At 51.0% G+C, this 57,671-nt stretch carries 52 protein-coding genes, 1 tRNA gene and 1 pseudogene (1 of these 54 running past the window's edge); 31 read left to right on the top strand and 23 right to left on the bottom strand.

The annotated features are described in order from the left end of the window. A protein-coding gene (locus AC5JLP_RS02920; protein WP_496066401.1) for a cell division protein SepF crosses the window boundary here: on the top strand, positions 1 to 346 show its 3' portion. 197 nt of this gene lie to the left of the window's left edge; the window shows 346 of its 543 coding nt (coding positions 198-543); the start codon falls outside the window, past its left edge; its stop codon occupies positions 344 to 346. 63 nt (positions 347 to 409) lie between these two features. On the opposite strand, the gene AC5JLP_RS02915 is transcribed toward AC5JLP_RS02920, so the two are convergent. After that, positions 410 to 859 carry an SRPBCC family protein gene (locus AC5JLP_RS02915; protein ID WP_496066400.1) on the bottom strand — a complete coding sequence of 150 codons (450 nt, stop codon included), beginning with the start codon at positions 857 to 859 and terminating at the stop codon, positions 410 to 412. Positions 860 to 947: 88 nt separating this feature from the next. Then, entirely contained in the window at positions 948 to 2,417 is a 1,470-nt protein-coding gene (zds, locus tag AC5JLP_RS02910; RefSeq protein ID WP_496066399.1) for a 9,9'-di-cis-zeta-carotene desaturase, read from the bottom strand. 347 nt (positions 2,418 to 2,764) lie between these two features. Here zds and AC5JLP_RS02905 point away from each other — a divergent pair, with 347 nt between their 5' ends. Beyond that, positions 2,765 to 4,213: a RecQ family ATP-dependent DNA helicase gene (locus AC5JLP_RS02905; protein ID WP_496066398.1), complete on the top strand. Its 1,449-nt coding sequence runs from the start codon at positions 2,765 to 2,767 to the stop codon at positions 4,211 to 4,213. 65 nt (positions 4,214 to 4,278) lie between these two features. Here the strand turns inward: AC5JLP_RS02905 and AC5JLP_RS02900 are convergent, their stop codons facing one another. Then, positions 4,279 to 5,586: a dicarboxylate/amino acid:cation symporter gene (locus AC5JLP_RS02900; protein ID WP_496066397.1), complete on the bottom strand. Its 1,308-nt coding sequence runs from the start codon at positions 5,584 to 5,586 to the stop codon at positions 4,279 to 4,281. 320 nt (positions 5,587 to 5,906) lie between these two features. Here AC5JLP_RS02900 and AC5JLP_RS02895 point away from each other — a divergent pair, with 320 nt between their 5' ends. The 4 genes from AC5JLP_RS02895 (at position 5,907) to AC5JLP_RS02880 (ending at position 11,782) form a co-directional block, all read left to right on the top strand. Continuing rightward, complete coding sequence (locus AC5JLP_RS02895) at positions 5,907 to 6,755, top strand: dienelactone hydrolase family protein (RefSeq protein ID WP_496066396.1); 849 nt, start codon at positions 5,907 to 5,909, stop codon at positions 6,753 to 6,755. 192 nt (positions 6,756 to 6,947) lie between these two features. After that, positions 6,948 to 11,159: a DEAD/DEAH box helicase gene (locus AC5JLP_RS02890; protein ID WP_496066395.1), complete on the top strand. Its 4,212-nt coding sequence runs from the start codon at positions 6,948 to 6,950 to the stop codon at positions 11,157 to 11,159. A 157-nt stretch (positions 11,160 to 11,316) separates the two neighbouring features. After that, positions 11,317 to 11,544 (top strand): type II toxin-antitoxin system HicB family antitoxin, encoded by a 228-nt coding sequence (locus AC5JLP_RS02885; RefSeq protein WP_496066394.1) that lies wholly within the window; start codon positions 11,317 to 11,319, stop codon positions 11,542 to 11,544. A 25-nt stretch (positions 11,545 to 11,569) separates the two neighbouring features. Beyond that, a complete protein-coding gene (locus AC5JLP_RS02880) occupies positions 11,570 to 11,782 on the top strand; it encodes a type II toxin-antitoxin system HicA family toxin (protein ID WP_496066393.1) in 213 nt (70 codons plus the stop codon). A gap of 72 nt (positions 11,783 to 11,854) precedes the next feature. Here AC5JLP_RS02880 and AC5JLP_RS02875 read toward each other — a convergent pair whose 3' ends face one another. Both AC5JLP_RS02875 and pcrA read right to left on the bottom strand, forming a co-directional pair. Continuing rightward, positions 11,855 to 12,520: a Uma2 family endonuclease gene (locus tag AC5JLP_RS02875; RefSeq protein WP_496066392.1), complete on the bottom strand. Its 666-nt coding sequence runs from the start codon at positions 12,518 to 12,520 to the stop codon at positions 11,855 to 11,857. Between the two features lie 55 nt (positions 12,521 to 12,575). Then, entirely contained in the window at positions 12,576 to 14,936 is a 2,361-nt protein-coding gene (gene pcrA / locus AC5JLP_RS02870; RefSeq protein WP_496066391.1) for a DNA helicase PcrA, read from the bottom strand. Positions 14,937 to 15,527: 591 nt separating this feature from the next. Between pcrA and AC5JLP_RS02865 the strand changes: the two genes are divergently transcribed. Beyond that, positions 15,528 to 15,818 carry a hypothetical protein gene (locus tag AC5JLP_RS02865; protein WP_496066390.1) on the top strand — a complete coding sequence of 97 codons (291 nt, stop codon included), beginning with the start codon at positions 15,528 to 15,530 and terminating at the stop codon, positions 15,816 to 15,818. Positions 15,819 to 15,907: 89 nt separating this feature from the next. Then, the gene (locus AC5JLP_RS02860; protein ID WP_496066389.1) at positions 15,908 to 17,035 is read left to right on the top strand and encodes a hemolysin family protein; all 1,128 of its coding nucleotides are present in this window, start codon (positions 15,908 to 15,910) and stop codon (positions 17,033 to 17,035) included. Positions 17,036 to 17,230: 195 nt separating this feature from the next. Here AC5JLP_RS02860 and AC5JLP_RS02855 read toward each other — a convergent pair whose 3' ends face one another. The 4 genes from AC5JLP_RS02855 to AC5JLP_RS02840 all read right to left on the bottom strand — a co-directional run bounded on the left by AC5JLP_RS02855 (position 17,231) and on the right by AC5JLP_RS02840 (position 21,637). After that, positions 17,231 to 17,950, bottom strand: a complete 720-nt coding sequence (locus AC5JLP_RS02855; RefSeq protein ID WP_496066388.1) for an ABC transporter ATP-binding protein — start codon at positions 17,948 to 17,950, stop codon at positions 17,231 to 17,233. Between the two features lie 112 nt (positions 17,951 to 18,062). Further along, positions 18,063 to 19,400, bottom strand: a complete 1,338-nt coding sequence (locus AC5JLP_RS02850) for an ABC transporter permease (RefSeq protein ID WP_496066387.1) — start codon at positions 19,398 to 19,400, stop codon at positions 18,063 to 18,065. Between the two features lie 189 nt (positions 19,401 to 19,589). Continuing rightward, complete coding sequence (locus AC5JLP_RS02845) at positions 19,590 to 20,963, bottom strand: efflux RND transporter periplasmic adaptor subunit (protein WP_496066386.1); 1,374 nt, start codon at positions 20,961 to 20,963, stop codon at positions 19,590 to 19,592. A gap of 125 nt (positions 20,964 to 21,088) precedes the next feature. After that, complete coding sequence (locus AC5JLP_RS02840) at positions 21,089 to 21,637, bottom strand: GbsR/MarR family transcriptional regulator (RefSeq protein ID WP_496066385.1); 549 nt, start codon at positions 21,635 to 21,637, stop codon at positions 21,089 to 21,091. A gap of 583 nt (positions 21,638 to 22,220) precedes the next feature. On the opposite strand from AC5JLP_RS02840, the gene patR reads away from it, so the two are divergent. After that, the gene (gene patR / locus AC5JLP_RS02835; RefSeq protein WP_496066384.1) at positions 22,221 to 23,414 is read left to right on the top strand and encodes a heterocyst master regulator PatR; all 1,194 of its coding nucleotides are present in this window, start codon (positions 22,221 to 22,223) and stop codon (positions 23,412 to 23,414) included. A 75-nt stretch (positions 23,415 to 23,489) separates the two neighbouring features. Here the strand turns inward: patR and AC5JLP_RS02830 are convergent, their stop codons facing one another. The 3 genes from AC5JLP_RS02830 to AC5JLP_RS02820 form a co-directional block, all read right to left on the bottom strand. Next, complete coding sequence (locus AC5JLP_RS02830; RefSeq protein ID WP_496066383.1) at positions 23,490 to 24,671, bottom strand: homocysteine biosynthesis protein; 1,182 nt, start codon at positions 24,669 to 24,671, stop codon at positions 23,490 to 23,492. 42 nt (positions 24,672 to 24,713) lie between these two features. After that, entirely contained in the window at positions 24,714 to 26,006 is a 1,293-nt protein-coding gene (locus tag AC5JLP_RS02825) for an FAD-dependent hydroxylase (RefSeq protein ID WP_496066382.1), read from the bottom strand. 109 nt (positions 26,007 to 26,115) lie between these two features. Continuing rightward, the gene (locus AC5JLP_RS02820) at positions 26,116 to 26,445 is read right to left on the bottom strand and encodes a hypothetical protein (protein ID WP_496066381.1); all 330 of its coding nucleotides are present in this window, start codon (positions 26,443 to 26,445) and stop codon (positions 26,116 to 26,118) included. Positions 26,446 to 27,815: 1,370 nt separating this feature from the next. On the opposite strand from AC5JLP_RS02820, the gene AC5JLP_RS02815 reads away from it, so the two are divergent. Next, positions 27,816 to 29,084 (top strand): sensor histidine kinase, encoded by a 1,269-nt coding sequence (locus AC5JLP_RS02815; protein ID WP_496066380.1) that lies wholly within the window; start codon positions 27,816 to 27,818, stop codon positions 29,082 to 29,084. 29 nt (positions 29,085 to 29,113) lie between these two features. On the opposite strand, the gene AC5JLP_RS02810 is transcribed toward AC5JLP_RS02815, so the two are convergent. After that, on the bottom strand, positions 29,114 to 30,256 hold the full coding sequence (locus AC5JLP_RS02810; RefSeq protein ID WP_496066379.1) for a pyridoxal phosphate-dependent aminotransferase: 1,143 nt from the start codon (positions 30,254 to 30,256) through the stop codon (positions 29,114 to 29,116). A 378-nt stretch (positions 30,257 to 30,634) separates the two neighbouring features. Here AC5JLP_RS02810 and AC5JLP_RS02805 point away from each other — a divergent pair, with 378 nt between their 5' ends. Continuing rightward, positions 30,635 to 31,339 carry a TVP38/TMEM64 family protein gene (locus AC5JLP_RS02805; protein ID WP_496066378.1) on the top strand — a complete coding sequence of 235 codons (705 nt, stop codon included), beginning with the start codon at positions 30,635 to 30,637 and terminating at the stop codon, positions 31,337 to 31,339. A 240-nt stretch (positions 31,340 to 31,579) separates the two neighbouring features. Then, on the top strand, positions 31,580 to 32,827 hold the full coding sequence (locus tag AC5JLP_RS02800; protein ID WP_496066377.1) for a site-2 protease family protein: 1,248 nt from the start codon (positions 31,580 to 31,582) through the stop codon (positions 32,825 to 32,827). Positions 32,828 to 33,100: 273 nt separating this feature from the next. Here AC5JLP_RS02800 and AC5JLP_RS02795 read toward each other — a convergent pair. Both AC5JLP_RS02795 and AC5JLP_RS02790 read right to left on the bottom strand, forming a co-directional pair. Continuing rightward, positions 33,101 to 33,220, bottom strand: a pseudogene (locus AC5JLP_RS02795) (ISAs1 family transposase); the annotation flags it as partial. Positions 33,221 to 33,306: 86 nt separating this feature from the next. Further along, positions 33,307 to 34,281, bottom strand: a complete 975-nt coding sequence (locus AC5JLP_RS02790) for an ABC transporter permease (RefSeq protein ID WP_496066376.1) — start codon at positions 34,279 to 34,281, stop codon at positions 33,307 to 33,309. A gap of 76 nt (positions 34,282 to 34,357) precedes the next feature. Here AC5JLP_RS02790 and AC5JLP_RS02785 point away from each other — a divergent pair, with 76 nt between their 5' ends. The 3 genes from AC5JLP_RS02785 to AC5JLP_RS02775 all read left to right on the top strand — a co-directional run bounded on the left by AC5JLP_RS02785 (position 34,358) and on the right by AC5JLP_RS02775 (position 37,915). Further along, on the top strand, positions 34,358 to 35,500 hold the full coding sequence (locus tag AC5JLP_RS02785; RefSeq protein WP_496066375.1) for a DegT/DnrJ/EryC1/StrS family aminotransferase: 1,143 nt from the start codon (positions 34,358 to 34,360) through the stop codon (positions 35,498 to 35,500). A gap of 237 nt (positions 35,501 to 35,737) precedes the next feature. Continuing rightward, entirely contained in the window at positions 35,738 to 37,483 is a 1,746-nt protein-coding gene (locus tag AC5JLP_RS02780) for an ABC1 kinase family protein (protein ID WP_496066374.1), read from the top strand. A gap of 57 nt (positions 37,484 to 37,540) precedes the next feature. Then, the gene (locus tag AC5JLP_RS02775; protein WP_496066373.1) at positions 37,541 to 37,915 is read left to right on the top strand and encodes a hypothetical protein; all 375 of its coding nucleotides are present in this window, start codon (positions 37,541 to 37,543) and stop codon (positions 37,913 to 37,915) included. 147 nt (positions 37,916 to 38,062) lie between these two features. On the opposite strand, the gene rpsD is transcribed toward AC5JLP_RS02775, so the two are convergent. Then, positions 38,063 to 38,671: a 30S ribosomal protein S4 gene (rpsD, locus tag AC5JLP_RS02770; protein WP_496066372.1), complete on the bottom strand. Its 609-nt coding sequence runs from the start codon at positions 38,669 to 38,671 to the stop codon at positions 38,063 to 38,065. Between the two features lie 733 nt (positions 38,672 to 39,404). Here rpsD and AC5JLP_RS02765 point away from each other — a divergent pair. The 3 genes from AC5JLP_RS02765 to AC5JLP_RS02755 all read left to right on the top strand — a co-directional run bounded on the left by AC5JLP_RS02765 (position 39,405) and on the right by AC5JLP_RS02755 (position 41,223). Next, positions 39,405 to 39,623 (top strand): QAALIT motif small membrane protein, encoded by a 219-nt coding sequence (locus AC5JLP_RS02765; protein WP_496066371.1) that lies wholly within the window; start codon positions 39,405 to 39,407, stop codon positions 39,621 to 39,623. A 119-nt stretch (positions 39,624 to 39,742) separates the two neighbouring features. Further along, a complete protein-coding gene (locus AC5JLP_RS02760; RefSeq protein ID WP_496066370.1) occupies positions 39,743 to 40,411 on the top strand; it encodes a sigma-70 family RNA polymerase sigma factor in 669 nt (222 codons plus the stop codon). A 269-nt stretch (positions 40,412 to 40,680) separates the two neighbouring features. Further along, positions 40,681 to 41,223 (top strand): anti-sigma factor family protein, encoded by a 543-nt coding sequence (locus AC5JLP_RS02755; protein ID WP_496066369.1) that lies wholly within the window; start codon positions 40,681 to 40,683, stop codon positions 41,221 to 41,223. A 23-nt stretch (positions 41,224 to 41,246) separates the two neighbouring features. Here the strand turns inward: AC5JLP_RS02755 and AC5JLP_RS02750 are convergent, their stop codons facing one another. Then, positions 41,247 to 41,663, bottom strand: coding sequence for a gamma-glutamylcyclotransferase family protein (locus AC5JLP_RS02750; protein ID WP_496066368.1), 417 nt, complete (start codon positions 41,661 to 41,663; stop codon positions 41,247 to 41,249). Positions 41,664 to 41,938: 275 nt separating this feature from the next. Beyond that, positions 41,939 to 42,012, bottom strand: a tRNA-Arg gene (locus tag AC5JLP_RS02745). Positions 42,013 to 42,046: 34 nt separating this feature from the next. Here AC5JLP_RS02745 and moaC point away from each other — a divergent pair. The 5 genes from moaC to murJ all read left to right on the top strand — a co-directional run bounded on the left by moaC (position 42,047) and on the right by murJ (position 47,925). Beyond that, a complete protein-coding gene (gene moaC / locus AC5JLP_RS02740; RefSeq protein ID WP_496066367.1) occupies positions 42,047 to 42,574 on the top strand; it encodes a cyclic pyranopterin monophosphate synthase MoaC in 528 nt (175 codons plus the stop codon). Beyond that, positions 42,531 to 43,844: an aminotransferase class V-fold PLP-dependent enzyme gene (locus AC5JLP_RS02735; RefSeq protein ID WP_496066366.1), complete on the top strand. Its 1,314-nt coding sequence runs from the start codon at positions 42,531 to 42,533 to the stop codon at positions 43,842 to 43,844. The genes moaC and AC5JLP_RS02735 overlap by 44 nt, the downstream gene beginning before the upstream one ends. Positions 43,845 to 44,175: 331 nt before the next feature. Continuing rightward, positions 44,176 to 44,367, top strand: a complete 192-nt coding sequence (locus tag AC5JLP_RS02730) for a hypothetical protein (protein ID WP_496066365.1) — start codon at positions 44,176 to 44,178, stop codon at positions 44,365 to 44,367. A gap of 223 nt (positions 44,368 to 44,590) precedes the next feature. Continuing rightward, positions 44,591 to 46,195 (top strand): hypothetical protein, encoded by a 1,605-nt coding sequence (locus tag AC5JLP_RS02725; protein WP_496066364.1) that lies wholly within the window; start codon positions 44,591 to 44,593, stop codon positions 46,193 to 46,195. A 65-nt stretch (positions 46,196 to 46,260) separates the two neighbouring features. Then, complete coding sequence (gene murJ, locus AC5JLP_RS02720; RefSeq protein WP_496066363.1) at positions 46,261 to 47,925, top strand: murein biosynthesis integral membrane protein MurJ; 1,665 nt, start codon at positions 46,261 to 46,263, stop codon at positions 47,923 to 47,925. Between the two features lie 58 nt (positions 47,926 to 47,983). On the opposite strand, the gene AC5JLP_RS02715 is transcribed toward murJ, so the two are convergent. Further along, positions 47,984 to 48,292, bottom strand: coding sequence for a DUF3181 family protein (locus AC5JLP_RS02715; protein ID WP_496066362.1), 309 nt, complete (start codon positions 48,290 to 48,292; stop codon positions 47,984 to 47,986). A 122-nt stretch (positions 48,293 to 48,414) separates the two neighbouring features. Then, positions 48,415 to 48,753: a 2TM domain-containing protein gene (locus AC5JLP_RS02710; RefSeq protein ID WP_496066361.1), complete on the bottom strand. Its 339-nt coding sequence runs from the start codon at positions 48,751 to 48,753 to the stop codon at positions 48,415 to 48,417. Between the two features lie 281 nt (positions 48,754 to 49,034). Between AC5JLP_RS02710 and AC5JLP_RS02705 the strand changes: the two genes are divergently transcribed. Next, entirely contained in the window at positions 49,035 to 49,550 is a 516-nt protein-coding gene (locus AC5JLP_RS02705; RefSeq protein WP_496066360.1) for a hypothetical protein, read from the top strand. A gap of 209 nt (positions 49,551 to 49,759) precedes the next feature. Here AC5JLP_RS02705 and AC5JLP_RS02700 read toward each other — a convergent pair whose 3' ends face one another. Then, positions 49,760 to 49,969, bottom strand: coding sequence for a hypothetical protein (locus AC5JLP_RS02700; RefSeq protein WP_496066359.1), 210 nt, complete (start codon positions 49,967 to 49,969; stop codon positions 49,760 to 49,762). Between AC5JLP_RS02700 and AC5JLP_RS02695 the strand changes: the two genes are divergently transcribed. Beyond that, positions 49,964 to 51,667 carry a protein kinase domain-containing protein gene (locus tag AC5JLP_RS02695; RefSeq protein WP_496066358.1) on the top strand — a complete coding sequence of 568 codons (1,704 nt, stop codon included), beginning with the start codon at positions 49,964 to 49,966 and terminating at the stop codon, positions 51,665 to 51,667. The two genes, AC5JLP_RS02700 and AC5JLP_RS02695, sit on opposite strands and share 6 nt — an antisense overlap. Continuing rightward, entirely contained in the window at positions 51,639 to 52,256 is a 618-nt protein-coding gene (locus tag AC5JLP_RS02690) for an NUDIX domain-containing protein (RefSeq protein ID WP_496066357.1), read from the top strand. The genes AC5JLP_RS02695 and AC5JLP_RS02690 overlap by 29 nt, the downstream gene beginning before the upstream one ends. Positions 52,257 to 52,395: 139 nt before the next feature. Here AC5JLP_RS02690 and AC5JLP_RS02685 read toward each other — a convergent pair whose 3' ends face one another. Then, positions 52,396 to 53,052, bottom strand: coding sequence for a sigma-70 family RNA polymerase sigma factor (locus AC5JLP_RS02685; protein WP_496066356.1), 657 nt, complete (start codon positions 53,050 to 53,052; stop codon positions 52,396 to 52,398). Positions 53,053 to 53,458: 406 nt separating this feature from the next. Here AC5JLP_RS02685 and AC5JLP_RS02680 point away from each other — a divergent pair, with 406 nt between their 5' ends. From AC5JLP_RS02680 to AC5JLP_RS02660, 5 genes are all read left to right on the top strand, one after another. Beyond that, positions 53,459 to 54,358, top strand: a complete 900-nt coding sequence (locus tag AC5JLP_RS02680; protein WP_496066355.1) for an Npun_R2479 family HD domain-containing metalloprotein — start codon at positions 53,459 to 53,461, stop codon at positions 54,356 to 54,358. A 298-nt stretch (positions 54,359 to 54,656) separates the two neighbouring features. Continuing rightward, entirely contained in the window at positions 54,657 to 54,992 is a 336-nt protein-coding gene (locus AC5JLP_RS02675) for an STAS domain-containing protein (RefSeq protein ID WP_496066354.1), read from the top strand. Between the two features lie 14 nt (positions 54,993 to 55,006). Next, positions 55,007 to 55,270: a TIGR02450 family Trp-rich protein gene (locus AC5JLP_RS02670; RefSeq protein ID WP_496066353.1), complete on the top strand. Its 264-nt coding sequence runs from the start codon at positions 55,007 to 55,009 to the stop codon at positions 55,268 to 55,270. Positions 55,271 to 55,422: 152 nt separating this feature from the next. Then, the gene (locus tag AC5JLP_RS02665; protein WP_496066352.1) at positions 55,423 to 55,872 is read left to right on the top strand and encodes a hypothetical protein; all 450 of its coding nucleotides are present in this window, start codon (positions 55,423 to 55,425) and stop codon (positions 55,870 to 55,872) included. 189 nt (positions 55,873 to 56,061) lie between these two features. After that, positions 56,062 to 56,934, top strand: coding sequence for an aldo/keto reductase (locus AC5JLP_RS02660; RefSeq protein ID WP_496066351.1), 873 nt, complete (start codon positions 56,062 to 56,064; stop codon positions 56,932 to 56,934). Positions 56,935 to 56,961: 27 nt separating this feature from the next. Here AC5JLP_RS02660 and AC5JLP_RS02655 read toward each other — a convergent pair whose 3' ends face one another. Then, complete coding sequence (locus tag AC5JLP_RS02655; RefSeq protein ID WP_496066350.1) at positions 56,962 to 57,591, bottom strand: DUF4351 domain-containing protein; 630 nt, start codon at positions 57,589 to 57,591, stop codon at positions 56,962 to 56,964. Positions 57,592 to 57,671 lie beyond the last annotated feature (80 nt).

Here is a 57,671-nt window from a genome sequence, read left to right as displayed (position 1 = left end):
GTTTCTGATGGAGCCACGATCGTTTGAGGAAATGCCCCAAGCTGTTACGGCTTTGCGTGAGCGGCGATCGATCATCCTCAACTTGAGCCTCATGGATGCTGATGCCGCGCAACGCTGCGTTGATTTTGTGGCCGGGGCGGCGTTTGCGATCGATGGACATCAAGAGCGCATTGGTGAACATATCTTCCTCTTTACGCCCAGCTTCGTGCACATTAGCAGCTACCCCACGGGTGTGCCATCAATGCCGCAGCCAATGCCGCAACCAATGCCGCAGCGAGTGCCTATGGCGACCACTCAAACCACTCCACCTGCTCCTGCATGGGGCAACATGACTCAGATGAGCTAAAGGTCGCTCTCAAGCAGCCGTTTCTCATCTACTGGCTCAAACAGTACAAAGTAGCTGAACAACTCACTGGCTCGCTTTTGCACTCAATGCATATTGCCGAAAGCGCTCTAAATCCGCGTGCAGCGTTGACTCTACGACGCGCCCAATAAAAAGATTATCGAGTAGTTGACCAAGGAAGCCAGGAATAGCGTAGCCAACAGACATTTTGACGATGCTGCCTTTGTCGCCACGGTCGTAAAAGCGAATGGCACCCCGGTTGGGCAACCCATCCACCGATTCCCACTGAATAATTTGATGCTGCACCACTTTGAGAATCCGCGATAGCCAGGTAAACTCAAAGCCTCCTGTTGCGAGTTTCCAGCGTGACAGCTCAGGCTTGTCTTCCAGCACGGTGACAGAATCAATCCATTTCATCCAGCGAGGCATTTGCTCCAGATCAGACCAGAGACTCCAGACCAGATCGATCGGGGCATCAACTTCTACTTGGACACTATGTTCGAGCCAGTTTGACATAAGGGAGAGTTTTGAGTTTTAAGTTTTGAGTTAATTTGACCACTAGCAACATTTTTAGCCTTTAGCTTTTAGCCTTTCTGCCGACTCCCTAATAGTTAAACAACCCCACACCCTGAACCTTATACCCTGTCGGTTCCAGAATGGCTTGGGCAGCTTGCCGACCGGAAATGGTGGCTCCTTCCATACTATCGATGTAGTCTTGCTGCGTGTAACTGCCCGCAAGGAAGAAGTTGGCGATCGGGGTCTTCTGGGCAGGACGATACAGATCCATGCCGGGGGCTTCGCGGTAGAGCGACTGGGCGAGTTTGACGACACTGTACCATGTCATCTTGAGGTCGCGAGAGGAGGGGAAAAGATCATGAACTTGCTTGAGAACGTGCTGCGCGATTGCCTCATTGCTCTGCTTGATGAATGGATCGCCCGGAGTTAGAACCACCTGGAGGAGAGAGCCTTCGCCTTCGCGGTAATAGTTGCTGGGGCTGGTGAGCGCCATATCGGCAAAGCACGAAAAGTCCGCGTCGGGCGTATAGAGCAAATTATCAATACCAGCGGCATGATCCAATTGTTTGCGTTGCGCTGGGTCTTGTAATTCCGTCACCCAACCGTCAAAGCGAAGTTGTACAGTGGCAACAGGCACCGCGTCCAGCTTGTAAATATTGTCAAACTCTTTCCAAGTGCGCCATGCGGCAGGCAGTAGACGTTGTATACCAGGCACATCACAGGCTGCAAGATAGGCATCTGCCACGATCGTTTCTTCAGTCTCTTCTTTCGCAACGACTAAGCCTGTGACACGCGTCTGATCGCCGTTACCATCAAAGAGAACCTGGCGAATGCGACGACGGGTGTGAATTTTCACCCCACGGGCCTCCAGGTAGGTCACGATCGGCTTGTGCAGATACTCATGCGGTGAGCCTTCCAACATCCGCAGCACCGAGGCTTCCGTTCTAGCCGCGAAGAACTGGAAGATGGTAAGCATACAGCGAGCAGAGATGTTTTCGGTGTCGATGAACCCCAGTGCATAGGCGATCGGGTTCCACATGCGCTTCAGGCTACCGTTCGAGCCACCATGCTTACGAAACCAATCAGCAAAGCTAATACCGTCCAGATTGCGAATAGTTTTCATGGCACCGTCGAAATCCACCAAGCCGCGCACCAAGGGACTGATGCCAAGGGCGATCGCATTCTGCGCTTTGTCCTGAAGAGAGAGCTGAGACGTAGTGAAAAATGCCTTCAGTCCATTAAACGGCGCACCTGTGATGAAGCGGAAGTCCAGCATTCCCTTTTGCCCACCACGATTGATGAAGGTGTGGGTGTGTTCCTTCAGTAGCAGGCTCTCGAAGGCTCCGACCTTTTTCATCAGGTCAAACAGGTTGTAGTAGCAGCCAAAAAAGACGTGCAGACCCATTTCCAAATGGTTGCAGTCTGCATCAACCCAACTGCCCACTTTGCCACCCACAAACGGGCGGGACTCGAAGATTTCCACCTCATGTCCGGCATCGGCTAACTCTACCGCTGCTGCCAAACCCGCCAGCCCCGCGCCCACGATCGCAACTCGCATTCTGTCCTTCTCGCTTAGACTTCCTTTGCGTATTGTAAAGTAGGACTTACGCATTTGCCCCCAAACCCCCAATTCTGGGTGCTTTAATCGGCTTGGTTCCCCCAGCATTGGGGGCTAGGGGGCGAGATATACCCGCTTTTGCGTAAGTCCTATAAAGGAACAAATGGATAGGTACGCGATCGCCCTGAGAACAGGTAAATTCTCTTGAAGCTAAAATAGTTGGCCTGCAACGATTAGTTGGTGAGGTAAAACAGCTTACAATTCTGAGTTCTGTCTCAATCAGCACTCTAAAGCTGGGCATTCTAAAGCAATGACTATAGAAGCGTGCCATGAGGGAACGATCGCCCATGAAACAGCCAGCGATGTCTGTACGTGAGAGCATTCGCGCGAAGCTGAAACAGATTTGGGGCTATGACGACTTTCGATCGCCGCAGGGAGAAATCGTCCAATGCTTGCTAGAGCAACGAGATGCGCTGATCATCATGCCGACGGGTGGGGGAAAATCCATTTGCTTTCAGTTGCCAGCGTTTATGCAGAGAGGGTTGACGATCGTCGTTTCGCCGTTAGTCGCGCTGATGGAAAATCAGGTGCAGGAGCTTCGTCAGCGTCGTTTGCCAGCCGCGTTGTTGCATAGTGAATTGCCAAAACAGCAGCGCAAACAAACATTGTGGGCCTTAGAAAACCAGCATCTAAGGTTGCTTTATCTGTCACCGGAAACGCTGCTGAGTGAGCCTGTATGGGAGCGGTTGTGCCAGCCAGAGCTGCAAATCGATACGATCGTGCTGGATGAAGCGCATTGCTTAGTGCAGTGGGGCGATACGTTTCGTCCAGCGTACTATCGGTTGGGCATGGTGCGATCGGCTCTGCTGACGTGTAGGCCAAAGGGGACGAAAATGGCGATCGCGGCCTTCACTGCAACGGCGAACCCTGACGCGCAGCAGACCATTCATCGGGTATTGCAACTCCAGCAGCCAGAGGTGTTTCGGCTCAATCCTTACCGCGCGAATTTGCACCTCAACGTGCGGGTAGTTTGGACACCTAGACAGCGACGACAACAACTGCTGAAGTTCATTCAGGCGCAGACAGGGCAAGCAGGTTTGGTGTATGTCCGCACTCGCCGCGATAGTGAAGCGTTAGCAGAATGGCTCTCGCAACAGGGCTTTCAAACAGCGGCGTATCATGCAGGGTTAAGCCCCGATGAGCGGCGGCAAATTGAAAAAGCCTGGTTGGACGGCTCAATGCAGTTTGTGGTTTGTACGTGCGCCTTTGGCATGGGCATCGACAAAAGTAATGTCCGATGGGTCGTGCATTTTCACTCACCGTTGTTGCTTTCTGAGTACGTGCAAGAGGTTGGGCGAGCCGGACGCGATGGCAAGCTTGCGACGGCTCTGACGCTGATTAGCGAAACAACGGGCTTGCTTGACCCAGAGGACAAACAGCGGCGACAGTTTTTTGTGGAGCAGGCAGAAAAGCAGCAGCGATCGGCGCAGGCACTTAGCCCCAAATTGCCACTACAAGGAAATGTTACGAATGTCAGCAGGGAGTTTAGAGATGGCGCGATCGCCCTTTCTCTGCTCAACAGCAACGGACAGTTGGAATGGTCTGATCCGTTCCATTACGTCATGAAGCCTGGAAGCCCTCATCACACTGGGCAAACCAATACCTGTGCTGCAAAGCAAATGACTGACTATCTCAAAACAAAGGACTGTCGGTGGCGCTTTTTGCTGAAAGCTTTTGGTTTTGGCTCTGAGGCAGCGAGTTTACAGTGTGGACATTGCGATCGGTGCTGTCGCTAAAGCACCGCAAGACGCGGAGTGCACGGAGAAACATTTGTCCAAAGTGGTTTCATCAAAGATGCCAATTAATCCCCTTCAGAGGCAAAGGCTTCTTCTAAATCAGGCTCTGCTTCTAATTTTGGTTCTTTGCCATCCAGTAGGCAGCTTACCGTCATGTCGCCCATGACGTTGATGACGGTGCGGCAGCGATCGAGAAACCAGTCCACTGTAATGAGCAGCGCGATGTATTGGGTTGGCAGTCCAACGGCGGTAAACACCAGCGTCATCGTGACCAAGCCCGCTTCAGGAATCCCTGCGGCACCCACAGAAGCAAAAATAGAGGTCAAAATCACGACAAACTGTTGTTCAAGGTTAAGGTTCAGTCCAATTACCTGTGAAATGAACAAAGCGGACATGGCCTCATAAAGCGCCGTACCGTCGTTGTTGAAGTTACTGCCAACCAGTGCACCTAAGGACGCGGATGATTCTCGCAAGCCCACTTTTTCAAGCAAACCTCGGAAGGTGACGGGCATAGTCGCAACTGACGAGTCGGTGGAGAAGGCCGTTAGGAAAGCATCCACACCCCCACTCAAAAACAGCTTTGGGGTAACCCAGGAGCCAAAGTGAACTCGCAACAGGTAGTAGCAAGTTTGAAGGGCGAGTGCTAACACTACGGCAATGACAAAGGCTGCCAGGGCTTTGAACGGCGCAAACCCTTTGAGAGCCACTGTGCTGCCGACAATGCCAAAAACCGCGATCGGCACTAGCATAATCACCCACGACAGAATCCGCACCACCGCTTCAAACAGAATCGTGATGACGTGTTCCAGCGCTTGATAGCCCGTTTTACCCTCCTCGACCTGCTGAGCTTTGATGGCGCGTAGAACAATGCCAAAGGAAAGCGCCAGCACAATCAACTGAATCACGTTATTGTCCACCAGCGGTTTAAGCACCGCATCGGGAACACCGCTATCGACTAATCCCCAGGGATCAAACTGCTTGTTCAGAGCTTCTCCACTACCCGCCAAGCTAATCTTTTCCCAGGTGCCGGGACGCAACACGTTGGCAACCAGAAGACCAATGACAATGGCTACCGTTGTATTTGTCACCAAAAGAATGGCAAGACGACGACCCGATCGACCAGGAATATTGGTGGTCAAAAAGGCGTGCAGAACAGCGAGGAGAATCAACGGTGTTGCGAGCGCCCGCAGTGCCTTCAGTACCAACGTGCAGGGGAGTGCTAAATCTTTAGCAATTTCGGCGCTTTGGGGACTGGGATTGCCAGCACCCAGAACAATGCCCAGCACGACAGCCAGAACAAGCGCAACCAAAATTTGTAGATAGAGTGGAATGATTCTGCCAAACAGGCGTAGTCCTTGCTCGTGATCACTCATGCGGGTTTCCAGGTAGGGCTGATCTCACTAGAATGCAGAATGGAGTCGATCGGCGTCAAGTGTCCAGCTTTATTCGGCTGTAGAGCGTTGCATAACGTTACGATTTAGCGGTCAGCCTGGGAGTTTTGAGTTTTGAGTTGAAAGAGAGGAGCAGAGGGCAGCTTGAGAGTTTTGAGTTTTGAGTTTTAAGTTTTGAGTTGGAAGAAAGGAGCAGTGGTCAGCGTTTTAGCCTTTAGCCTTCATCCTTCATCCCCCCTTCACACGCCAAAAGGATGATTGCACCTCAGCTTTTTTTTTGACACACTATTGCCGAAGTGACTTTGTTCAAACTGTACATCATGCCTGAGATTACCCGTCGCCAATTTATGACCACAGCCGCGTTTGCTAGTGGCTTTGCGCTTGCAGTCCAGCCGATCGCGTTGAGTGCCATCATGACTAGTGCAGATGGGCTTGTTGCAGGTACGGTCAAAATCCCTGCAAAGGATGGCGACGTTACGGCCTATAGAGCGATGCCAGCGAAGGGTGGCAATTTCCCGATCGTGCTGGTAATTCACGAAATTTTTGGCGTTCACGCGCATATTGAAGACGTGTGTCGTCGCTTTGCCAGGTTGGGTTATGTGGCGATCGCGCCTGACCTGTTTGCGCGGCAGGGCGATGTTGCCAAGCTCAGCAGTATTGATGAAATTCGCCCCATTGTTGCTAAAGTGCCCGATGCACAGGTGTTGTCTGATCTCGACGCAACCGCCGCATGGGCCGTCAAAGCGTCTAAGGGGAATGCCACGAAACTGGCGACGACAGGCTTCTGTTGGGGTGGACGGATTGTCTGGCTCTACGCCGCACACAATCCTCAAGTGAAAGCGGGTGTGGCGTGGTACGGACGGCTTGTTGGCGAAACGAATGCACTCATGCCGACGTATCCGGTTGATATAGCTTCGTCGCTCAAAGTGCCTGTGCTGGGGCTGTATGGCGGCAAGGATACAGGCATTCCGATCGACACGGTGGAGCAAATGCGCGATCGGCTCAAGTCCAGCAGCAGCAAATCCGAAATCATCGTCTACCCCAACTCCGGTCACGCCTTTTTTGCAGACTATCGCCCATCGTACCGCGAAGCCGATGCCAAAGATGGTTGGCAGCGTTTGCAAGCCTGGTTTAAGCAGCACGGCGCATGACGGTTGCTTAAACCTCCAAGGTTTTGGTCGAGATGCGGTTGAAAATAGCTGGCAGAGCGGCAAAGATTAACGCCATAATAGGAAACTGATTATTGTTCAGATAACGTTGTTTGAAGCGCATTAACCGCCCTGCTTTTGTTGACTATCTTCTGACTCAACTGTAAGTAGCCGCGATCGCTTGTAAGGTGCATTATGGCAGGCGCTCCTCTTGATCCTGAACAGGTTCGCAACCATCTGGTGAAAACGTATCGATCGCTGCAAGCCATCGAACAGTTGATGGTGCAATTGTTTTCGGTGATTTATGAGCCAGTCAGCAGAGCCTTGCTGGTCAACTGCTGGAATTATCTTGGCGAGCACGATCGCGGCAGCAAGCATTTCACAGCTCCCAGCATTAAACCGTACATCGATCGTCTGATTGAGCTAAATGTTTTGGTGCAGCAGGGGAACACCGGGCCACAGTGTCATCCACTTTTAGCTGAAGTGGCGACTCGTGATGCGGTTAAAGCAAAGCGGTTTGAACGGCTCGTACAGGCTGTGCAAAAGGGCTTTCCGGTGCCCAGACGATGGAAAGATGGCCCCATTTCCTTTGGCACCGATCGTCAACTGATTCGTGAAATTCGCGTTGGCGTGTATCGCCACGATATCGCCTTTATTCATAAACAATTAGAGGACTACTACAAATACAGCTACCAAAAAGATAAGCTTTCGATCGACGATATTTATCAGCGCATCTGCAACAATCCCTTCGATCCAGAGTGGTTTCGCACCCTACCCTCCGACCTCTACAACAGTGCACTCATCAGCATCTTGAATCTTTCAATGCTGGAACTCACCCCTGCCGACGCAGCCTTTTCGATGCTGGAGGCAGATGTCGCCAAAGCGGGTAAACAAAGCTCTGTCCTACAGTTTGTGGTTTTGATTGAGCATCTACTGTTGCGTGGACGGATGGCAGAAGCACAGCAAATGCTGGAGCAGATTCCTGAGCAGTATCACAATCAGTTTGCGTCGCTATGGGGGCAACTCTACTTTTTGCAGGGGGATGATGCCAGCGCGATCACCCAATACACGATGGCGCTACAGGCCCTGAAGAAAGGCACTGGAAAACGGAAAATCTATTTCCAGGCGATGAGCGGCTTGTTTTTTATTCTGGCGTTGCTCAGAGATGGGTCTGCCGATCGCCTCATGGAAGCGGCTGAATACACCAGCACTGCGCGACAGTCGAAAACTTGGCTGAGTCCCACCTACACGGTTCTAGAGCACCTCATCAAAACGCAACAGGGCGATCTTGCCCAGAAAGATTGGCTAAGCCACCGACCGATCGCGCCTTACAGCGCGGGCAACAGTCTGGAAACGCTCATGGCGTGTTTGTGCCTCTACTGGGTGGATGTGGATCAGGCCAAAAAGCATTTACCAGGGCTGCTGGAGCCGTTTTACGAAGCGGCAATGGCCTCCGGCTATGAGTGGCTTGCCAAGACCATTGGAGAAACGCTTGCCAAACTGCAACCCCGCAGTCCTTATAGCAAACAGGCTGCTGCGTTGCTCCCGGACACCAAACTGCGATCGCTCGTAGACCTGATCCAACCGCAGGAAGGGTGGGAACTGAGCCTGAAAGCACTGTCTCAATTGCAGAAAGACCAGCTCACAGCGACGACCAAAGTAGAGACTACCCAACGCCTCGCTTGGTTTGTGACATTTTATCCCAAAACGGGTTGTGTGCTATTGCCGCGAGAGCAAACCCTGAATGCCAAAGGTGAGTGGAGCAAGGGTCGCCCGATCGCCCTTAAGCGACTCAAAAGCAACCCCGATGAATTCAGCTACCTCACCCCCCAGGATCAGCGGATTTGCGCTCAAATTAAAACCTACAATTACGGCTGGGGCAACAAAACGGACTACACCTTTACCGACAAGGCGATCGCGCTTCTCGTCGGACATCCCCACGTCTTTTGGGAAGATGCTCACACCACACGCATCGACGTAGTGAAAGGCGAACCCGAACTGCTGGTCAAGAAAGGTAAGGATGAGAAACTCACGCTGCAATTCTCGCCAGAGCTGAAAGACAATAAAGAAATTCTGACGGTCAAGGAAAGCCCGACCCGGCTCAAGGTCATTGAAATCACGCCAGAGCATCGCCGTATTGCCGAAATTTTAGGGTTGCAAAATCGGTTAGAAGTACCAGCCGCCGCGAAAGAACGCGTTCTGTCAGCGATTAATGCCGTCTCCAGCATTGTCACCGTTCATTCCGATATTGGTGGTGGCGTGGCAACGGAAGAAGTCCCCTCTGATCCCAAGCCACACATTCATTTGTTGCCTGCCAGCACGGGCCTGAAAGTTGCTGTCCTGGCACGTCCTTTTGCGCAAGGTGGCCCCTACTACCGTCCTGGTACTGGCGGCGAAACGGTGATTGCAGAAGTGGACGGCAAGCGCTTGCAGACCAATCGGAATCTACGCGAAGAGAAGAAGCTGGCAAATGCCGCGATCGCCGCTTGCCTCACCTTTTCACAACACGAAAAGCAAGACAACGAATGGCTCATTGATGATCCTGAAGCGTGCCTGGAACTGCTGCTGGAACTGCACGCGTTGGGCGATCGCGTCGTTATTGAACACCCCGAAGGCGAAAAATTCCGCGTTAGCCATCAGGCCACCCTCAAGGATTTTCGACTCAACATCAAACAGCAAAATGATTGGTTTGCCACCGATGGCGAATTGAAGGTCAGCAACGACCTGGTGCTGGATATGCAGCAACTCATGCAACTGCTAGAGCAAACCCCCGGTCGCTTCATTCCGCTGGCAGACGGGCAATTTCTCGCGCTAACGCAAGAATTTCGGAAACGGCTGGATGAACTGCGGGCGTTTTCAGAGCGATCAGGCAAAGGCGTTCGACTGCATCCCTTAGCGGCCCTCGCTGTTGAAGACTGGATGGAAGAAGTGGGGGATCTCAAAGCCGACAAACACTGGAAAGCACACATTCAGCGGCTCAAGGACATCCAAAACTTTGAACCGCAGTTACCATCAACCCTCCAAGCCGATCTGCGCGATTACCAGATCGATGGCTTTCGCTGGTTGGCACGGTTGGCCCATTGGGGCGTGGGAGCCTGCCTTGCAGACGATATGGGCCTGGGCAAAACTCTACAAGGGCTGGCCGTCATTCTCACGCGTGCACCAGATGGCCCCACGTTAATCGTAGCGCCCACTTCTGTATGTATGAACTGGATGGGTGAATCCCAGCGGTTTGCGCCCACGCTCAACGCCATCCAGTTTGGTGCGGGCGATCGACAAAAGGTGCTTGACCAACTGCAACCATTCGATCTGCTGGTGTGCAGCTACGGGCTGTTGCAGCAGGAAGACGTTGCCGAGAAACTAGCGAAGGTGCAATGGCAAACGATCGTGCTGGATGAGGCTCAATCGATCAAAAACTTTGCTACCAAACGATCGCAAGCCGCCATGAACTTGCAAGGTGGATTCAAACTCTTGACCACTGGTACGCCGATCGAGAATCATCTGGGCGAACTGTGGAACCTCTTTCGTTTCATCAACCCAGGCCTATTGGGATCGCTAGAAAGCTTCAACCAACGCTATGCTAACCCGATCGAACGCTATGGCGATCGCCCAGCCCGCCACCGCCTCAAAAAATTGATTCAACCCTTCATTCTCCGTCGCACCAAGAATCAAGTCCTGGAAGAATTGCCCTCACGCACTGAGATTCTGCTGCAAGTCGAATTAAGCCGTGAAGAATTGGCCTTCTATGAAGCGCTCCGACGAGACGCGATCGCCAAACTTGCTGACAGCGATGCCACCGCAGGGGCAAAGCATTTGCAGGTGCTGGCAGAAATCATGCGCTTGCGACGAGCCTGCTGCAACCCCAAATTGGTCAAACCAGAACTTGCCGTGCCTAGTTCTAAACTGCACTTGTTTGGCGAAGTGTTGACGGAACTGTTGGAAAACAAGCACAAAGCGCTGGTCTTCAGTCAGTTTGTGGATCACTTGCACATTATTCGAGACTATTTGGATACTCAAAACGTTGCTTACCAGTATCTTGATGGCAGTACACCAATGGCAGAACGCAAAAAGCGCGTCAATGCGTTTCAAGCAGGCGAAGGCGATGTCTTTCTCATCAGCCTCAAAGCAGGCGGCACGGGGCTCAACCTCACCGCTGCTGATTATGTGATTCACATGGATCCCTGGTGGAATCCTGCCGTCGAAGACCAGGCCAGCGATCGCGCCCATCGCATCGGGCAACAGCGTCCCGTCACCATTTATCGCCTGGTGGCAAAAGGCACGATCGAAGAAAAAATTGTCGATCTACACCAGCACAAACGCGACCTCGCCGACAGTCTCCTCGAAGGCACCGAAATGAGCGGCAAAGTTTCCACCGATGAACTGCTGCGACTCATTGCTGAAAGCTAATTATTCACGAATCCTCGTATTAGCCTCCTAAGTGTTTTGGGACATACCAGTGAAACAAGCGAACTGCAATGGCGATTAATCGTATTCAATATGGCAAATAGTATTCCCCCTTGGTGAAGCAGCCCAAGATAGGCTAGGTATGTTCGTAGGTAAACAGATGAGTCAAAAACAACAATTTACAGCCATCATTGAGCGTGAGGGAGACGGCTATGTCTCTTTATGCCCACAACTAGATATCGCAAGTCAAGGCAATACCGTTGAGGAAGCCAGAAATAATCTGATTGAAGCACTTGAGCTATTCTTTGAAGTGGCTGATCCGCTTGAGATTAGAAGTCGATTACACAGTGAAGTCTTTGTGACTAATTTGGAGGTTATTGTTGGGTAGGTTACGAGTTTTATCAGCCCAAGAGGTGTGTAGAATCTTTGAACAGCACGGCTTTGCCAGGGTTCGGCAGCGTGGAAACCATATCATCATGCAAAAGCGCAATGAAGATTCGACCATAACCGTTCCGATTCCAAACTACTCAGAGTACGTACTGGCACTTTACAGTTCATTATTAGGCAGTCAGGCCTGCCGCGATCGTTGTTTGAGACTTCCTAAGAGCGCGAGAACTGACAGATAATTAAACTCCAAAACGTTTTCTGATGCTTTTTCTCCCTCTACCGCTTCATTCCACCCGCTGCAGTGGGTGAGTTTAGTGCTTGCGATCGCTCCGACCGTTCTGTCGTTCTTGTACCCATTGACGAAACGCTTTCAGGGTGCGGCTCCGTCCTTCCGTTTGACTGCGTTCCAGAAACTGAGAAAGGCCATCAACAATGGGAAACTGGGGGAAATGAGGACTGACATTCACGTCTTGATACTGCCCGTCCTGCAAGACACTAATCCGCAGTCGTCCGTCCTCAAACCGCCACAGTTCTGGAACCCCAAGTGCTTGATAGGCATCCAGTCCCGTTTTGGAGGTCACATCCACTTCGATCGCTAAATCGGGAGGCGGATCAACAGTCAAATCAATGCGCCGTTTCCCAATCATCACCGCATAATTCTCGATATAAAAACATTGGTCCGGCTCGATTCCCTTTGTTACATTCTGTCGCTTAAAGGTTGTTGAACCAAAACATTCGTTATCAAGATCCAACTCTTCCAACAAGATTTTCACCATATCGCCGATTAACTCTTTATCGACCTCATGTTCTGGTGAAGGCATCCGAATCTCCAACGTTCCATCACTGTAAGCAATGCGACAAGCCCGTTTATCCCCCAATTCATCCAGAATCGCTTCAAATTCGCTCCAGCTAACCTCTTGGAGTTGGATTCTCTGACCGGGATAAACCACCAGTTGTCGAAGCTGAAGCGTGACCATAACGGCTTACCCGTAAAGGATGATGATTGATTCCACAGCGGTGAGTCAATCGCACTCATTCTACCCGTTGCAGCGGCGTGAGTCTGGGATCAACAATCTTTTGCCCCATTCCCGTAAACTTCACCGCAAGGCAAATCTTATTCCCGGCACCGAAGATATGCGTCACCTGACCTTGCCCAAACGCTTTATGCACCACGCGATCGCCCACCGTCCAGTCGTCTTCATGGGTGTCGGGGAGGGATGCGGTTTCAGATGAGACACTACGGGCAGAAGCGGTCGTGCCTTTCGTCCAGCGAGTTGGGATCGCCGTAGCTACGTTGGTTTGCAGCATTTCGCGGGGCAGTTCGGCTAAGAACAAGGATGGGCTGGCAGGTTCCCGATTGCCATACAGTCGGCGTTCGCGGGCATAGGAGATGAACAGCCGTTCTTGAGCGCGGGTGATTCCTACATAGCAAAGACGACGCTCTTCTTCCAGTGCGGCGGGATCGTCCAGCGATCGATAGCTGGGAAATAGCCCCTGCTCCAATCCCACCATAAAGACAACGGGAAACTCCAGCCCCTTGGAGGAATGTAGGGTCATCAGCGACACTCGCGTCGCATCTTCTTCCAGATTGTCCAGATCTGAGGCTAGAGAAGCGCTAGCGAGAAACCCGCTCAGGCTGGGATCATCAGTGTTTTGCTCTTGAAATTGCAGCACCGCGTTGTAGAGTTCCCCCACGTTTTGCAGGCGTTCCTCGGCTTCATCGGTGCCCTGAGTTTTCAAGTCCTGTACGTAGCCCGAATCTTCCATAATGCCCTGAACGATTTCGTTGGCTGGCACGGTATCGAGCTGCGATCGCCATTTTTGCAGCATTTGCACAAAGTTCAGCACACCCTTGGAGGATCGTCCTGCCAGGGTTCTGACTGAAGTTTCGTCCACCAAAATTTCCCACAGCGGTTGCCCCAGCTCCTGGGATGCTCTGACGAGGGAATCGATCGTGGCTTTCCCGATCCCGCGTCGAGGCGTGTTGATCACCCGTAGCAGGCTCACGCTGTCGGCAGGGTTGGCGATCGCCCGCAAGTATCCCAACACGTCTTTGATTTCTTTGCGATCGTAAAACCGCAGTCCACCCACAATCTTGTAGGGAATCCCTTGCTTGACCAGTACATCCTCAAGGGCGCGGGATTGGGCGTTGGTGCGGTAGAGGATCGCAAATTTGCCCCAGTGCAGTTCGGGATACTTTGTCTCCATCGTGCGGATTTGCTGCACCACAAAGTCTGCTTCCGCTACTTCATCGTCAGCACGATAGCAGAAGATGGGTTCACCGCTGCCCCGCGTGGGCTTCAGCACTTTGTCGATGCGTTCCGTGTTGTTTTCAATCAGTTGATTGGCAACGGCGAGAATATTTTCCGTCGATCGGTAATTTTCCTCCAGCTTGACCATCGTGCGGGTGTCGTCGTCGGGCAGGCGATCGCCAAAGTCCTTCTGAAAGCCCATCAGAATCGTAAAATCTGCTGCGCGGAAGGAGTAAATCGACTGATCCGCATCCCCGACCACAAAGACCGATCGATACTCCCATTTGTCAAACAGTTGCGTCTCTTCGCTGTTCGTTACGAGCAAGCGAATCAAGTCATACTGAGTCCGGTTCGTGTCCTGGTATTCGTCTACTAAAATGTGTCGAAAGCGGTTGTGCCAGTAACCGCGCACCTGTTCATTCTGGCGAAACAGCCTCACGGGCATTAAAATCAAGTCGTCGAAGTCCAGCGCGTTGTTCGCTACTAGCGCATCCTGGTACATGCTGTAGACGTTGGCAATGACCCGTCCGCGATAGTTTTGCTGTTCGCGCTCCAAATCTTGTGGCGACCAGCTCTGGTTTTTAGCGTTGCTAATGGCAAAGCGCACTGATCGAGGATCAAACTTTTTGTCATCCAGATTCAACTGGTTTGTCACAATGTCCTTCACCAGGCTTTGTGCATCTGACTCATCGAAAATCGAAAAGTTGCGGTTCCAACTCCGCCCTTTCTCATCCTGAAATTTTTCGATATCAAAGCGCAGAATCCGTGAACAGAGCGCGTGAAAGGTGCCGATCCATAAGTCTTTTGTGATGGTTTTATATACTTTCGACTTTAGCTTCGTCTGCTCATACGCTGGCAGCGAATCCAACGGCTTACCAAACTGGCTATAAGACTCGCGATCAGCAAAGAGCTTTTCAATCCGCTCTTTCATCTCTCTGGCCGCCTTGTTTGTAAACGTCACCGCCAGAATATTCTCCGGATCAACGCGATGGGTCAGCACCAGGTTAGCAATGCGGTACGTCAAAGCACGGGTTTTGCCCGAACCAGCCCCTGCAACAACCAGCAAGGGGCCACAATAGTGCTCGACAGCCTGTCGCTGTGATGGGTTGAGATGGCTAAGAAAGTCTTTCGGTTGAGTCATGAAGCAGTAAGGCGATGGGCGGCAATTTACAGGTACATTGCTCCTCTAAAGGGTATCGCATCCCAGGCGATCGCGTTAGTCAGGATTTGGAGTACGGGGCGCAAGAACCATAGGGTGAGAGGCCGCTAGCGTCGGCTGTTTCTCATAGGCAACTCCACAACTCGATCGTGTTGGGTTTTATGGATAAAACTGACGCAAAACTCGGAGGCTTTAACCAAGCACTAGGGCGCGTCATCAATGAAGCTCAGAAACCATGAGGTATCGCGTAATCGCGCCCGTCCTTACAAACGAGGCTAGGGGCTGGAATTCTTGCTGTAAGCCATGTGTATGAGTCATTGATGACAGCCCCTAGCCATTTAACTAAAGTTAGCGGCCTTAAACCTCAGAGTTTTTAGTCAAACTGCGTAAGCTCTGGTAACTTCTAATCCAATCTCTTCGAGAAAGGGTGATTGAGCTAGCGCTGAGACTGCTCGTGCTGTCGTTACGGATGCTCGTGCTAGCGCTGAGACTGCTCGTGCTAGCGCTGAGACTGCTCATGCTAACGCTGAAACTGCTCGTGCTGTCATTACGACTGCTCATGCTAACGCTGAGATGGCTCGTGCTACTGCTAAGACTGCTCATGCTGTCATTACAACTGCTTATGCTAGCGCTGAGATGGCTCGTGCTACTGCTAAGACTACTCGTGCTAGCGCTGAGATGGCTCGTGCTACTGTCGTTGATGCTTGTGCTGCCCTAGAGACTGCTCATCTCGCTATCAATATCACTCAGGTATTTGTCATTGACACGTCAGTCTTTATAGCAACCAACGCTTTAAGCAAGATTGACTGCCCTGGTGTAAAGGTTTTACGAGTTGTCTACTTTTCCAAACGTCCTCAAGATTGAGTGGAAGCCTACAGGTAGGAACGGTATCATCAACGAATAACCTTTTGCTTACATTCAATTCGGTTTTGCCTTAAGGCATTCTCTGAACTTTGCTTACTTTTTCCTACTTGTTGACGGCTTCAGATATCAGTCCTCTTTTGGGAGATGTTCGGTTAGATGTGGCGGCGCTGGTGCTCATGCTGCTGCTGTCTGCTTTCTTCTCTGGTTCTGAGACCACTATTACGGCCTTAGATAATTTGAAGCTGAAGGCGTTAATTAAAGAGCAGGGCGATCCCAGCCGCATTTTTACGCTGGTGCTAAGCAATCGACGACGGTTTATCACCACGCTGCTGGTCGGGAATACGCTGGTCAACAACTTTTCCGCCATTCTGACGAGTAATTTGTTTAGTTTGTGGTTTGGGAACCAGACGATCGGGCTTGCCACGTTTGTCGTCACGTTTTTGACGCTCACGTTCGGCGAAATTGTGCCCAAGTCGCTAGCAATCAACAACGTCATGCCGATCTTCACATTGGTGGTGCAACCGATCTACTGGCTCACAAGATTGCTGTCTCTGCTGGGTGTGGTGCAACTGTTTGAGAAGATTACGCAGTCGGCCATTCGGACATTTCAGGGTGAAGTGGTGCAGCAAGGCGAATCGCTGCAAGATTTGGAGTTGATGATTGAAATTTTGGGTGGCAAAGGGCAGCTTGACCTCGATCAGCACCAGATGTTAAACAAGGCGCTGATGCTCGATCGCCTGAGCGTCAAAGAAGTCGTCAAACCACGCATTGCGATGCGAACCATTTCGCGAGAAGCCACCCTGCAAGATCTGGTAGCGCTGTGCCTGGAAACGGGCTATTCGCGGATTCCCGTACAGGAAGAGTCCAAGGATGAAATTGTTGGCGTTGTCAACCTCAAACGAGCGTTGCAGCAACTCAATCAACTTCGCCAAAGCGGTCAAACCAACGGTTCAGTGACGCTGGCAATGAACCCACCTTTCTACGTGCCTGATACAAAGCGCGTGGCGGACATGCTCAAAGAAATGCTGCAACAACGCCTGCACATCGCGATCGTGGTGGATGAATATGGCGGCACTGTTGGTCTGGTCACGCTAGAAGACATTTTGGAAGAACTGGTCGGCGAAATCTACGATGAAAGCGATCTTCCCCACCGTGCCAGCCTCACTCGCAGTGTGGCATCGACCACCCGCGATCGCCCCAGCCGCGTTTCTTCTTAGGAGCAAGAATTAAATAAAACCGCATTTTGTAGGATGTGTTAGGCACTAGCCGTAACGCATCGAGTCCTAGAAGTGATGCGTTACGCTGCGCTTTTCTTGGATGCCGAAAGCTAGACACATCCTACCCAAGCATTCGGAGTGATTAAATTCACGATCCTTAGCGTCTAGCGTCAATGCTGACCGCTGACTGCTATCTTACGCCGCCACAAACTGATTTAGCTCCTGGGGCGCAAGGTTTGGATGCACCACCTGCCCATCTCTAAACCAGATCACTCGATTGGTGCGTCGAGCCACATCTGCTTCATGCGTCACCATCACAACGGTGATGCCACTCGCGTTTAGCTCGGTAAAGATATTGAGAATTTCCACCGTTGTGTGAGAATCTAGCGCGCCCGTCGGTTCGTCCGCTAGCAGCACTACAGGACGATTGACGATCGCCCGTGCAATGGCAACCCGCTGCTGTTGCCCACCTGATAGCTGAAACGGCTTGTTGTTCATCCGGTTCGCTAAACCTACACGAGTCAGCGCTTCCACCGCTCGATCGCGCCGTTCCCGATCAGGCACATTCGCATACACCATTGGCAGCATCACATTCTCGATCGCCGAGAGCTGCGGCAGCAAATGAAACTGCTGAAAGACAAATCCTAGCTTGCGATTCCGCACATGCGCCAGCGTTGTATCGTCCAGTTGAGCTACATCTTCACCATCTAGGTAATAGTGTCCCTGTGTGGGCTGATCAAGGCACCCAATCACGTTCATCATCGTGGACTTACCAGAACCCGACGCACCCATAATGGCGCAATATTCACCCTGCTCGATCGTCAGATTCACGCCCGCAAGCGCCTGCACTTCTGTTTCACCAGAACCGTAGATTTTGTAAATGTCTTCAAGCCGAATGATGGTGGAGTTAGGCATTGGAGGAAGGGGAGAATGAGTAAAGAAAAGGGAGCAGGGGGGGGCAAGGAAATTCGGACTCCTGACTTCTGACTCCTCTAACAACTAGAAACCAAAAACTAACTACTTTCTACTAAGTGCTTCTCAGCGCCACGATCGGGTCAAGTTTCGCCGCTTGTCTGGCAGGCACTACGCCAAAGAAGAGGCCGATGCCGCCAGAAACACCAACTGCAAGAGCGATCGCGATTGGTGAAACGCTGGCTTTGAGGGGGGTGACGGCACCAACTGCGAGAATCCCGCCAATGCCGATCGTGGTGCCCAACAGTCCACCAGCGGCTGAGAGAATGACGGCTTCAATCATGAACTGGATGAGAATATCTTGCTGCGAAGCGCCGATCGCCTTGCGTAAACCAATTTCCTGCGTCCGTTCGGTAACGGAAACGAGCATGATATTCATGATGCCAATGCCGCCCACCAGGAGAGAGATGCCTGCGATCGCGGCTAGCATTGCCGTTAGGCCACCCGTAATGGTATCGACGATCGTCAGCACATCTTTTTGCGTTTGCACCTGAAAGTCGTCGCTATCCACAATCTTGTGCCGCAGACGCAACAGGTTCGTGATTTGAAACTGGGCCGCGCGAATATTGCTTTCGCCTTTGGCAGAAATGGAGATCACGGTGACATCCAATCCATAGGGCGAGGTGCGTCCAGTCAGGCGATATGCATGGGTCGTGATGGGAATGTAGGCAGTATTGTCCTGGTTGCTGCCCAAAAATGACCCTTTTGCCTGCAAAACGCCAATGACTTGAAAGCTAGTGCCTTGAATGCGAATCTGCTGCCCAATGGGATCACCATTCCCAAAAAAGCGATTGGCTAAATCTGATCCCAAAGCAACAACCTGCGTGTCACGCTTCACGTCTTGTTCGCTGAGGAAGCGACCTTTCGCCATGTCAAAACTTCGCACGGTGAGAAATTCAGGAGTCGTGCCGACCACAGATGCACTGGTGTTGAGATTTTTATAAACGATCGTCATCTGGCTCTGACGCTGCGGTGCGACTTCTTTAATCGATGGCACCTGCACTGCGATCGCCTTAGCATCTTCCAACACAAGCGTTTTGGGCACATCAGACACACGACTGCGGGCTTCAGGATTACCTGGCGAAACAAACAGCACGTTTGGCCCTAACGACTCAAACTGCTCAGAGGCCAGCTTTTGGGCACCCTGCCCAATACCTACCATTGCAATGACTGACGCGTTGCCAATCACAATGCCCAACATCGTCAGCACACTTCGGAGCTTGTTTGCAGTCAGCGTTTTGACTGCCATTTTGCCGCTTTCGAGTAAATCCATTTGAGAGGTAAGGGGAGAGGAGTGAGGGGAGAGGAGGGAAAAGGCAGAAGGCAGAGGGCAGGAGGCAGAAGGATGGGAGTGGGGAGTCGGGAGTGTACTGACTGCTGATCGGTAAAGCATTTGTTGGTTGTCATAGCCCTAAAGCCTTTCAGTCATACAAGAAAGGGCGTACCAGAAAAGTGGTTGGTTTTTAGAAGAAAGCTGATCGCTGACCGCTGACCGCTCTTCAACTCAAAACTTCTACGCTGATCGCTGACCGCTGATTGCCCCCTAACTCAAAACTCTTAACCACTCCCGACTCCCGACTCCCTAATTCTGCTGATTCACGCCTTTCGTAATGTTTTCGAGCTTCTGGCCTTCGGGCAGTTCGACAAAAACCTGTTTGCCTGTCTCGATGCCGCTCAAGATTTGGGTTTCGTTGCCGATCGTGGCACCCACTACAACAGCTTGAAATTTGGGTTTTTGTTGAGCATCAGGCACCAGTACGCCTGTCTGCCCCTGGTCAGTGACGATCGCCACAGTGGGCACCATCAGTGCTTGTTTAAGTTGCTTGCCCAAAAAGGTCAGGTCAATGTCCTTCATGCCCGATCGCAGCAGGTCTTTGCCCGTGTCCAACCTGACCCAAACAGCGAAGGTCACAACCCCTTTCTGAGTAGCGTCTTCCTCTTCGGCTTTTGGCGAAATCCGCTGCACCGTGCCCTTAAAGGTCTGGTCAGGGTATGCACCAGCTCGAATTTCAACCGCTTGCCCTAACCTGATTTGAGAGATGTCTACTTCTGGCACCTTGGCTTTTACTTCCAGGTCACTCGCAAGGTTCGCCACATAGGTTGCCGAAGAGGTGCTGGAGGCAAAGCTCGTAGGAGCGACGAACGCACCGACTTCAGCACCCGTCTGAGTGATCACACCATCAAACGGAGCACGAATGACTGCATCCTCAAGCTGTACGTCAATCTTATCGACGCTTGCTTGGGCCGCTTGTACTTGCGCGGCGGCTTGCTCTACTTCTTGAATGCGGGCACCATTTCTTTGTTGGTCAAGCTGTTGCAAAACGTTGTTGTAGCTTGCCTTTACCTGCTCCAAATTGGCTTTGGCACTCTGTTCTTCATTCAGCACTTCGTCGAGCTTGTCACGGCTGATGGCCCCATCGGTAGCAAGCGCACGATTTCGCTGCGATCGCTCCAGGGCCAAACTGAGGCGAGTTTGCGCAGAGGTGATTTGCGCCTTGGCTTGATCGACGCTTGCCTCCGCTTGCGCGATCGCCTCTGGACGATTGCCCGCTCGCAGTAACGATAGGTTGGCCTGCGCTTTGGCAAGTTCGGCTTGGGACTGGGCGCGATCGGCTTGCAGTTCTCTGGTTTCCATCCGTGCGACGATCTGCCCCTGCTTAACGCGATCGCCGCGTTGCACCAGCAGCGCTTCCAGACGACCAGCCGTTTTTGGGTTCAGGTTCAATTCTTTGACGGCCTGCACTTCACCATTTGCCGTGATGCGTGCGGTTATGTCTTTTGCCTGTACAGGCACCGTTAATTCAGTGAGTGACTGTTTTGGTGCTGACTGACGCATCAGTGGTACCGTAACGGCGGCAAGACCGACCAAACTGGCGGCGACCAGTCCAATCGTCCAGGGGGTTGACTTGGTTACTTTGCCAAAAGACTTAGTTATTTTGCCAAAAGAACGTTGCATGGGAGGAAGAGGTTTAAAAGGGGAGAGAAGATGTGGCTGATGGCGATCGTGGCAAAGGATTGAGAGGCATGAAGCTTGAGACCTGAAATGAGGGATGAGCATCAATACGTATCAACCGATAATGTTTAACGCACCTGACTTGGCTCATCGATCGTGGCTGATAAGTGCTGAGTCTGTTGTTGCTCCCAGCGCTCTATCATCAACGGCAGTTCTTGCTCCAAAAAAGTATGAACTGCGTGCATTTCTTCTAACCGTTGACGTAACTGAGGCGGACTGCCATCCATCAGCTTCAACCCCTGGACTGCAATTTTACGGAACGTCGTGATTTGCGTCATACGCTGCTTTGTCAGTTCAGCCCAGGCATTTGGCTTGATGCGAAAGTAGTCTCGCCGATGCCCAGGCAAGCTGGTGCGCTCAATCAACCCTAACTGCGTTAACAAACGAGTCATGGTACTGATGGAACCCTTACTAGCTTGCAGCACCTCTGCAAGTTCGCTGGGCGATTGATACGGCGGGTTAGAGATCAGTAGCCAACCAAGAATGCGCCCTGCCATCCGTGGCAAGCCAACCAGCTCAAAGGAGATGCCGACTGTTTCGATAAATTGCTGGTGCTCAAACTCTGGAGATAGCTTCATCAAAGTTGGATCGGTGTCTAGCGGGACTGTTGCACTCATAGAGCAGTCCTAAATGATTGGTGAAAAGCATGCTGTTGGGGAGCCATCAGCGGTTAGCCATCAGCCTGGAATTAAAGCTGAAAGCTAAAAGCGTGATTCGATCAGTAGTATTGAGGCAACGACCGCTAAAAGCTGCAATAGAACTTTTTCCCACAAATCAAATTAGAGGTGCTATGGCTTCAGCTTAGCACAGTAAGTTCAGTAAATATTGAACTTAGAGAATGTTTTGAATTTGCTAAATCAATTAGAACGATCGCTCTGTGTCGTGACACACGCTACGCAAGCAAAGGTAGGAGCCAATTACTATGGCTTTCAACCCTTTCCGGCCTCTTTCAACCGTTTGTGTTTGGGTATGATAGGTCTATTCATCTTGCTGCCAGCCGATCGCCCATGTTAAGACTGAGTTCTTAAGGTTAAAGGCTCCAGTTTCTGAAGCGTTTGACCAAATGCGGTGTAGACCCACCAACCACAGGTTCATTTTTTGTAAACCTTCCGCAAACCTTGCGGATTAGTCCACGGCTTCGATGCATTCAGTACAATATGCTGACTGATGCTATCGTGCGCTCAGACCGAGTTAAAGCCTATGAGTCCCCAGCCTGATCGCTCCTCCCAACCCTCTAAGTCCCCTTTGCCCGAAGAAATGATTCCCGTGCCAGAGCAGTCCGCTGCTTCTGAATCAACTCCAATAGAGGCATCCACGGTGAAAGAACCCCCGACTGAAGTGTCATCGGATGCTACCGCTGAAGGCACTCCTCCAGCCAGCACAACGCCATTGGTGCCCAAACGACCGTTAATGCGTCCTGTCAATCGTCCTCAACCGCCGCCTGTAGCAGAATCGGCTACGGTGCCCGTAGCGACAGCGCCACCAGCGATTGCTAAAGCGCCCACAGCAATGGGTTCTCAGCCGCCCGATGCTATCGTGAACGCAGACACACCTGCGGATACCTCTGAAGCAGCGGCCCAGGCTCTCATTCGACAGCAACCCATTCCACCACCGAGTGAGCCAAAGCAATATCGCGCGATCGGGCTTGTTCGTGGGCGGTATACGCCCTCTGAAGAGCAATTTACGCGGGGTGCCATGCTGACGAGTGATGGCACTGAAGTGGAGGCTGTCTTACTAGGACGTGTGATGAGCCTGGTGCGGAACCATCTCGATCTGGAGCAAGAACATTTGTGGGTTGTCTATCCCCGCACGCGTGAAATGCGGCAGGATTTACACGTTCAGATTGTGGGTGTTTGGGAACCAGAAAAACTGAATAAAGCCGAAGAAGCCTCTGAGACAGATACGACATCAGATGCTCCACCTGAGCCGCCGCCTCCAGTAGAAATCTCCTCTAGCCAGCCACCGGATGATACTGGTCTGGATGAAAGCTACTTCTCCATTCGTGGTGAAGTGGTCTTTTACTCTGCCGAAGAGCAGCAGATCGTGATCAAAATCCAGCAAGCACCCCGCAAAACGGCTGACCGTGAGAAGGCGTTTAAACTCCGTTTAGATGGTGTCCTGAGCAGTCCAAAGGCGTTGGGCTACTTTTGGGATCTTCAAGTGGAGCGACGGAGCGCGGCTCTGGTGGTGACGAGCGGCACCCCAATCGGTCTTGTGCCGCCCAAGAAAAAGACCGCCAGTGCAGGCTTCAAGCGCGGGGGCGATCGACGCCCTCCTCAACGCAAAGCCCGTCCTGTGGTTGGTGCTAGAGGTGCTGCTGCACCCGTAGGTAGTCCACGTCGCGAACCATTGCCAAAACCCGTGAAGCGGACTGAGCAAACAAGCGAAGGTTAAAGCAAACAAACGAAGGTTAGCTTGATCAGGCGCTAGGCACCCCGTTCTAGTGCCTGCGTTTTATGGATTGCTGAGTCAGTCGATCGCAATTTGGGTACCCCAAGCATCCTGCGGTCGGAACGCGCGATCAGCGGGAATCGGTGCTACAAATTCGGTCAAGGTAAACGTTCCCGCTTCGATCCATTGCTTTAAGGCCACTGCAACCCGACGAGAGAGAAAAAGGCTAGCCAAAGGAGCGGTCCTCACTGTCTTGCCATCGATCGTAATCCGTCCCAATTTGAGCTGCGAGTAGCTAACCAGTCCGAAGGTGGGGCGTACCCGTCGTGGAATCGAAAAATCCACCACAGGCGCAACCAGATCCTGGTCTTGAATCGTACAGCGAGCGACCACTTCCTCGTGCAAGACTGGCAGCGGTATACCCACCCCTAACATGAGTGATGGCCCATAGCTTTTGAAGTGACAGCCCCTCACCCAGCGAGCATCCATCTGTTTTGCGTCGCCAATCAGTGCCAATGTTGCAGCCGGACCGATCGGCGTGCGATTAGGCAGTCGTCGCTGTAGGGGAAAATGTTGCGTGCCTTCCCAAGACACATACCCAATGCCACCACCCAAAAAAATGCGCGTGCCGATCCCCACAAGCTGTAAGTCTGGATCATTCAGTAAGGGCGAGATGGCACCGGGATTTGAATAAACCGCATTGCCTAGTCGGGGTTGTAGGGGACCCAGGTAGGTGAATAAGGGACGATCGCCCCCATTCACACCAACAATAAAATTCTGATAAAGATTCCGTGGGTTAAAGAGATAAAACTGATTGATAGTGTCGCGGGTGATTGTTGTCTCAAACGAGCTACGTGGGTAGCAATCTGTCACCTGTCCAAGTGCACGCAACTGTACAGGTTTACCTGCGATTAGATCCTCAATCACGTAGCCGCCGCCTCTCTCACGGGTTTCTTCACCCTCGATCGCGTCCCCCACCTGCGTAGCACCCAGATACAAGTCCACTGCCCCAAACCCGGCATATGCGGGTACACCGTCGAGCCAGCATTGACGAATTTTGATTGGCGGATCGGTATGACCCAGGTTAATGATGGCTCCTGAAGACTCCATCGGCTCAAACGTGCCGGTCGTAATCACATCAACGGTTTTTGCTGCTTGCGTGACGCCAAGCTCAGCCACCCGCGCCTTCAGTTCTTCTACTGTCCAAACGACGGCTCTCTTCTGGCTAATTTTGTCGTTAATTTCGGCAATGGTTCGCATAGAGTTAGCACTGTCTTGCTGCTACACCCTACACCCTACACCTTATTTCTTGATACCTTGCGCTAGCCTAGGCGCACGTCCACTTAGCCCCGTCATGAGCTTTAGAGCCATCCATCTAGCTGGAGGTAGCGTTCGCAATGTCCACAGCCCTAAACGGCGCAGAATCACCAGCGGCAGCAAGCTGTTTGAGAAGACTCGATTCAGCGTATCCGTAAAGCCCAAAACGATAACGTTCTCCAAGCGTCGCCAGCGATCGTAGCGCTTCAGCACCCGCAACGAGCCAATATCATCACCCTGCTGGTGCGCTGCTTGAAGAATTTGCGCTAAAGCGGCGGCATCACGAATACCAAGATTGACACCCTGCCCACCGACGGGATGGCAACAGTGAGCGGCATCTCCAATCAACGCTAATCGAGGCAGCACGTAGCGATTGCTCTGCATCAATTGCGTGGGAAAGACAGCGCGATCGCCCATCAGTTCCAGGGTACCCATTTGCTCACCATAGCGCTGGGTTAGGGCTGATAGAAAGGCTGTATCATCTAACGCCATGATGGCCTCTACTTCAGCCTTGGGAGCCGTCCAGACAATGCGGCAAAGATTGTTTGGCAATGGCAAAATCGCAAACGGGCCAGCGGGCTGAAAGCGCTCGTAGGCAATATTATTGTGTGGTTTTTCGGATTTGATGAACGCGACCACACAGGTTTGCCAATACTGCCAACCGCGAGTACGAATGCCTGCCTGATGGCGTAAGGGCGATCGCGCCCCATCTGCGGCTACCAGCAACCGTGCTTGTAAATGCTTGACATCCCCCTCCTGAAGCACGTCTAGCGCCACACCTGTCTTTAGCGCACTCGTTTTCACCAGCGCCGCTGGACATAAGTACGTCACATTGGAACATTCGCACAACCGCTGCCGCAATGCCTCCAATAGCACTCGATGCTCTGCTACATAGCCCAAAACGTCAGTGCCCAAGTCTTTTGGCACAAACTGTACTGTTGCTGCATCACCTGCATCCGAGAGATGAATCTGGTCGATCGGGTTCACACCGGGGCACATCGTCTCCCAAATGCCAATACCCTCAAAAATGTGGCTAGACAGAAGGTTGATATGGTATGCCTGACCTCTCGCCACCGCCTCAGACTGGGGCTTTGCCTCTAGCAGCACCACCTGTAACCCAGATTCTTTCAGCGCGCAAGCTAACGTGGCACCGACTAGCCCTCCCCCCACGATCGCTACATCATAATCCGTGCGTTGATTCGCCTCGTTCCAGCGTTGTACAGCGGGATTCTGGAAGGTGCTTGAGGATGCGATCGTGTCTAACTGCTCCAACGTCATTTCTAAGCATTCGATAAAGAGCTTAAGGCTTTGTTACATTCTCTATTGTGGCGTGAATCCGCATCGTGAGCAAGTTAGCAGCTTGGGCTATCAGCCTGGCCCACAAACTTCATCGTTTCTCTAATTTGGAAACACGACTTTCTAAAGTATTTAGACGCTCTTTCGCTTCGATCGCTAACTCTGCTAGCCGATCGATGATTTGAGGATCCGTGGGATCAGCGGGACTGCGGCGCGCTCGACCAGAGGAGGGCGCTGGTGATAGCCTCGAAGGTGATTGGCGACTCAATTCGGCAATCTGAGCGCGAAGTTGGTTAACTTGCGACCTTAGCTGAAAAATGTCTGCTTGAAGATTTGATGCCGACTGAGCGGATGTGCGTCCCTGCAAGATTAGAAACGTTAAGAAGGCAGTGACGAGGATTAACCCTACACGGCGTAACATAGCTACCTCACGTGGCATCGCCCGAAAATAAGCTACGAACAAGTGTCCAAAAGGTCCAAACCAGAACCGAAACAAGCGTAAAAAGCATTAGCGCTGCCAGCGCAGAGAAAGGAGAGACAATCGCAATTAGCAGTAATACCAACAGTAATAGCGTCCAAAGAGGGCTTTTCATAATGCCTCACCTGATCAAACGTTCTTCCAGATCTTAGCAAGCAGCAATTTCCCAGCCCTCTAGCGCCAGTAGGATAGCAGCAGGTGTAAGTCTTACTCAGCTTTGCTAGCGCTAGTTACTGATAAGTGATTGACTAACTTGGGATAAGGCAGTGTTGCAGCCACCAGCCCAACGATCGCAAAGCAAAGCAACGTGGGTAAAAGCTTAGGTTTAGATGGGTTCATGATCGTTATAGAGAAAACACAAGCGACAACTGAAGAATAAGAGCAGTCGAGCTTTGACTCACCTGAAGCAAGGACATGGTCTACACTTTTAGTAGTGCAGGTTTAAGATTGAACGCGCTCTCCTAAGAGGATCTACACAGTCACTGAGTAACATTACGTCCTTGAAAACCCGTAAACCTGCAAGGACTTGTGATGGCAGCGTTACAACTCAACATAGCGACGCGTATGCCGCACTGGTTTCCAGATCTCAAGTACAAAGCTTTCGATAGGCTCTAGACTTCAAGCAGCCTGAGATGGAGGACTTGCTTAGGGGGCGGCCTAACGCTCTAATCTCAGTATCTGCTGGTTGACTAAGCAAAAGCACGCAAACATGTGCCAGTTTGTTAAGCGTTCGTAACGTTGCATCGCAAAAAAACACGATCGCGTCAAAGATCCATCAACGGTACAACTTGTCCGGAGCAATGCAGCTTCTTGCACGCCTGTTCTCTCTTTCTTACGCCTTAAGGCACTGCGGTGAACATACTAAAGGGCAGATTCGTTGCTTATGTTCATGAAAACCTGCTTTAGCTATACCAAGTCTTCTTAAATAAGCGCGAAATAATACGGCTTAAGCAAGGTTCCAAAATAAGAGAATCAGCCTAACAGTTTTACACCGTTTTATACAATTCCTGCATAGCAAATGGTGCCTCAATGTAATTCAGCAAAAGTGCTTGCCAGTTTTACTTGTTTTGCTCATTCCCTTAAGCATTGTCTGCTCTTAGTGTAGGAATAAGACTAACTGGCATTGATTTCTCAAGCAAATTGATTTCTCAAGCACTAGAGAATCAATGCTACAGCGACTCTATTTAATAGAATTTAATGAAGCATAAGGTAACTAACTAGAAGTGCTTTGAGATCAGTAATTAGTAGTAAGCGAACGACTCGTCGCTCACTAAAACACCTATCCTCTTCTCGACTTTATATCAGTAAACCAAATGGCAGAACTGTTCAATACACTCTTCTCATCCAACCAATATATCCCTCACGGTCACTGCTACCTTTGGCAAACACCGTTGGTTTGGCTCCATATTGTCAGCGACTTCTTAATCGCGATTGCCTATTTCTCCATTCCGATCATGCTCATCTACTTCGTGTTGAAGCGGAGTGATGTACCATTTAGCAGAGTTTTTGCTCTCTTTGGGGCATTTATTACTTTATGTGGTGTGGGTCATTTGCTAGAAATTTGGACACTCTGGCATCCAGATTATTGGCTGACTGGCATTGAAAAAGCAATGACTGCATTGGTTTCTTGTTACACAGCCCTATCGATGGTAGAACTATTGCCACGCTTCCTGGCGTTGAGGACCCCAGAGCAGTTAGAGGTCATCAATCAAGAGCTAGAGAGGCTGTTGGTTGAACAAAAAGCCACGACAACCCAGCAGCTTATGCAGAGTGAAAAAATGTCTAGTTTAGGGCAGATGGTGGCTGGAGTGGCACACGAGATTAACAATCCCGTGAATTTTATTTATGGCAATCTCAGCCATGCTCAGGACTATTTGAACGATGTTCTTGAGTTGGTTAACACTTATGAGTTGGCGATGACGCAACCATCGATCGCAGTTCAACGCAAAGCAATGGAAATTGATTTTCCTTTTTTGCGAGAAGACTTGCCGAAGTTGCTTCAATCCATGCAGATCGGCGCTGAACGAGTACGACAAATTGTCCTGAGCCTGCGAAATTTTTCTCGTCTGGATGAGTCAGATACGCATCCTGTAGAAATTCACGATTGTTTAGATAGCACGCTTCTGATTCTCAATAATCGCATTAAACAGGGCATTACCGTAACGCGCAATTATGGGAAACTGCCCACGATCGAGGGCTTTTCGGGGCCACTCTATCAGGTCTTTATGAATATTTTGAGCAATGCGATCGATGCCCTGAACGAGCAAAGTCAAAGCACGAAAGCGATTACGATTACCACTGAATGCTTAAATACTGATTATGTCAGCATTCGCTTAGCCGATAATGGGACAGGGATTTCCTTGGAGCATCAGGCACAGTTATTTGAGCCTTTTTTCACCACCAAACCGATTGGTGTGGGTACGGGCTTGGGTTTATCGATTAGCTATCAGATTGTTTGCGAGAAGCATGGCGGGCAGCTAACGTGTTGTTCTACGCCAGGAGAGGGCACTGAGTTTGCAATCATCCTTCCGATCAAGCAGCAGGCTCTTGTTACCGCTCCGTTGGCAATGGCGATGGCATAGCATGATCGGTTGGTAAACGATGGGATTGTTTACAGAATAGCGTTTAGCCCTTTGACAAGCCGCTCAATACCCTCGATCGCGGTTTCTGGCTGGAGGGCACCATAGGCAACGCGTAGATAGCAACCCTTCTCTAACCCAAATGTTGTGCCTGGGATGGCGGCAACGCCATGCTCTTGAATGAGTTGTTCTACCAGTGACAATGCATCGAGTTGAGTATGAAGGTTTAGCAAGACATAGAAGGCCCCGTTGCTGGGCGGGATGGTGCAGCGATCGCCCAGAGCAGAGAGTGCCTGCAAGAGCTGCTGACGCACTGCCGCGATCGCCTCTAATTTCTCGTGACAGTAACGCACGCCAATCTGTAAAGCACCCACGGCGGCGTATTGAGCAATTACGGTTGGGCAAATCACGTTTGTATCCTGAATCTTCATCACGGCTGCCATGAGATGGGTGGGAATGACCATGTAGCCGATGCGCCAACTGGCGAAACCATAGGCTTTGGAGAGTGAATACAGCGAAATCGTATGTTCAGCGCTGTCCAGCATCGACCCTGGTGAAAAGTGCTGGGCACCGTCATAGGTGAAATATTCATACGCCTCGTCCTGAATGTGATAGACGCCCCGATCGCGGCAGAGGGCATTGATGTGTCGTAGGGCCGCTTCTGGATAAACGGTTCCGGTTGGGTTATTGGGTGAAATGGTGACGATCGCCCGTGTCCGCTCGGTAATGGCTTGGGCGATCGCATCGGGACGTAACTGGTACTGCTTGTCGGTTGCGACCAGAATAGGACGGCACCCGGCGATCGTCACGGCCATCTCATGATTGAAGTAGTAGGGCGTTTGCAGAATAATTTCGTCGTCAGGTTGGGTAATCGCCAGCACTGCATTCAGAAACCCCATATTGCTTCCAGCGGTGACTACAATACGACGCTGCGGGTCGATCGCTATCCCGTTTTCGGCTTTCAGCTTGAGGGCAATCTGCTCAAGCAGGGGCGCAATACCCTCAACTGGCTGATATTTGTGCAGTTCTGGTTTTGCTAGAAAGGCGCTGATGTGGGCGATCGCTTCGGGTGGCGGTGGATAATACACAACTCCCTGCCCCAGCGAAATCGTTCCCGGATGCTGCTGAATCATTGCGGCAACGGTGGGAATGATGGGTGACTGCACGCTGTTCATGCGGGAGGGGTTAAAGGGCATATTCTAAAACTGAGACGGTTGGATAAGGTAGAAGATAGGCAGCAGCGGGCGGCAGAAGCCAGCAAAATCTGGTGATTGCCAGCTTCGCTCTCTGGCAAGGCGTGTGTCAAAACTGGGTGTGTGCCAAAACAGAAAGCTGTCGCTCAAGGCAACTTAGCAAAGGTGAAGCCGGGTATAGTCAATGGCGATTGTTTCACGATCACCTATTTTATCGATCGCTCAGTGCCGATGGCTGCTTGCTGATATTGCTCTTGCGTAATGAACTTCAAACGTTTTGCATCAGTCTTAAGACCTGTGACCAGATTAAGCTATGCTGCCAGATCACACGATCGTTTGCTGACCTGTTGGTAAAAGCCGATGCCGACTACACCCTACAAAACTGCTCTCTGGATTGCGCTTGCGGTCTTTGTACTGGTAGTGGTTTGTTTGTATACGCCCGTTAACCTGTTGTTTAACCAGGCATTCTTGGTGATGGAACTGGATGATCTGGGCGACTATGCGGCTTTGATCTTTGTGTTGAGCTTTACAATCGCCACGACATTCGGTTTTCCAGGCAATGTGGCAACGGTCGCAGGTGGTGCAGTCTTTGGACTTTATTGGGGGACACTCTGGTCATTGCTGGGTGCGACGCTGGGAGCCGTTGGTGCATTCTTGCTGGCACGCTATTTTTTGCACGGGTGGGCAACGCAACGGTTTGGACAACAGGCACTTTTGCAACGGATTAACCGAGCGATCGAACACAAGCCCATGAATTTTCTGCTGGCAGTACGCTTTACACCGCTATCACCCTTTAGCCTGGTAAATTTTCTCTTTGGCTTAACGCCGATCGACCTCAAAACTTACACCATTGGTACGTTTGTAGGCATTATTCCACTGACGATCGCGTATACCTGGCTGGGTGTAACGGGTAAACAGGCTTTCAGTGGCGGCGATCACCTACCGTTTTTCTTCGCACTGGGCGTGCTGACGTTACTCTCGGTGATGCCGCTGCTGATCAAGCAAAAGCCCATCCCACAGCAGCCAAAAAGCTTGTTCCGCCGGAAGCAACGCCTGTTAAAGTAGCAACCCTGGGAAGACGCGAAGCGGCTGTAACCATTGCGTTCGGTTAACCGTGCTGCCTGACCTGCCCGTCTCTCTGCACACCCTTGTATTCTGGAAGAAGGGACGAGAGAACGATCGAGCGGATGGTGAGCGTGTCATCCGTCGTGTTTCACGCAGGGCGGCACGGTGGATTACACAAGTCACGATCGCAGGTCAAGGCTCTTGCATCATCTGTAGAGGCATCATCTGTAGAGGTTTGTTATGCAATCAGGCTGGCGGGTCGGTTCGCTATTTGGGATTCCGTTTTTTATCGATCCATCCTGGGTTAGCGTACTGCTTTTGATTGCCATTCCTACTGGCCTACGGTGGCAGCAAGGTTTCCCTCAATGGGGCGTTGCACTTGCGTATGGCATGGGTGTAGTGATGGCACTGCTGCTCTTTACCTCAGTCGTACTGCACGAATTAGGGCACAGTTTGGTTGCTAAATCGCAGGGCATCAAAGTCAATTCAATTACGCTGTTTTTGTTTGGTGGTATTGCCTCTATCGAGGAAGAATCCAAAACTCCGGGCAAAGCGTTTCAGGTGGCGATCGCGGGGCCGATGGTCAGCTTTAGCTTGGCAGCCCTGCTGGGTGCGATCGCGTATGCATTTCCGAGTCCAACCAGTGTGGTAAATGTACTCGCAAGCAACCTGGCCTGGACAAATCTTATCCTGGCACTGTTTAACTTGATTCCAGGACTGCCGCTGGATGGAGGGCAAGTCCTCAAAGCGGCCGTTTGGAAAGTGACAGGTAGTCGCTTCAAGGGCATTCACTGGGCAGCCCGAACTGGGAAAATTTTGGGCTGGTTGGCAATTTTGTGGGGCACTTTTGGCCTTGTTATGGGCAACTTTAGCGGCTTGTGGATTGCCTTCTTAGGTTGGTTTGGTGTCCGTAATGCCACAAACTACGATCGCGTCACGGATCTTCAGGAAACCCTGCTGCACATCAAGGCTGCTGATGCCATGCTGCGTGATTTTCGCGTGGTCGATGCTGAAATGACCTTGCGACAGTTTGCAGATACTTATCTGTTAGAAACGGCCTGCTCAACGACATACTTTGCAGCCTCCCACGGACGGTATCGAGGCATGGTGAGCATCACGGCACTTCACACCATTGAGCGCAGTGAATGGGAAACCGAGACTCTCTTTCGCATTATTCAACCACTCGCTGACATTCCTTCGGTAGAAGAAACAGCGTCTTTAGTGACGGTGATCCAGTTGATGGAGTCGGCGCAGCTCAAGCGTCTCACGGTGCTTTTTCCGGCTGGGGTAGTCGCTGGCGTGATCGATCGCGGTGATATCGTGCGTGTGCTCGCTCAAAAAATGAAGCTTCCGGTTTCAGAAGCGCTTATTAAGCAAATTAAAGAAGAGGGTATTTATCCTCCTGGCTTCCAACTGGGCACGATCGCACAGGCCGCGGCTGATGCTTTACCCCACCCAGAAGTAAGCAGGCTCAAGGTGAACCACTAAGTGGGTAACTGGACTCGAACCGACGACATTCAGCTTGGAAAGCTGAGAGCTATAACGGCTGTATAGAGATTTCAGCCATTTTTTATCATTGTTACACTCAATTTATACCCAAACTAACTCGCAGCATTCTAATTTTCATCACCGAAGGAACTCTAGTAAGAGTCCACGACATACTGACGCAGCACTATTCCACATTTGTGACCAACGGATGAACGCTGCTAGCAGGGTAAAGGCGTCTTATGGAGCGAGGACTTCGCACAGATAGGCATCGTCCTAGCATGCTCTTTTGCGTTTCGCCTTCACACCCACTTTGACGCTCTGCTCCTGGGTCAGCAGATTGAGCGCAATCTGGCGCAGCAGCGCAAAGTTTTGCGGCGCATGCACACTGCGAATGGTTTCTTAACCAGAGCACTCAACTGGGTGAAAGAGGGGTGGTCAAAGTATTCCGTACATGGATACAAGAGCAGCTTCAGACACAATCACCACAGTATTAACTGCGCTGCCTGGTTAAAAAATTGGCGGCTGATGCCCCAGGTAATTAAAAGCGTTGTCACCAGCGTGGCAAACGCCAGCATGAACATAATGAGTATCTGGTAGGCGGCGGCTGTAAGTGGTTCAGCACCATCAAGCAGTTGTCCCGTCATAATCCCAGGTAGGGTGACAAGACCCACGACCATCATCGTGTTGATGGTGGGAATGAGTCCCGCTTTGATGGCATCTTTGCGATACTGAGCGATCGCCTGTTGCGGAGTAGCGCCCAAACTCAGGTGGGTTTCAATCTCTAGCTGACTGCTGTTAAGGGTGCTGACCAACCGTTCGCCTGTAATCGCTGCCCCATTCATCGCATTGCCCAGCACAATCCCGGCTAGCGGAATCACGTACTGCGGCTCGTACCAAATCTGCGGTCGAATCACCAACAGATTTGTATAGGCTAAGGTCAGCATTGTCCCCGTTAGAATCGAACCTCCAACGAATGGCAGCAGGTTTGGCACTTTCTTACTGATGCGGTTACGAGCGACGATCGTCGCGATCGCCAGCATCACAGCCAACACTGCTAGCACTGCCAGAGAATTCCGAATCGCAAAGACCGCTGCCAGCACGTATCCCACGACCAGCAGTTGCATTACGGTGCGTCCAGTCGCAACCGCTAAATTCCACTCCAATCCCAGCCGTTGCCATGCCGAAAGTCCAATGGCGATTGCCATCATCCCCAAAGCCCAGACAATCTGTAACGGTGAATCCATAAAAAGCGAGCCAGTCCTTACTAAGACGTTTTGAGTCTTCCTGCGGGCAGTATAGAAGAAATCTGCGATCGGGTCAGGCGCTAAAATTACACCCAGGGCACGAACAACCAGAAAAACAGGAAGCGCTAACAGCACTCCTGCAGCAGTTTTTGCACATGCCTTAAGTACACATTGGACTGAAACAATACCGCTCTGAGGTCGTCCAGTCATCTAACTGCTGCAATTTGATTCCCTTTGTGGTCAAAATTTGATTTTATTAACAGAGTGTGACGTGTGGTGTAATTGAGTGAGTAACATTCCCCCGTTTGATCTATCTGAGCAGTACAAAACCATTGGTGAGGAGGTCAATGCTGCCGTTTTAGCGGTACTGGCCTCTGGTCGCTATATTGGCGGCACGATCGTCGAAAGCTTTGAACAACAGTTTGCCAACTACATCGGCACAGCCGAATGCATAGCCTGTAATTCTGGCACCGATGCCCTGTTTCTGGCACTGCGAGCGTTAAACATTCAACCTGGTGATGAAGTCATTACCACACCGTTTACCTTTATCGCGACGGCAGAAGTCATCAGCGCAGTTGGGGCGAAGCCTGTCTTTGTCGATATCGAAGCGGCTACCTTTAATTTAGATTTGGCCCAAGTTGAAGCGGCCATTACCGATCACACACGCGTTATTCTACCAGTGCATTTATTTGGGCAACCCGTCGATCTGACTCGGTTGCTGGCGATCGCTCAAGCCCACAACCTCACGGTGGTCGAAGATTGTGCTCAGGCGGTCGGTGCAGAGTGGGCCGCGCAAAAAGTGGGCAGCATTGGGCACATTGGCTGCTTTAGCTTTTATCCCACCAAGAACCTGGGTGCCTGTGGCGATGGTGGTGCCGTCACAACGAATGATCCTGAGATCGCCACCAATATCCGGATGCTGCGTGATCACGGTCGACGGGCAGGCGGGTATTACCACGAAGCGATCGGCGTTAACTCACGCCTGGATGCAATCCAGGCTGCAATTCTGCAAATCAAACTGCGCTATCTGGACACGTGGAATCATCAGCGTCGAGTGGTTGCCGATCGCTACCAACAACTGCTGCAACACGTTCCCAGCATCGTTGTACCGCAAGAGCCAGCAGGTGGTCAGGGCGTTTGGAATCAATACACGCTCCGCGTGCTCGGTGCAGCTTCCAACTATGAGCTAAGCGACCATTGCCGGAGAGATCAAGTACGCCAACGTATGCAGGCAGAAGGCGTTAGCTCAATGGTGTATTACCCGCTGCCGCTGCATTTGCAACCGATCTACAAACAAGAGCCGCAGGCAGTCCACTGCCCGATCGCAGAGCAAGCGTCAGCCGAGGTTCTATCGTTGCCGATGTTTCCCGAACTTTCACCGGAAGCACAAGATCGCGTTGTGTATAGCTTGAAAGATTGCCTCGTTTGAGCAATCGTCCCAAGCACAAGATGGGAACGTTAAACAGTGTTGTTAACGTCAGGTAAAGCAACCTCTCAAACTGTTTGTAGTTTCGTATACTATGATTAAGTTAGTGAAAAGATTAGCACTGAGTCTTAAATAACTCGTAAGACTCTTGCCTTTAATCGATTCCACTGGGGGCGATGCTAGCAGTCTGCGGCGCTGCCCTCCCTTGTTGAGAGCATCGTTAGAGAGGTAAAGGCAAGCGTGGGTCAGCATCCCCTTAGTCGGTTACGACACTACGACGCGGGCGCGATCGCTCAATACTATCGCTATCGTCCCTGGAAAGCGTTTTGGCGTTCTTTGCAGATTGTTGCTTCGTTCCTGGCCTTTTTCGTCGGGCTTAAGTGGGACGAGTGGCGAGGTGACCAGGAAACGGCTCGACTGAAGCGTGCAGAGCAGTTACGCAAGACGTTGATTCGGTTAGGGCCGACCTTTATCAAAGTGGGCCAGGCACTTTCCACACGGCCAGACTTGATCCGCAAAGATTATCTGGATGAATTGATCAAGCTTCAGGATCAGTTGCCGCCCTTTCCCACACCGATCGCCTTTGCGCTCATTGAAGCCGAACTCGATCGCTCGGTGGATGAAATCTTTAGCCAAATTTCGCCTCTGCCAGTAGCAGCGGCCAGTTTAGGGCAGGTGTATCAAGCCCGCTTGTTTACAGGTGAAGAGGTGGCTGTTAAGGTGCAGCGTCCCAGGCTTTTGCCCGTGTTGACGTTAGACCTGTATTTGATGCGTTGGGCTGCGAGTTGGCTATCCCCCTGGCTGCCGCTCAACCTGGGGCACGATCTCACACTGGTTGTAGACGAGTTTGGGATCAAGCTGTTTGAAGAAATTGACTACCTCAACGAAGGGCGAAATGCTGAAAAGTTCGCCACCAACTTCCGCGATGATCCAACGGTTAAAGTCCCCGCAATTTACTGGCGCTACAGCAGCCAGCATGTATTGGTTCTAGAGTGGATTCATGGCTTTAAGCTGACGGATACTGATCGCATTTGCGAGGCGGGCTTGGGAACTGATGCCTTGATTGAAATTGGCGTGACCTCCGGGTTACGGCAGCTTTTGGAGTATGGCTTTTTCCACGCTGATCCCCATCCCGGTAACCTGTTTGCGATGGCACCCCATTGTGATGTCCAGGGTGGCAAGGTGACGGCTGATCCCCTGGTGGCTCAGATGGCTTACATCGATTTCGGCATGATGGATCAGCTTGAGGAGTCTGCCAAAGAAACGATTGTGGATGCTGTGGTGCATCTCATCAACAAAGATTACGTTGACCTGGCAAACGACTTTGTGAAGCTGGGCTTTCTCACCCCTGATGCCAATATTCAGCCGATCGTGCCTGCTTTAGAAGCCGTGCTGGGAGACGTGCTGGGAGAAAGCGTCAAGGACTTTAACTTCAAAACAATTACCGATCGCTTCTCGGAACTCATGTACGAGTATCCATTTCGGTTACCTGCAAAGTTTGCCTTAATTATTCGCTCCCTGGTCACACAAGAGGGGTTGGCTCTGACGCTCAATCCAAATTTCAAAATCGTGGATGTGGCGTATCCCTACGTGGCACAACGGCTTTTGACAGGCGAATCACCCGCACTACGCCGTCGCTTACTGGAGGTACTTTTCAAGGATGGCAAGTTTCAATGGGAGCGGCTGGAAAATTTGATCGCGATCGCGCGCAGCGATCAGTCATTTGACCTGTTGCCCACAGCACAGTTGGGCTTGCAGTACTTATTATCCGACGAAGGCAAGTTTCTTCGGCGGCAGTTGATCATTGCATTGACTGAAGACGATCGGCTTCACACGGAAGAAGTGCAACGCCTTTGGAACTTGATCAAAGACGACCTTCAGCCTGCTCGGTTGTTTAATGCCGCGATCGGGGCGCTCACTGAATTTTCTACGGCTGGTACAGCGGCTCTTTTACCCTCTGCGTTAACCTCGATCCGCAAAGCATAGAAGGCCGAAACGGTGTAGGGTTAGAAAATCAATACATAAATTTCATCGCGTTTATCCATGATGTATTCGATCCCCGAACCGCCCTACGTACTGTTGGTTGTCGGTTTATTCATTAGCTTGACCTCTGGTGTCGCTTTTGAGTCCGTCTTGAAAAAATCGGTTCAGGACTGGTCAAAAAACCGCTCAACTCGCACGCTAGCTACCTTGCAAGGGATGCAGCTCTTTTTGCCCTTCCTGGGAATCTTTTTAGGAATTTGCCTGTTTCTGTCGTCTGGGATGGAAGTTTTCGGATTTACCACCAACCTGTCCTACGCGATAGCGCTGCCCCTGACAGTGCTCATTGGTTGGTTGATCTGGTCACAACTGGGCAAAATTCTCCTTCAATTGGAGCGCGGCGGCTCCCAGGCGTTAGATCTGGATTCTTGGGGATAACACGAAAGCGACGGTTCCAGGTTCTGTCGATTATCCTTATGCACAAAAAGCAGCCTCCTATCTGACGGGTTTAGGAGGCTGCGCAAGTTGCTTTTCTTTTAGTAGTTTCAAATGCCGCGGTGAAACTAAAGCGTAAAAGGAGAAGCTCTAGGCTTGTCGAGAGTAGTACTCAACGACCAGCAGTTCATTAATTTGTAGTGCGACCCATTCGCGATCGATCACACTGTTGACTTTACCTGTCAGCTTGTTCTTATCGAACTCTAAGTGACTGGGCAAATTTGCCAACCCCGGATATTGCAGATTGGTTTCCACCATCTTACGAGAGCGCTCTTGATCTTTCACCCCGATCACTTCACCGGGACGGCACTGGTAGCTGGGAATATCCACAACACGACCATTGACTGTCACATGCCCGTGGTTGACCAACTGACGGGCACCAGGGATCGTCGGAGCCATGCCCAGGCGAAAGACCGTATTGTCCAGTCGCATCTCCAACAATTGCAACAAAGTTTGCCCTGTAGAACCAGCGGCACGACGAGCTTTACGCACGTAACGTAGTAGTTGACGCTCCGTTAAACCATAGTTAAAGCGAAGCTTTTGCTTCTCCTCCAAGCGCACCGCATATTCGGAGCGTTTTTTACGGTTTTGACCGTGCTGACCCGGCGGATATGCCCGTCTGGGTGCTTTGCGGGTCAAGCCAGGGAGATCTCCCAGCCGACGCACAATCCGCAGGCGCGGACCTCGATATCGCGACATCTAACTTCCTCTAATTTGTCTAAAAGTTTTAGCCAGAATATCCAGTATAGGCTCTGATGCTGACAACTTCAAAGAAAAATACAGCCTTTTTTAAGGGCAGATCTCGAGCGACGGTAGGGATACTTCAGCTAGCATGCTTGCCACCTCTGAGCTAATCGATCATGGCGGTAAAGTTTGAAGACTCCCACCGCTGGTTGTTAGAGAAGTGCTTCCGTGCTCGTCAGCATGCTACCTAATGGAACACAATATGACCGCTTTGACCACCCCAATTTCATCGATTGAATGTGACTGGGCAAGAACGAGCACCCAGGGCGATCGCGGTTGTCGTGTGTTATGGGTTGGTGGTCATAAATGGATAACCCGTAATTTTTAGCCGCGAATGAATAAAGCTGCAAGCGAAAGTTTCAAATATCTCTTAAGCAAAGCAATTTGGGCAGCAAAGCACAAACTTAGTGATTCTGTGCTCAGCCAATCATGGGGATCACGACCTACCAGACATCTTGCCCTATGCGATTGCTTCGCAAAGACTGGAAACAGCAAAAAACTGCACGTCAGGCTTTATAGTATCTTGATTTTTCAAGGCTGGATTTTTCAAGCAGAACGGGCACAATATGGGCAAAGATTTCGTTGAAGAACGTAGATAAGGTTCTGGAATCCCTGTTGAGTGTGCTGTAACTAAACCCTGATTTCTGCAAAGAAACACACGGTTAGTCTGGATGCAAGAGGAGTGACTATGCTTGAGAAACTACTACTAGCCGGAACAATTACATTCTCGCTCAATCTATTTATCGGCATGAGCGTCCAAGCTCCCAGCCAGCCGACCGTTACGGCCCAAGCAACAACCGCTCGATCAACAGCGGCTCAATCAACGGCTACCCAACCCACGCACCAATCCGTCTATCTTGCAAAAGCACTGCACGATAGCCCGTTACTACGGAACTTATTTCAGTAATTTGGTTCAGTCAGTCGCCATTTTTAAGCGTCTTTGGCACTAGATATGCTCACTGTTGAGGAACCTTACTCCACCAGAAAGCGTCCTAAAGCATGGTATGTCTGAGAGTGACGTTATCCATGAATCAGTCTATTTCTGCATCCTGGGCATCCATGAAAACCATTGATGTGCCAGTGCCGATCGAAAAGCTGCCAGTCGAGAAGCTGTCTAATGTTGATCTGGTGTTGCAATGTCAAGCTGGTCTTCGACCCGATAAAGCGGCTTTTGCAGAATTGCTCCGTCGCTATCAGTCTCATGTAGAACGGGTGCTTTACCATTTAGCGCCTGATTGGCAAGACCGCTCTGACCTCGTGCAAGAAGTCTGGATTCGCGTCTATCGGCATATCAAGCGCTTGCAAGAGCCTATCAAATTTCGGGGTTGGCTCAGTCGGATTGCAACCAATCTGTTTTACGACGAACTGCGTAAACGCAAGCGCAGCAGCTATCCGTTATCGCTCGATGCCCGGTTGACCGTTGAGGATGGTGAGATGGACTGGGAAATTGCTTCTGAAACCCCCGGCCCAGACGAGGACTTGACTACCCGAGAGTTTTACGACCAGCTTCAATCGGCGATCGCAGATCTCCCAGAAGTCTTTCGCACGACGATCGTGCTACGTGAAATTCAGGGCATGGCGTACGAAGAAATCGCTGAGTTGACGGGCGTTTCGCTCGGTACCGTGAAGTCGAGAATTGCCAGGGCACGGTTACGGTTACAGACTCAACTGCAACGTTATCTAGATGGCGATTAATCACCAGCGCAGACAATGTCAGGGCCAAAGCATTTTTAAGACTATTTTTTCATTAAGACTCTCGCATATTTAGGGCTTTCAGGGTTTACTGATGAGTAGGTTTAAGTGGCTTTCTCGACTGGCTTGTGGTTTTGCTTCATGCTTGCTCTCAAAGCTTGTTTGCTTTTGATACCAGTGCGTTTAAACTACCAGTGCGTTTCAACCTATGACGTGGTGCCGAAATGACCTCTAACTTTAGTACTCCAAACGATTCTCAACAGCCACCTTCTATGAATGGTCAAAATTCGTCTTCATCCTCGTCCAATTTGATGCAGCGCGATCGCTTTGAGTTGCTAAGTGCTTACCTGGATGGCGAGGTCACCGCAGCCGAACGCAAGTTAGTTGAAGCATGGCTCGCCAATGATCCAGCCGTGCAGCGTCTACATAGCCGCTTGCTCAAGCTGCGTCATGGGTTACAAAACATGCCAGTGCCAGCCGCCACACAAACAGCCGAGCAGACTGCACATCAGGTGTTTGAGCGGTTAGAGCGCAAGCCAAAGCTGTCACTGGTTTGGGGCGGAGCGGCGATCGCAGCGCTGTTTGTTGGTGCTCTCGTCAGCAACCTCTTACCTGGCAATCAGCCTTCGCCTCAGCTTGCCAAAGGCTCTCAGCAGCCAGCGATCGAGGCACCTCAAACGAATGCCAACGAGGTATTACTGGTCGCGTTGGATAAACCGCTAGTCGATATTCCTAAAACCCCCGTTGCGGTGCCCAATAATGGTGCCTTCAAGAATGCAACAACGCCTACAGGGTCTAAACCAACTGCGCGTTAGCAGACTGTTTTCAGGCGCACGCGTTACTGTTGGTGCCACTGCCCGTCGGGTAAGAAAACGCCGCTCAACCGTTGAACTTGCGCTTTCGTCATCAGGTACGTCCAGGCTTGACCTAATTCTCGTTTTGCCTGGTCGTACACTGTAATTTTCTGGCGATCGTACTCGTTTTGTTCCAGGCTTTGATTGGGCACAGACGCATAAAATTCTGCTGGATCGTGCCGCTCATAGGCATCGAGCGCCTCCAGGACAGTTTCATCGGCGAATGATAGCACCATGCCATGCACGGTACCCACTTCAAGCGTCATGGCGGGGTAGCCGAATGGTAGGGCATATAGGCAACCGTTAGCGCTGGCAGGCTTTGCTGCAATAACGTGACTGGCACAGATCTGATAGTTCTTTTCACCTGGCTTTAGCGTGCCGTAGACAAAAACGTGAATCATGGCGCTGTTTCAGTCTTACCGTCATTGCAAGGGTTCTATGGGTCAACACGTGCTGATGATAGCCGATCGCGCCAAAGCACTGATTGGCTTTTGCATCGTAGGTTCTACCAGCGTTGATTGAGTACAGATGCTTCCTCTAAACCGTAGGCGCTTGGAGAACGCTAAAGTAGCAAGAAGCCTGTCAACCTGGCGCTGCTAAAACACGCAGCAAACCCAGCCGCATGGCAATACATAATCTGTACGATACACAGAAATTTGCTGATACCGTCCTTAGACGGGCTAGGAGGGATTCGAACCCCCGACACCGTGGTCCGTAGCCACGTGCTCTAGTCCACTGAGCTACAAGCCCTTGCAAGAACCCTATACTATCACATCGGGTTAGAATGACACAAAATTCCTCTGATACTCCATTCTCGATCGCCAGCCAACCCCTGACTCATCTCGATGCACAGGGGCATGCTCACATGGTTGATGTTTCAGCCAAGCCACAGACTATCCGAGAGGCGATCGCGGTAGGGCAGGTGCGGATGCGATCGGAGACACTGGCGGCAATTACGGCAGGCAATCTACCCAAAGGCGATGTGCTAGCGACTGCTAGGTTGGCAGGCATTATGGCAGCCAAGCAAACCGCACAACTCATTCCCCTTTGTCACCCGTTGCCGCTGCATAAAGTTGAAGTGAGCCTGCTGCCAGATCTTGCCTTGCCGGGGTACCGCATTCGAGCCTTGGTCAGAACGAAAGCCGAAACGGGTGTTGAAATGGAAGCCCTAACAGCCGTTTCTGTTGCGGCCCTGACGGTCTATGACATGGCAAAAGCACTGGAGAAATCCATGCAAATTGAGCAAATCCATCTGGTGAGTAAAACAGGTGGAAAGTCGGGGGATTACCAGTCAGGAGAAGACTGGGATTGAGTTACACTCAGCGGAGTATGCGCCTACTCTGTCAGTTCGCCAAATTCTACTAGTCCGCCAAATTGTGCTTGAAGCCTTACATCCGTCTGAACTGCCATTTCTACAATATTGGTCTCTCGACCCAACGATTACCTTCTTAAATCATGGCTCGTTTGGCGCGTGTCCGTTAGCGGTGCTGGCGGAGCAGCAGCAATTGCGGGCACGTATGGAGCAACAGCCCCTCCAGTTTTTTGGACGCGATCTAGAAGCGTTGCTGGATGATGCCCGTGCTAAACTCGCCGCGTTTGTGGGAGCTGATTCGGATGATCTGGCCTTTGTGCCGAATGCGACGACTGCCATTAACACCGTCTTGCGATCGCTCGTCTTTGCACCAGGTGACGAATTGCTGACGACGAATCAGGAATACAATGCCTGCCGGAATGCCCTGAACTATGTGGCAGAACGGTATAACCTGAAGGTTGTGGTCGCAGAGATACCATTCCCCATTGAGTCTTCAAAGCAAGTGGTTGAAGCAATCATTGGTTGTATTTCGGCACGCACTCGCTTGGCGCTACTGGATCATGTCGTCAGTCAAACGGGGTTGGTGTTTCCCATTGCTGAACTGGTGCAAGCACTCACGCAACGAGGTGTTGAGACGCTGGTGGACGGTGCGCATGCGCCCGGAATGGTGCCGTTGAATCTGCAAACAATCGGAGCAACATACTATACCGGGAATTGTCACAAGTGGCTTTGTGCACCCAAGGGAGCGGCATTTCTCTATGTGCAGCGCGATCGCCAAGCAGTCATTCGTCCACTGACTATAAGCCACGGTGCTAACGCGACCCGCACCGATCGCAGTCGCTTTCGATTGGAGTTTGACTGGACAGGGACGGACGACCCCACCGCCTACCTTTGTATTCCCACTGCCATTCGTGTCATGGAATCGCTGTTACCATGTGGTTGGCAGGATGTGATGGCAAAAAATCATGCTTTGGCGATCACGGCTCGTCGCCATCTGTGTGAAACGCTTGAAATCGTGCCGCCCTGCCCTGATGAAATGCTTGGCTCGTTGGCTGTTCTTCCCCTACTGGACGGCAATCCTCAATGGCTGCAAGATTCGCTGTTAGAGCGCTATCAAATTGAGGTGCCAATTGTGCCATTTCCAACCGCCAACAGCCGTCTTGTTCGAGTTTCGGCCCAACTTTACAATCGGTTGGAGCAGTATGAAGTTCTGGCGACTGCGATTGTAGCTTTGTTGTATGAAGAATTGAATCAAACTGCAAACAAATAATGCAGATCGGCAATGAATCTTTAAGCAAAATAAATCTTTAAGGAAACGTTCTTTGCGTCCTTTTTCCTACCGCAGAAATCGTGCGACACACAGCCAGCGTTAGTTACTGGTTAAGCGCAAGTTCTGTTTAATACCATCCAAAAGTGAAAAAATCGGAATTATTACAGAACGCAGAGCAGCTAGTCCCTTGCCGCTACTTTTTCTGTCTCATATCCTGGTAGAGAGTTCTCTAGCTTCTCAAGCAGTTCTCTAGCCTTTTCAGAAGCAATTTTTTCCAATTCGTCTTTTCAAAACCCCACGGTTCTTAACTGTTTAAATCAGAGGTATTAGTATGAGCGCGTGTCCTTGCTGTGGCGAAGTGTTGTTACGTCATGCTCGCCATACTGGCATTTACTGGTTTTGTACCCATTGCTGGCAAGAAATGCCTGATTTAACGCTAGATCAGCTTAAGATTCGCTACAACTTTTCTCACCCATCACGTTTAGCTAATTTGCTGCAAGCCCAATCAGCGCTCACAGTTTGAAGAAGTTTGAACGCATCGAATTTTACTCGCGTTAGTGACACAGTTGGTAGTCGTGATGTTCCCCCTCTCTGATGACTTGATTGTTGTAAAAAGCAGTCAAGTCGTCAGTTTATTTGAGCGCGATCGACAAGTTGTGCTCTGTGATTGGTTGTATTTCCTGGACAAAACGATCGCATCTTTATACAAGCTGAGCCTATCGCCTGACTTTAATAAGCACTGACGCATGAACCTACCGCTGCTCCTCGATATTGGCATTGGGCTTTTTGTGATTTACGTCACCTTTAGCCTTCTAGCCTCTGAATTTCAAGAGCTATTAACGACGTTATTGCAGTGGCGAGCACAGCACCTGAAGCAATCGATTGAAACCCTTTTAGCAGGCGAGAGTAAACCCGAACTAGGTCAATCAGCCGCAGAGATTCAACAGATTCAAACGCAGCTTAAGGCTTCTAAAGAGCTTGCGGATCGCCTCTATAATCACGCCCTTATTCGATCCCTTGAGCATGAATCGAAGGGACTACTAGGCAGCATTGCGGAACGAGTAAGTCAATGGACAAGCGCATCCAAAACATTTGCAGGCAAAGCCAGCGGGCCATCCTATTTACCCTCAGAAACGTTTTCGACTGCTCTACTAGAAACTTTAAAGATAGGAGCACTCACTCAAGCAATCACCCAACGTAAGTTCATTCAGCTAATAGTGACAAAGGTTGTACAACCGATTTTTGACGTAATCAGTGCTTTGCGGCATCACAACGCGAACGAGCTGCTATTGGAACCCGAACTGCAAGCATTTCAAACCGAAATTAAGGCGATTGAGCAAACGTTAAGCCATCAGCCAGAACTAGATTCTATCCCTTTGAGTCAGGTGGCTGGTGTTGTAAACCGCTTACTTACAAATGTCAAAGCGGTGTTGCCTGAAAGCGATCCATTGAGCCAGGGCTATGTGCAGCAACTGACCGCGATCGAGCAACAGGTTTCTACGTTAGAGAAAGAGGCAGAACCTAACTTTATTGAAGTGATGTCCTCCTTCAAGACTCTAACGTGGGTCGCCCAATCCCTTCAACCGTCCAATAACTTCGATCAGGCAATGCTAGACCAGATACCTGACTCAGCATTACAGCAACGCTTTCAAGCGGGGTACGATTTGCTACAAGCAACGAAGCAGGTGATTAAGGTTGCCGATCAGGGGCAAGATGATTTTCAGGCAATGCTAACGCAGCTTTCCCCTCATTTACGCGATAGCTTAGAAATGCTTGCAAAGCGGGCACAGACGAAGATTCCCCCGTTTGAGCAGGGGACAAACCAGTTGGCACAAGAAGTCGCCATTTGGTTTGATCGCTCAATGGAGCGTAGCGCAGGCGTTTATAAACGCAACGCGAAAGGGGTTGCCATGCTCATTGGCCTGGTGATTGCAGTTACTACAAACACTGACACGCTACACATTATCAATCGTCTGGCACAAGACTCTGCCCTCCGTGCCGCTTACAGTCAGGCAGCCAGCACCTTGGTGAGCACCAACCCTAACGCGATCGTCTGTCTGCAAGCTCAAACTGATCAAGCCTCCCAAATAGCCTGTTTGAACAATAATGCTGTAAATTTGCGGGTTGCCCTTGACCGGACAACGGCTTTACCGATCGGCTGGAATGCCACTAATTGGCAAGAGCAATGGCAGTTACACCCCCAGGGCAGGCTGATCGCAAGTCTTAAGCTCCTGATTGGCTGGTTGGTGAGCGCGATTGCGCTCTCAATGGGTGCACCTTTCTGGTTCAATGTGCTCAACAAGATTGTCAATGTACGTAATAGCGGCAAACCGCCAGCCTCAACCAGTTGATCAGCGTCTTAAACGCTCCCGATTCAAGCTTAAATAGATGAAGCCGTTTCAATGTGTCTGTCTGCGTGACTGAATCGAAGCCAACTCGTTCTCTGGCAGGCATTGCCGGAATTGTGGCGATCGCCACTCTCATCAGTAAAATTTTTGGGCTGATGCGACAGCAGGCGATCGCGGCAGCCTTTGGGGTGGGTCCAGCATACGGCGCGTACAACTTTGCGTATGTCATTCCAGGATTCTTGCTCATCCTGCTGGGTGGTATCAATGGGCCATTCCACAGCGCGATCGTCAGCGTCCTGGCTAAGCGAAAGCAAGATGAAGTGGCTCCCATTATGGAGAGCATTACTACACTGGTCGTTAGTCTTCTATTGTTAGTCACGATCGGGCTGGTGATTTTTGCCGATCCCTTGATGCATCTAGTTGCTCCAGGGCTATACCTGACCTCTGCTCAGGCTGCCGTGAAAGGGATTGATGCAGCAACGTTTCAAGTGCTGCAACAGACGAAAGACATTGCCATTCAGCAGTTTCGCATCATGGCACCGATGGCAATGCTGGCAGGGCTTATTGGTATTGGGTTTGGAGCCTTGAACGCGGCGGATCAATATTGGTTGCCCTCCATCAGCCCACTATTTTCTAGCGTGACGATGTTGATTGGGTTGGGAGGGCTAGCCCTTTATCTAGGCGATAAGGCGGCGTTGCCACAATACGCCGCTCTAGGTGGCGCTGTTTTGGCTTGGTCAACGTTAGCCGGAGCTGTGTTGCAATGGCTCGTTCAGCTTCCAGCCCAGTTGAAATCTGGGTTAGGAAGCTTCCGGTTGCGCTTCAACTTCCGTGAACCGGATGTGCAGGAAGTGATCAAAATCATGGGGCCAGCGACGTTTTCGTCTGGCATGATGCAAATTAACGTCTGGACGGATCTGTTTTTTGCGTCGTTCATTCCCAATGCTGCCGCTGCTGTTTCGGCAATGGGCTACGCTGGGCTGCTGGTACTCACGCCGTTGGGCATTATCTCTAATGCGATTCTGGTGCCGCTCCTGCCTGCCTTTGCCAAACTTGCTGCTCCCGACAATTGGCCTGAACTAAAGGTACGTATCCGTCAGGGGCTGCTCACCACTGCTGTAACCATGCTGCCAGTCAGTGCCTTAATGATGGCGCTAGCGTTTCCGCTCTCACGAGTAGTGTATGAGCGCTACGCCTTTAAGGTGGAAGATTCGTACCTGACAGCCTCCGTACTGGTTGCCTACGCCCTAGGCATGTTCTTTTACCTGTCGCGGGATGTGCTAGTGCGGGTGTTCTACGCGCTAGAAGACGGCGAAACGCCCTTTCGGATTAGCGTTGTCAACATTTTTTTCAATGCGCTGCTCGATTTCGTTCTGGTAAAACCGCTGGGAGCACCCGGTTTGGTGCTGGCAACCGTGAGCGTCAATGCCATTTCGATGGTGGCAATGCTGTGGATCTTGAACCGCCGTCTGGGTGGTTTGCCGCTGCGATCGTGGTCAATCTCTGTGGCTGGATTAACGATCGGCAGCGCGATCGCTGGCCTCGCAGCTTGGGGGACGTTACAGGCCAGTGAACACTTCTGGGGTCGAGACGGACTACTACTCTTGCTGTTTCAGCTATGCCTTGCTGGCGCGATCGGACTGCTCGTCTTCGCGCTGATTGCCGCCCAACTTCGATTGCCGGAGGTAGAGCAAGTGGTCGATCGCCTGAAGCAAACTTTTTTCAGGCGTTAAGCGCACTTCAAACCCTGAGTGGACTGCAATCGGCTCAAAACTTAACACTCAGAACTTTCTAAAGCTTCCGCTGAAACTCCTCTAGCAGGTCAATCAAATTAACCTGGCACTGCATCGGCAGCAGATCCGATAATGGGACTTCCCGCTTGCCGCCACCAAGCTTGACCGGAATCTGCTGAAGCACCTGGACAACATCGTCTTCCACAATGTCTTTAGACCCAAGCATTGGATAAAGCTTCTCTGCAAGCACCGTGTGAAGATGAGCATCAGAGAGGTAAAGATGCCACTTTGCCACGTCGATATAAATCGCTTCACCAATCTCCGCTGCAAGAGCCTCGATCGTTTCGGTAGAACTGGTTTTTGCCATTGCCGTGAGTTCCAAATTTGCTAAACAACGGTTGCCTGATAGCGGCAGCAAACTGAGCTTAAAAAAGAGGTTGTGGAAAGTTCGGATCGCGCGAAACTAAGAGGCCACGAGCGATCGTTTACTTACTTAGTTGATTTAGACGCTTTAGTCGAGACGGTTGGTTTAAAGCCTATGCCTGCGTTGGGAGTTGTAGGGGTTGGCTCAGTGTAGTCGGCGATCGCAAAAATGTAGACAGCATGCAGCAGCAGCAGTGCAACCCAGCCAAGCGTAATCCAGGGAGTCCAGGGTAGACCTCCCGGTGTGCCCAAGGGCGAAGTTTTTTCACCAAGAATACGGAAAAACCAGAGGCTAGAATTGGTCACGGCAAAAACAGCCACATGCGTCGCAAAGTTCATGCGATCGTCCAGCTTACGGTAAGCGGGATCGTTGCGATCAGGTTGACGGGGCCAGCGAGGAGGCATAAATCGTGAAAGTGCTATGAATAACTGAAGTTCAAAGTCTCATTCTAGAGTAACGAAGCAACCATCTGCATGATCAAGCTTTTAGCCTTTAAACAAGAAAGTTAGCCTGCATCCCCTTCAAAAATCTGTCACACCGCTTCTTCACCCAAAAGGCATTGGTCTAAAGAATTGCTTAAATTGCGGCATCAGTCAGGCCCAGCTAGCGGATGAGTAAGGTTAAAATTCAGAAGGTTACGGATTCTAATAAAGAAATATCGCTGTTCTCACACCGGACTACGTTTGTGACTATTGCACGTTTTTTTCGTGGTTCGAGGCTTAAGCGCCGCCTAACCCACTTGACGGTCGTGGTGCTGCCTGATGAAGCATCCACATTTCAAGCGTATCGACTGCTCCATCACCACGGTATTTCCCCAGAGCATTTGGCGATCGTTGGTGAAGGATATAGTAGTCCAGACCGGGTTGGCCTAAAAGCACCCCTACAAATTGCGGCTGATAAGGCTCGCAGGTTAGGTCTATTTGCAATGGTTTCAGGCGTTGTCTTAAGTTTAAGCATTTCACTCATCGCCAATCCAGGTTGGAATACAGCGCTTATTGTGTTAGTAACAGGCATACTTAGTGGCTTTTGTGCTGCGCTTGTTGGTGCGTTAGTTGGCTTCTTAGGCGAAGGAAGTACAGCTAGTATCTATCGACATCATTTAGATCAAGGACGGTATCTGCTGTTAATTGAAGGCTCCGAAAGACTTGTTAATCGCGGACAGGAAGTGCTAGGCCATTACTTGACGCCCAGCCCTTACTAAGCGCAAGTAGTGTTGTAAAAGACAGCATAAAGTAGGACAACGCATTCTTCAAACAGTCACGGCTCTTTATAGTCGTGGCCTGAATTTAAAGCGACAATTCGACATAAAAATGGCGCGATTTAGTACAAGCGTTCTATAATTTTGTCAACCATTCAACGAATGGCAGCAAGCAACGGTGAGAGCATCACTTGGCGTTAGCACATGAGCCATCAGCGATTAACGAATCGCTGGTTGTTGTTTTCTAATGCAGTAATGGTGGTCTTCACCTTACCGCTGCGATTGCTTGAAGGTTGAACGATCGACGCTGGCATGAGAGATCTCAATCTCAACTGCAACAGCTCTAAAATTTTGCTGCCATAGCGTCTTTCTGCTGCTATCTTTTTGTCGATCGCCCACATTAAGCCGATACTGTTATGCACCCTTCGATCGTCCCTGGTACACTGCTTCAAAACCGCTATTGTTTGATTGGTGCAGCGGGCCAGAGTAAATTTGGTCAAACTTATTTGGCCCGTGATCAAAAGCGGCTGAATGAACTCTGCGTCGTCAAAGAATTTACGCCAGTGGTGCAAGAGCCAGCGGCGATCGAAGATCTGCGTCAACGCTTTCATCAAGAAATCTTGGGGCTTTATGAGCTTCAGCATCCTCAGCTACCGCGTTTGCGCATGGTCTTTGCCCAGGAGAATCGGCTCTATTGGGTGAGAGATTACGTGGAAGGCAAAAGCTACGGTGTGCTGTTAGACGAACGCAAAGCACAGGGGGAAGTCTTTTCGGAAGCGGAGGTGCTTCAACTTCTGCTTAAAGTGCTGCCGGTGCTGACTTACCTCCACAATCGCGGGATGGTGCATCGAAACCTGTCTCTCGATACGCTGATTTTGCGGCAGCAAGACCAGGTGCCTGTCTTGATTAACTTTGGTTTAGTGCAAGAGTTAGTAGCGCAGTTGCAGCTTCACCCGATCGATCAACGTGAGGTTTTGGGGCAGTGGGGCTTTGCGCCGCCAGAACAGTTTCATGGTAAGGCTGAGCCTGGCAGTGATTTATATGCCTTAGCAGTCACAGCGATCGTTCTACTCACAGGCAAAATGCCCGAATCACTCTACAACAGCCAAACCCAACGGCTTGACTGGGAGTCACTTGTAACGGTGCATCCAAACTTCATGCGGCTGTTGCGCCAGATGCTTCAGCTTCAGCCCCAAAAGCGCCCCACCTCAGCCGCACAGGTATCAAAAATCTTAGAGCCGCTGTTACCGACGGCTGCTGTCAGTACCCTCTCTGACCATACTGCGCCTGCGTATGACGCACCCGTTGAGACTTCAGTTAATCCCGCAGTAAGTAGCCCTGCAACAGGTGCGCCAACAGATGCCCCCTCCATGCATCTACCCCGCACACCCAAGAGGCGAAAAAAAACAAAGCGGCGTAGTGATAGCGATCCACGCGCTTCAGCCGCAATGGTGGTTGGTTTAGTCATGCTCATTGCAGCAGTAGCGTGGAAGTTTCTGCCGCACAACCAGCCCCAGGCTAAGCCCAATACCAGCCCAACCACTCAACCAGCCGTTACAGCAGCCAGCCCAAGCAGTTTACCAAAAGCGCCGTCTCCTAGCATTTCCGCGAGTCCATCAAGCCCGTCTTCCCAACGTGACTCGGTTTCAGAGGAAGCGCTGCGCGATCGTCGTCGTGATCTCAACATTAAGTTTGAGTTTTTTACAAGCTTGGTAGACGAGGTGTTTTATGGCAAATATCCTCAGTTGCGATCGCGCAAACTGGGCGATTCAGAGCAAGACAAGTTTAAACGCGAATGGAACGCGATCGCCAGCAATGCGATGGACAAACTGGCGACGTTGAAACCTGAAACGCGCGCTAAGATGGGCAGCTACCGCCGCGTCAACTATGATGAGTGGCTAAAAGTTTTGGGCGAAGCTGGTACCAAAAGTAGCCCTCGCCTCGATGCGCTGGCAGACAGTCGCTTCTTTCAGCTCTTTCCTGATCAGAAAGGTAAACCGTTGAATCCGCGCACCTTCGGGCAAGTGTGGTACGCGATCGCAGACGAGCAACTTAGCACTGCTAAAGCCCAACCCCGTCCCGCATCCGGCAGTGACACCAACAGCAATCGATCGTTGTAACAGGCACTCCTATGACACAGTAGAAGCGTTCCTCTACAGCCACTGCTCTATGCCAGATGTGCCTCATTTCCAGGAAGCAGGACGGATTAATCCTGTTAGCCCCGACGATCGCATGTCCGAAACCACCTACAGCACAGCGCTGGATTTCCTTGTCTTTGCCTGTGTTGATCTGGTGTTCACCCACCAGCACCAAATCCTGCTGGCAAAGCGCAACACTGAGCCGCGATCGTCCTGGTGGATTGTGGGCGGCAGAATGGTCGCAGGCGAAGCACCAACAGATACTGTCAGGCGAAAAGCACAGCAAGAAGCGCAGTTAGCCAATTTAGACGCTAACCGCTTTCGGTATGTTGGTGTCTATTCCACCGCTTTTGCCACTCGCTGCCAAGCACCCAAGCATCACGGCTCTCACAGCTTAAACGTGACATACCAGATCGAATTAACGGTGCCGGAAAAGGAGCAAGTGAAGCTGCGATCGGACGAATACGACACCTGGCAGTGGATTGACCTGGATCACGTCACACGCCTGCTCACGCTCGATAATGCGATGGATCACGCGCTTTTGAGAGTCGTAAGTGATCTGCGAGTGTGAAGGGAAGGCAGAAGAGAGGGAGTTGGGAATCGGGAGTCGGAATGCGGAGGGGCTAGGGAAGTAGGGGAAGACGGAAATTTAACTCAAAACTCAGAACTTAGAACTCAAAACTCTCCCCCTACTCCCCATTCCCTACCCCCTATTCATCCAAATATGGCTGCAATTGGAGTTGTAAGCGTTGACGGGCACGGGCAATGCGCGATTTTACGGTGCCCAGCGAAGCACCTGTCAATGCAGCAATTTCTTCGTAACTCATGCCTTCGATTTCGCGAAGGATGATCGTTGTGCGAAAGACTTCGGGCAGATCGGCGATCGCCACTTTAAGCTGGTCGTAAAACTCCTGACGGCTCAACGCTTCATCCGGTTCGGGCGTATCGGCAGCAATTTCCCAATCCATCTCGCCATCACTGAATGTCAGGGGTGCGTCCAGCGATAAAGGCACTGCATGGCGTTTGCGCTTCCGCAGTTCGTCGTAAAAGAGGTTTGTGGCAATACGGCTCAGCCAGCCCTGAAACTTTGCTGGTTCATTGAGCCGTCTCAGGTTGCGATACACACGAATCCAAACTTCCTGCACTAAATCCGCCCGATCTTGCCAATCGGGCGCGAGATGATAAAGCACCTTTTCTACATGTGGCTGGTAGCGTCTTAACAATTCAGCAAACGCTGCTTTGTCGGGACGATAACCTGCCTGACACTGTAAAACGAGATCGAGGTTTGGTAAGTCTTTTACTGACACCGACGCCTGTGTGAGCATTGTCGTAACTGTTGACCAGGATACAGGCAGAGAGGAATTCATTCACAAACCTCATGCAAAGACGCTGATATCTGATTGCGATGCGCCAGACGTTGGTTAAACGTCCGGGTCTCGCATTACTCTCAGGTTAGAAGTTACAGGGCCAACTACCCCCTATAGAAGTGCCACTTGTCTAACTGTCAATTTTTGTTGCCTTTGCTATCCACGAGCAGCACTGAAGGCAAACGTAACTCAGTGCGGTCACGCTTAGACCGGAATTGCTATACATGAAAGAGGCCACAAAGAGGAAGTTACTGCTTCGAGTGTGTGAGTAAAGATAGGGGCGATCGTAAGGCACGATGATTCATTCGCCTTTTCGTCATACCTGAAAGAAAAAGCTGGGAAAGTTAGTGAGAAGTGCAGTCTCTATAACTTAATCCTGTATAAGATTTCTAGAGTTCCTCACCGTTTGCCCTACTCCTCTCCGACACCCCTTTCCTCTACTGCCATCCAGCGTAAGCGAGTCGCCAGCATGTTCAACGCTACCGAACTTCTCATCGAAGACTTTGTCAACAAGCTCAAGGAAGGCTATCGGCGCACCTATGGAGGTTGGAAGTCTGACTATGAAGATATCATCGGGTGGGTTGGCTCAATGGCAATGGAGAATATTGCTAATAGCGATGCGCTCTATCACAACGTGGAGCATTCGATTCTCGTAACGCTGGTCGGGCAGGAAATTTTGCGCGGTCGGCATATTCGTATGGGCGGTGTTTCTTGTGAAGACTGGCTGCATTTCATCATTTCGCTGGTCTGCCATGATATTGGCTATGTGAAAGGCGTGTGTCGCCAAGACCGGGATAGCATGTACGCAACAGGCAAGGATGGCAGCATGGTGAATCTGCCTCCCGGTTCATCCGATGCAGGGTTGACTCCATACCATGTCGATCGCGCTAAGCTCTTCATTGACGAACGCTTTGGAGGCCACAAGCTCATCGATGCCGAAATCGTCAAGCGCAATATTGAACTCACCCGCTTTCCCGTCCCCGCCGCCGAAGATCATCAAGACACCATCAACTATCCCGGCCTGATTCGTGCTTCTGACCTGATTGGACAACTAAGCGATCCGCGTTACCTCAAGAAAATTGGCGCTTTGTTTTACGAATTTGAAGAAACAGGTGTCAATCAGGCACTTGGTTACCGTCATCCCGGTGATCTCCGCAAGAACTACCCCAAATTTTATTGGCACGGCGTTTTTCCGTATATTAAAGACGCTCTCTACTATCTGTCACTCACACAGCAGGGCAAGCAGATTGTGGCTAATCTCTACTCCAACGTGTTTGTAGTCGAGCATGAAAAGCCAGAAGACTAAGGTCTGTCATCAATGACTCATGACCTGACTTGTAGCAGGGGTTCCAGCCTCTAGCCTGGTTTGTGAGGACGGGCGCGGCAAGGCTGATACTTTAAGGTTTCTGAACTTATTGATGACGGGCCCTAAGCTTACGGATGATTTCCTTGCCATTCATATTCCGGTACTTGGCAATTCTGCATGCCTGAGAAGACTGTAGGCGACTGCGAACACTCACTGTTGTAAGTCTTTAAGGCTAGATGCATCACAGCCCCGTCTGGGCACTCTAAATCGATAGAGACAGGCGAGGTTTAAGATTGCAATGATACAAACGTTTTATCCCAAAAGAATTCTCAGTTCCTCAACAGCAGGCGATCTTCTTGATGGCGTTACCCACGCTCTCGAAACTGGCACCTTAAACATTTTGATTGACTTTCAACAAGTCATGTTTATGGACAGCACTGGTTTATCGGCACTAGTCATTGCGCTGAAGCAGGTACATAAAGGAAACGGGCGTTTGGCGCTCTGTCGCCTCAATGGGCAGGCCTATATGGTGCTTGAGCATAGCGGTATGAACAAAGTGTTTGAGATCTACGAAACGCCAGAGGCATTTGCTCGATCGCTTATGGACAGTGCAGGCGAATCACTGACAAAGTAGTTGATAATGGCAATATGCCACGCAAACAAAAGTACCCGCATCTCGTACAGTCCAAATGGACGGCTCAGCAAAAAATTGACGGATGGCGGCATTTTCAAGTGACCAATCGCAAGAATCAGGGGCAGTGGGTCTTTGCCGAACTGGTTGCTGCCTGCGATCCAACAGTACGGTTTTGGCTTAATGCACGCTTGTTGAAGGATCGATCGCTCTGGCAAGCAGGTTGGCAATCACTCCAGGAGCAATCATTGCCGGAGTCTGAAGCGAGTCGAGTGCAGTAGGGCGATCGCCATTGCTTCAATGAATTACACTACTTTAACGAGTTAGAAGCAGCAAATCTGTCTCAGGGAAGGTTGCATAAGAGCGCGCACCAGTGTATCTCAGTCAGTAACCTCGGTTTTCGAGGCAACATTACTAAACTAAAGAGGTTTTTATGTTGAAATGGCTGGGAACAACGATGGTGGTTGGTGCTGTGATGTGCCTGGGAGTATCAGCAAACGCTCAGTCATGCCGCCTGCTGAGGGTAGTTGAAGGGAAAGGTGCCTATTCTGTGCAGAAAAAAGTTTCGGCTGCCAGCACCCCCGTTAGCCCAAGTAACTGGAATACCGATTTTGCTGTACCAGGTGGACAACGCTATAGCTCCTATGCGGCGACAATCCGAGCTAAAAATAAGGGCAATTACAGCATTCAGATGAACCTGAAGTATGCAAACGGCACGTCGGATAAAGTCTACGATAGCAAGGTGTCGTTGAAAGACAATGAAGCCGTGAACCTCTCAGGCTCACCCCGCTTGAATACAGAACCGTATCAGGTCAATGTAGTCGTCGGTGGGATTCCAGTCACTGGCAATTCATATACCGTTTCTGCTTCAGGATGCCGCTAATAGCCAATTCCAAGCAGCACACCTCTAGACAGATGACGCTTTCTTGTTATTAGGGTGATCTACGGTTAGAGAACAGCAAACTTGCGTTGCCTCCGTGTCTCTGCGCCTCAGCGGTCATACTTTCAACCGTTCTAGCAGTGCGCCTGTCAGTCGTTCTCTTAACCGTAGCTCTCTTACAGCAGGCATTACATGGAAACAAAACAGTTAGGTAATACAGGCATCACCGTCAGCACGATCGGCTTAGGCGGTATGCCCATGTCGCTCAGCAGTCGTCCACCAGAAGCGCAGGCGATCGCCACGATTCACCGCGCTTTGGATTTAGGTGTCACGCTAATCGACACTGCCGACTCCTACTGCAAAGACGAATCCGACAAGCACCACAATGAGCGCCTGATTCACAAAGCACTTCAGGAGTACGACAAGGACACAACCAATGTGATGATCGCCACCAAAGGCGGGCTGATGCGTCCTAACGGTTCCTGGACGCGTAATGGCAATCCTGACCATCTGCAGGAAACCATTCATGCCAGTTTTGAGGCGTTGGGTGGCGACCAGCCGATCGGTCTCTGGCAGTACCATGCCCCTGATCCTGACTACTCGATCGAAGCCTCCCTCAAACCAGCTAGAGAAGCGGTTGTTAATGGCCTCATCCGGTTTGTCGGCGTCTCTAATTTTTCGGTAGAGCAAATTAAACGCGCTCGTGATGTCGTTGAAATTGCGTCTGTGCAGAACCAATACAACCCCTGGCACCGAGAACCTGAAACAGATGGCGTGCTGGAATATTGCGATCGCGAAGGGCTAACCTTTTTCCCCTGGAGTCCGTTAGGGGGCAGTCGGCGGTTTAGCCAGATTAAAGAGATTGAGGCGATCGTGCAATTGGCTCAAGCTAAAGGCGTCTCGGTTTACAGTATCGTGCTGGCATGGCTGCGGGCGAAATCGCCCAGCGTCTTACCAATTCCCGGAGCCAGCAAACCAGAAAGTATCGAAGATTCGGTTACAGCCGCAACGATCAGCCTTTCTCAGGCAGAGGCAAACCAAATCGATCAAGCAACGGCTGCTTGAAGCAGAGAAATGGACGGTCGATCGCCATTATTCTTCAGCGTTTTCTGCTAACCACGTTTCCAAATCAGACAGGTTGGAGAAATCCAGCAGCGCCTCTCCTAAAGACTCCAGTTGGATAATAGCAATTGCCGCAACGCGCGATCGCACGGAGTCTGGTAACACTCCAACCTTGCGGGAGAGTAGGCGCAAAATGAGCGATCGTTCCCGTTTAATGCCTTGCTCAATGCCTTGCTCAATGCCTTGTGCCATCCAACTGGTGACAATTTCCATCACGCTCTCCTGCTCTGCTGGCTCTAGTCTATCAAGCTCCACCCGAAACATTTGCGACTCCGGCTCATTCAACCGTAAGTAGGTGTCTACAAACCCTGAAAGCAGGCGTGATCGAGCTGGGTCTAACCGCAAGGTTGCAATCAGACGTAAACATTCTGCCTTCACTTTGGGACGGTCTTCTGATGCGATTTGCATCTTTGCCATGAGTGCGGCTGCTACAGGATTACGCTGGTTGAGATAATCCCGCCAGTGCAGCCGATTTAACTGAATGGCCTCAAAGTTGAACTCTAGAATTTTGCGGTGTGGAAACTCAACGGTGTAGGTACAAGCTTCTGGGCGCTGTGGCTCGTCAAACGAGAATACTACGATCGGGTAAATGCGCTGCAAGTATTTCTGGTAGAGCCGTGCGAAGGTCGAAGAGTCGAGGGCAGGCGTTACCGTCTACCCCCTCTCCTCCGAAACCGTGC

Source organism: Stenomitos rutilans (assembly GCF_059505485.1).
Note: the sequence above shows the minus strand (reverse complement) of the source record. Positions and strands in the feature narration are given on the sequence as shown.

Bases quoted from the DNA above. Each gene is read 5' to 3' on its own strand.
- AC5JLP_RS02915 (WP_496066400.1), bottom strand. From the start codon at position 859: ATGTCAAACTGGCTCGAACATAGTGTCCAAGTAGAAGTTGATGCCCCG.
- AC5JLP_RS02830 (WP_496066383.1), bottom strand. From the start codon at position 24,671: ATGCGAACCATTGCCGAAATTAACGACAAAATTAGCCAGAAGAGAGCC.
- AC5JLP_RS02775 (WP_496066373.1), top strand. From the start codon at position 37,541: ATGATGTATTCGATCCCCGAACCGCCCTACGTACTGTTGGTTGTCGGT.
- AC5JLP_RS02675 (WP_496066354.1), top strand. From the start codon at position 54,657: ATGATACAAACGTTTTATCCCAAAAGAATTCTCAGTTCCTCAACAGCA.
- AC5JLP_RS02845 (WP_496066386.1), bottom strand. From the start codon at position 20,963: ATGCAACGTTCTTTTGGCAAAATAACTAAGTCTTTTGGCAAAGTAACC.
- AC5JLP_RS02815 (WP_496066380.1), top strand. From the start codon at position 27,816: ATGGCAGAACTGTTCAATACACTCTTCTCATCCAACCAATATATCCCT.
- AC5JLP_RS02855 (WP_496066388.1), bottom strand. From the start codon at position 17,950: ATGCCTAACTCCACCATCATTCGGCTTGAAGACATTTACAAAATCTAC.
- AC5JLP_RS02825 (WP_496066382.1), bottom strand. From the start codon at position 26,006: ATGACGTTGGAGCAGTTAGACACGATCGCATCCTCAAGCACCTTCCAG.
- AC5JLP_RS02730 (WP_496066365.1), top strand. From the start codon at position 44,176: ATGAGCGCGTGTCCTTGCTGTGGCGAAGTGTTGTTACGTCATGCTCGC.
- moaC (WP_496066367.1), top strand. From the start codon at position 42,047: ATGACACAAAATTCCTCTGATACTCCATTCTCGATCGCCAGCCAACCC.
- rpsD (WP_496066372.1), bottom strand. From the start codon at position 38,671: ATGTCGCGATATCGAGGTCCGCGCCTGCGGATTGTGCGTCGGCTGGGA.
- AC5JLP_RS02810 (WP_496066379.1), bottom strand. From the start codon at position 30,256: ATGAACAGCGTGCAGTCACCCATCATTCCCACCGTTGCCGCAATGATT.
- AC5JLP_RS02890 (WP_496066395.1), top strand. From the start codon at position 6,948: ATGGCAGGCGCTCCTCTTGATCCTGAACAGGTTCGCAACCATCTGGTG.
- AC5JLP_RS02805 (WP_496066378.1), top strand. From the start codon at position 30,635: ATGCCGACTACACCCTACAAAACTGCTCTCTGGATTGCGCTTGCGGTC.
- AC5JLP_RS02760 (WP_496066370.1), top strand. From the start codon at position 39,743: ATGAATCAGTCTATTTCTGCATCCTGGGCATCCATGAAAACCATTGAT.
- AC5JLP_RS02685 (WP_496066356.1), bottom strand. From the start codon at position 53,052: ATGAATTCCTCTCTGCCTGTATCCTGGTCAACAGTTACGACAATGCTC.
- AC5JLP_RS02765 (WP_496066371.1), top strand. From the start codon at position 39,405: ATGCTTGAGAAACTACTACTAGCCGGAACAATTACATTCTCGCTCAAT.
- AC5JLP_RS02695 (WP_496066358.1), top strand. From the start codon at position 49,964: ATGCACCCTTCGATCGTCCCTGGTACACTGCTTCAAAACCGCTATTGT.
- AC5JLP_RS02800 (WP_496066377.1), top strand. From the start codon at position 31,580: ATGCAATCAGGCTGGCGGGTCGGTTCGCTATTTGGGATTCCGTTTTTT.
- AC5JLP_RS02820 (WP_496066381.1), bottom strand. From the start codon at position 26,445: ATGTTACGCCGTGTAGGGTTAATCCTCGTCACTGCCTTCTTAACGTTT.
- AC5JLP_RS02715 (WP_496066362.1), bottom strand. From the start codon at position 48,292: ATGGCAAAAACCAGTTCTACCGAAACGATCGAGGCTCTTGCAGCGGAG.
- AC5JLP_RS02905 (WP_496066398.1), top strand. From the start codon at position 2,765: ATGAAACAGCCAGCGATGTCTGTACGTGAGAGCATTCGCGCGAAGCTG.
- AC5JLP_RS02790 (WP_496066376.1), bottom strand. From the start codon at position 34,281: ATGACTGGACGACCTCAGAGCGGTATTGTTTCAGTCCAATGTGTACTT.
- AC5JLP_RS02725 (WP_496066364.1), top strand. From the start codon at position 44,591: ATGAACCTACCGCTGCTCCTCGATATTGGCATTGGGCTTTTTGTGATT.
- AC5JLP_RS02885 (WP_496066394.1), top strand. From the start codon at position 11,317: ATGAGTCAAAAACAACAATTTACAGCCATCATTGAGCGTGAGGGAGAC.
- AC5JLP_RS02850 (WP_496066387.1), bottom strand. From the start codon at position 19,400: ATGCTTTACCGATCAGCAGTCAGTACACTCCCGACTCCCCACTCCCAT.
- AC5JLP_RS02710 (WP_496066361.1), bottom strand. From the start codon at position 48,753: ATGCCTCCTCGCTGGCCCCGTCAACCTGATCGCAACGATCCCGCTTAC.
- AC5JLP_RS02755 (WP_496066369.1), top strand. From the start codon at position 40,681: ATGAATGGTCAAAATTCGTCTTCATCCTCGTCCAATTTGATGCAGCGC.
- patR (WP_496066384.1), top strand. From the start codon at position 22,221: ATGAGTCCCCAGCCTGATCGCTCCTCCCAACCCTCTAAGTCCCCTTTG.
- AC5JLP_RS02865 (WP_496066390.1), top strand. From the start codon at position 15,528: ATGGCTCGTGCTACTGCTAAGACTGCTCATGCTGTCATTACAACTGCT.
- AC5JLP_RS02665 (WP_496066352.1), top strand. From the start codon at position 55,423: ATGTTGAAATGGCTGGGAACAACGATGGTGGTTGGTGCTGTGATGTGC.
- AC5JLP_RS02900 (WP_496066397.1), bottom strand. From the start codon at position 5,586: ATGAGTGATCACGAGCAAGGACTACGCCTGTTTGGCAGAATCATTCCA.
- AC5JLP_RS02750 (WP_496066368.1), bottom strand. From the start codon at position 41,663: ATGATTCACGTTTTTGTCTACGGCACGCTAAAGCCAGGTGAAAAGAAC.
- AC5JLP_RS02840 (WP_496066385.1), bottom strand. From the start codon at position 21,637: ATGAGTGCAACAGTCCCGCTAGACACCGATCCAACTTTGATGAAGCTA.
- AC5JLP_RS02670 (WP_496066353.1), top strand. From the start codon at position 55,007: ATGCCACGCAAACAAAAGTACCCGCATCTCGTACAGTCCAAATGGACG.
- AC5JLP_RS02875 (WP_496066392.1), bottom strand. From the start codon at position 12,520: ATGGTCACGCTTCAGCTTCGACAACTGGTGGTTTATCCCGGTCAGAGA.
- pcrA (WP_496066391.1), bottom strand. From the start codon at position 14,936: ATGACTCAACCGAAAGACTTTCTTAGCCATCTCAACCCATCACAGCGA.
- AC5JLP_RS02660 (WP_496066351.1), top strand. From the start codon at position 56,062: ATGGAAACAAAACAGTTAGGTAATACAGGCATCACCGTCAGCACGATC.
- zds (WP_496066399.1), bottom strand. From the start codon at position 2,417: ATGCGAGTTGCGATCGTGGGCGCGGGGCTGGCGGGTTTGGCAGCAGCG.